Genomic DNA, 45433 nt, shown 5'->3' on the forward strand with positions numbered 1-45433 from the left:
GTTGTTGAGCGCGCCATCTGGTATATGGAAAACGGTTACTTGATATATGGTCATGGTCATGATGCCTACGGCAAGTACGGGTATGAAGATTGTTCCGGATTCACACGCCTGGTTTTCGGCGACTTTGGCTACAATATTACGGGAACTTCCAGCAGCTATGATTCCGTCGGAACAAAGGTTGCAGGTGTCGGCAAGAAAAAAGTAGACGGCAAGTGGCAGCTGACCGGCATTGAAAATCTGCGAATCGGCGACATTTTGACGTGGCAGTCGACTGACCACATTTCCCACGTCGCTATTTACATGGGAACCAATCGCGAAGGAAAACCCGTGGTTATCGGAACAAAGGGAGAAAACAACCCTACCGCATTAGGAACGGTGGATGGCTGGTCGTATTGGTGGGGGGAGAAATTCCATTCCGCGAGACGCGTATTGCCTAATGCTGCTCTGAGCGGAATGGCAGGAAAAACCGAAAAAGCGCCTGTAATCCCGCAATCCTATGTACTTCCACCGCAGAAGGCCGTTCCTGCATGGACAAATAGTAGTGTACAACAATCGCAGCCGGCAGCGCAACAACCAGAAATTGTGAATCCGGATAACGAACAACAATCCGAGAAGCAATACGTTGTTACGAGGAAAGGGTGGGTTTCCCTTAAAGCGTCCGCCAGTTCAAGCTCAACCACCGTCGGAAGGCTGCAATTGGGTGAAAAAGCCGAATTGATCAAGAAAGCAAACAATTATTGGTATCAGGTTAAGGTAAATGGCAAGACCGTATACATAACAACAAACAGCACGTACACCAAGGTAATAACGGAATAGAAATCCGTCCCCCATAGGTATGAGCGCTATAACAGGTGCTCATGCCTTTTTTTTGTATGCCTACGGAGAATGCAGAATATGGGCGAATATCTAAAGCCGGACTAGTGCCCTGATCATATGATAATGTGCGGCTCTATGCTTTCTGCGAGCTTTATTATGATTAATGACTAGAGAACGGAGATGAATCATGAGTACGGACATTACGATCGCCGCGGTCGGAGATTTCTTGATGAAAACCAGGATTATTAACTCAGCTAAAGTTTCCGATGAACGGGGTTATTCTTTTGACAAAATATTTGATCAAGTCGCTCCGTACCTGCGCAACACCGACTTTACGATTGGCAATCTTGAAACCAACTTCGGCGGAACCGGGTCTGACAAACCAAGCCAGAAAACGATTGATGCCGTATACTCCGTAGTGAAGAGGCATCCTAAGACCGGTTGGCCCATGTTCAATTGTCCGGACCAGTTCGCCGGCACGCTAAAAAATCTCGGCTTTGATGTTCTTACTACTGCAAATAATCACTGTATGGATTGTGGGATCAACGGTCTCAAACGAACGTTAAAGGTGCTTGATTCCCATGGTCTGGCGCATACTGGAACTTACCGCTCACAAAGTGAGTCGCAACAATATTTGATTAAAGATGTCAAAGGGATTAAGATCGGTGTGTTAGCCTATACGAAGACAACCAATCGGATTCCTGTGCCCTCAGACCAAACTTGGGCCGTCAATTTAATTCAGCCAAGCAAAATTATTGCCGATATCAAGAAGTTAAAAGCCCAGGCGGCCGATCTCGTTATCGTATGCTTGCACTTCGGAAGAGAATACGGCATGTTTCCGAATGATCAACAAAAGAGTCTGATTCCACTATTATTTAAAAATGGAGCGGATATTATTCTGGGGGCTCATTCGCACGTGATCCAGCCTGCCTTATTCTACAAGGTAAAGGACAATACGGGAGTAAGCAAACAAAGGTTTGCGATCTACTCTTTGGGAAATTTCATTTCTACGCGGCTATATTGGAACGACCACACGCTAACTGGACTCATCACCCACATCCACATCCGGAAGAATGATGACGGAACGACGCAGATCATGAATGTAGAGTTTATTCCTACCTGGACACGCATCTTCAAATCCGGCGGCAGGAGTGAATTTCGGATATTGCCTTTGAAAGAGGCGCTGAATAAACAAGCGAGCAGCTATAGAAATGAATTGGACAGAATGAAGAAAATGTATGAGCATGTTAAGCGGCACATAAAACGAAATACTGAGGCTGCCGAATTGAAAGTGCTGTGACTGGCGTATAGGAAAAAAAGATCACCCCTAATCCCGCTTTGCGGGCTAGTAGGTGATCTTTAGGTCTTAATTGGATGATAGCGCTTACTGTATTAATTGTTTATCTACTTAATTACGCGTCTGGCTACAATAAATCTTTCTTTGTAATAGCTGCTCTTATAAATGTTTGAAATGATAACATCGCTCTTGCCGCTGGCATTGTGAATCATTTTTCCATCGCCGATGTAAATGCCGACATGCCCGACATCACTTTTATTCTTGGAACCGCCGTTCCATGTGAAAATCAAGTCGCCTTTTTTAAACTTACCCCATGAAACCTTCTGGCCTACTTTAGCTTGATCGTCATCATCTTTGTTAACAAGCTTTACGCCTACATTGGCAAGTCTGTATGCCAGGTACGTGAAGCCGGAACAATCTGTTTTATAGGGCGCGCGGGTTTCTTGTCTTTGTTTCCAGTTCACGTATTCAACCTTATTTTTCAGAGACAGTGCCGTTTTGACAAGCTTATTTCTTCTCTCTTCTACAGATGAGGCAGCTTCGACGCTCTGCAATAACGTGGTTGCTGGCAAGGTGACGGCTAGCATTAGGATTGCAATTTTTGTTTTCATTCCCTTTTTCATGTTGTTTCTCCTTTTGCTGGTTTTAAATTGAATGAGAGCGCTTACTGAACAATTTGCTTAACTACTTAATTACGCGTCTTGCTACAACAAATCTGTCTTTATACCAGCTGTTCTTATAAATATTTGTAATGATCACATCTCTACTGGAGTTAAGGTTGTGAATCATTTTTCCATCGCCAATGTACATTCCGACATGACCGACATTCTTCTTGTTTTTGCTGTTCAACCAGAAGAAAACCAGGTCGCCTTTTTTTAAGTTGCCCCATGAAACCTTCTGACCTACTTTAGCTTGATCGTCATCATCTTTATTAACAAGCTTTACACCGACATCTGCAAGTCTGTATGCAAGATACGTGAAGCCGGAACAATCTGTTTTATAGGGTGCGCGAGTTTCTTGTCTTTTTTTCCAGCTCACATAATCGACCTTATTTTTCAGAGAAAGTGCGGTTTGGACAACCTTATTTCTTTTGGCCTCTACAGATGATGCAGCCTGAGCCTCCTGCAATAATGAGGTTGCCGGCAAGCTGATGGCCAGCATTAAGATTGCGATCTTTGTCGTTATTCCCTTTTTCATGTTGTTATCTCTCCTCTTCGTTGGGTCTTAAGCCAAGTATAATTATATTAATAGGGGCAAGAAACCTTCAAAAATTGGTATAAAAATGTAACCGAAGAGTGTACAGTTTGGAAAAAGCCAGTCAGAATGCGGTTTATTTTCCTATTGGGGTAATCTAGCATTGCTGTATGAGTATTTTTTTACTTGTTACAGTCTCTAAGGTGTGTTAAAATGCGCAAATTATTTTGCGATCACCAATATCTATTTCTAACGTAATGTAGTAATAATAAATAATTAGTATAATTAACGATTTGGAGGATGCTCATGACTGTAGGCTCGCAGAAAGATATTGACGCTTTGAAGGAAATCGGCAGAATTGTTGCGTTGACGATGAATGAGATGAAACGGCAAGCACGAGTCGGAATGACGACGAAGGAATTGGATGAGCTCGGAGGGCGTATTTTGGAGAGCCACGGCGCAATATCCGCTCCGAAAAAGATATATAACTTTCCTGGCCATACATGCATCAGCGTTAATCATGAGGTTGCCCACGGCATTCCCGGAAATCATAGGTTTCAAGCGGGGGATTTAATAAACATCGATGTTTGCGCGGAGAAGGACGGCTACGTAGCGGATACTGGTCATTCTTTTCAATTGGAGTCTAATAACGATTCCTTGCAGCGCTTATGCGATTACACACACGAAACGATGATGAAGGTGATCGCGTCCTTGAAGCATGGTGTGAAAATAAATGAGATCGGCCGCATCATTCAGCACGAAGCGAAAAAGGGCGGTTATAAGGTCATTAATGATTTGTGCAGTCACGGGGTCGGCAAAGCGGTGCATGAATGGCCGCAAATTCAACCGGTATTCAATAAACGCGATAAACGTACATTGAAAGAAGGCCTGGTCATTACAATTGAGCCTTTCCTCTCGACCGGCGCAGAATTCGTTGTCCAGCAGCCGGATGGATGGACGCTGAGCACCCCCGATAATAGCTTCGCGGCACAGCATGAGCATACGATAATCATTACAAAGGATAAGCCAATCATTTTGACTGTAGCATAGCTATAGTACTAAGTGATTTTTGTATATCCCCATGCGGCAGGGGCCATACTGGTTAAAAACAAACCAGGTAATGGAAACAAGGTGAATTCAAGGTGACGAACAACTCCGGCGGAATGCCGCAAACGGGATCTGCAGAAGCAAATGGAACGTTAAAAGCAGGTAAGGAGCAATTAGACGAACAACCAAAGCTGCCGATATCCGGGCAGCTTTCTGAAAATGTTCGTCACCTTGAAACGGTATTCTCGATTAGCTCGGATATTATTTTCAAGCATTGGAATTACGGTCCGGAGATGCAATACTCGGCTTGTTCCGTGTATTATGAATCGCTTGTCCAAGAAGACACCGTTAATTATATGAAGATGACCCTTCAGGATCTTGTTACGCATGAGATCGGACCCGGCATGGAGGTCACGCCGCAGGATATCCGTTCTTTTTTCGAGCATGACGGAGTCTCCGGGAAAAAAACTATCGTTCTTGAGGATATGCATCTTGTGGTGGAACAAATATCGTATGGACGACTCGTGATCTTGTTTGATCAATGGGATAAAGTATTATCCTTTAAAGCACAGTCCGTTGAAACGAGACAGGTAAGCGAATCGGTCAACGAATCCGTGGTCCAAGGGCCTAGAGAGAGTACCGTCGAAAATTTACAGAAAAATTTAGGCCTGCTCCGTTTACGTCTAAAAACGCCGAAATTTAAAATTGAAATGATCACCGCGGGCGGAGAAACAAAAACGACTGTCGCTTACGGTTATATTGAAGATGCCGTTAGTTCGGAATTACTGGCGGAATTTAAAAAAAGAGTGGAACAAATCAAAGAACTTGAAATCTTGGAGACCTCATACATCGAGCAGATTATCGAGGACTCTACCTTTTCTCCCTTTCCGCAGCACCGGTATACGGAAAGAACAGATATGGCGGTGGCCGCCATGCTGGACGGAAAGATTGCCGTTTTGGTACAAGGCACGGGCGGCATTTTATTATGCCCGGGTCTTTTCACCGAGTTTTTTCAATCCAGTGAAGATTATTATCAACGTACGGTTATCGCTACCTTTGTTCGTTGGCTTCGTATCATAGCCTTTATCATAGCGCTGACGCTGCCCAGCATCTATATAGCTCTATCGACCTTCCATCCTGAGCTGATTCCTACGGTTTTGCTGCTTGCGGTTCTCAATGCGCGGGAAGGCATACCGCTGCCCGCATTTTTTGAAGCGCTACTGATGGAGTTTTTCTTTGAGCTGATGCGGGAGGCCGGGGTTCGGCTGCCTAGGCCGGTCGGTTCTGCCGTCAGCATCGTAGGAGCGCTTGTCATCGGGGATGCGGCCATCAGTGCCGGCATCGCTTCTCCCATTATGGTCATCGTCGTCGCTTTGACGGGCATCGCTTCATTCGCCATTCCGCAATATAATATCGCCATTTCATTAAGGATATTGCGGTTTCCATTAATGATTAGTGCGGCTATAATGGGGGGCTTCGGGATGATGATTTGTTTATTGTTTATTTTGCTCCATCTTTGTCATCTGCGCTCGCTGGGACAACCCTATCTGGCGCCGCTCGCTCCGTTAAGGATAGCCGAACTGAGGGACGTCGTATTAAGGGTTCCCTTGAAGGTGCTGCTTCGTTCTCCCCGGAACCTGCATAAGGATAAAGCAGCCAAGTAACTCTGCAATTATCTTCGAACGGAAAGAATGGGATATGATGAAAAAGTTCGCGATCCATCTTTTCCTAACAGCAATACTACTGGTTTCCCCAGGTTGTTGGAGCAAAAATGAGCTGACGGAACGGGGATTTGTTATGGGTGTTGCGCTTGATCAAGGAAAAGACGGTAAAATCGAAATGCTGACGCAAATCTACCGTCCTACTCCCGCCGAAGGTGCTAAAGGGACTTCAGCCGGGCCTGCAAGCACCAATATTTTGACGAGAGATGACTCCATAAACGAAGCGATACGCGATATTCCTGTTCATTTGGGAAGAAAAGCGCAGTGGAGTCATATGCGCGTCATTATTGTAGGAGAGAAGCTCGCCCAGTCTGTTAACATCGCCAAGCTCCTCGACCTTTTTTACAGGGATCATGAACCAAGAAGCACAGTATCCCTTATGATCGCGAAAGGATCTGCCAGTAAGATGCTTGAGAAGAAATCGCTAATCGAACAAACAACGGCTCAGCAGCTTTTGAGAGCGGAGGAATCCACCTACAATAATACCTCTAAAACGATTGATACCTCCTTGCTTGATTTAGTTAAACAGTTGAAGAGTGCCCACAGCGATGCTGTCGTGTCCTACGTATATGAAGACAAACAAACGAAGGATTTGTTTTCCGCAGCCGGTCTTGCTCTCTTGAAGGATGGCAAAATGACAGGGATTCTGCCTCCCAGTAAAGTAAAAGGCCTGATTATGCTCCGCAATAAATTTAGATCCGGCATTTTTGAAATACCATGCGAGGGCAGGAAGAATGAGATGGAGACAATCGAAATTCTGTCCTTGAATACCAAAGTTAAACCGAAGCTGAGTGGAAACAGGATAAGTGTAAGTGTGACGGTACAAGGGGAGGCCTCTACCGGAGAATTGAAGTGTTCGGCTATTGACAAACAACCAGATGAGGCTGCATTCGTACATAAAATGGAAGAAGAAATGAAGAATCAAATACGCAGCACGATACGATTTCTTCAAGTGAATAAAATAGATGTGATTGGCGTTGGAAATCATATCTATAGAATTCATCCCCAAACATGGGACGGCCTAAAGGAAACGTGGGATAAACAATTTGCGAAAATCCCTTTTGACATTCGGGTTGAATTAAAACTCATTACAAACGGGACCTCAACGGGTAAATCCGTTTTTTAATATCTAATAGTTGGAGGGCTTGCATTTGGCGGAAAGAATGGTTGTCCTAGCTGCTGCCTTCGGCATCATGACGCTGTTTGATTGGTATCTTTTGAGAAAAAAAATGACGAAGCAGGAGAAGGCCGTTTATTTCATCCTTCTGTTCATTTCTTTATATTTAGGTTTTGATTATGCAATAAATAAAAACTGGGCTGATATCTATGATGTGATCAACCCTGTTTTTGGCGGGGTGGCCAAAGCAATAGATGATTATTTGAATGTTAAATGATTGCGGTTGAGAGGGTAGAGGAGGGGAGAAACATCGGTAAACAAAATATTAATCATTTCCAAATGAGTGTCCTGTTTTTTGTTTTTATCACAGGCTCCTCCATTATCAATATTCCGGGTCCGCTTATAGGCAAAGCGAATAATGGCGCGTGGCTGTCTCTTCTCCTGTCAGGGGGGCTTGGACTCTGCGTCTTGTCGTGTGTTCTATTTCTGCACCGCCGCTTTCCGGATTTGACCTATGTGGAATACAGCCGCAAATTAATCGGGTCAGCGCTAACCATAGCCTTATCCGTGCTTACCCTTTCATTCCTTCTTCAAATGCAGACGGCAATCGTTGTGGATGTCGGATTATTTATGATTAGCTCCATGCTCAGGGAAACGCCGATGTATGTGTTTACTTTCTTGATTTTCGCTATTTCGGCGGCAACCGCCCGTGCCGGAATTGAGACGATGGCTAGAATGTTTACACTGATCACGGCATTAACGGGCTACCTAATCGTATTCGTATTATTGCTCGGCATTCCAGATTATGATCCGTCTCTGCTGTTACCTATTTTACCTAAGGGAATCAAGCCGGTCCTTCATGGGGCCTATATGACCTTCGGTTTTCCTTATGTCGAAGTTTTTATATTTTCGATGCTGCTTCCGTTTGTCAACAAGAGCTCATCAAAGAAATTACCTAGGGCGATGATACTAACATTGGTGCTGAATATTTTTACATTGTGCGTGACCACACTGTGCGCGATCATGATTTTCGGGCCCTATGCAGGGGAGAGACCGTATGTTCTGTTTTCATTTGCACGCGTCGTCGAGTTTCAGGAGATTATTCAAAGAATTGAGTCCATTATCGGCATGGCGCTCATCCTGGGTTCTTTCATGAAAACAACGATTACCTTGTACGTGCTGAGCCTGTATCTAAAGCAGCTGTTCCATTTTAAGGATCATCGCACGTTTGTCATGCCTTTGGCCATGATCGGTTTTCTGATGGGACTCGTAGGTTTTGACAGTCCTTCGGAGTGGGGATTCATCGTTTCCGCTATCCATCCGGTATGGGCAACTGCCGCATTTGTTTTCCCGTTGCTGCTGCTGACGATTGTTGCGTTATTCAAGAAAAAGGAGCAGACAACGGAAATTCACTGATAACTTCATACATCGGAGAGGCATGCATATGGGTTTGCATCAGGACGAAGCGGTCGGCTTCCCATTCGACTCCGGCTGGAGCGTCAGCCGTCGCTTCGATTGGCATTTCCCCGCCGCCGGCGAATCCTCTAGCCAGCGTTATGTGCGGAGTATAAGGACGGTCCTCCGGTTCGAAGCCAAGGGAGCTTGTCGCCTTGGTAACCGCCATGTGGAGTGAGGTTAATCCTTTCAGATCGCCGGTAAGAGCTGCCCAGAGAACGCGGGGAGTCTTCGGCGGACCGAAGGTGCCTGCTCCGTTCAAAGCTAAAGCAATAGATGCTGCCCTAACTTCCCGAAGCGCGGCTTGCAGCGCTTCGGTCCTAGAAACCGGCGTATCGCCTAGAAACTGAAGCGTAATATGGTAATCCCGCTGATGGACCCATTTTCGAAACGGGAGCCATTCTTTATGGGCAAGCGTCCAATCTTGCAATTTCTCCATAATAGGCCCCGGTATAGGAACTGCAACGAACAAGCGTATAGCAGGAGCTTTCTTTTGATCCATTGATTTTAACCCCATTCTCTATTTCAAGAATACTCATCCTTTTCAGTATGTAACGATAGGCGCCGAAGTAAACCAAATATCCCGAAAACGAACCCATCCGAGCGACTCCAGCGATATACCGCGGACAGACGGATGGAAGGCGGTCTTCAGGTGCTTACGGTAAAGGAACAGCAAGCTGTTCCTCTCTTTGAGCTGCGTTTCGATTTGTCTGAAAATAGATATTCTGAGCTTATAATCGGGTTCAGACATGATAAGGCGGATGCTGTGCTCCAGCATGTCATTTATATCCGGCAGCGCATGCTGCTGCATGCTCCGGTACAGATCGATTAGCCGCAGCTCGCGGTGCTCGTCCAGCATGATGGCGAAGAGGAGGAGATCAGCCTGCATTCGGGCAGCACCCTTAAACTCTTCCGCCGGGATGAGTTTAATTTCAAGCGGAATGCCCGACTTTGCGCATACCTGTTGAAGGATTGCGGCATCGGCTTCGTATTGCGGAATCGTTGCGAGGACAAGCGTCTCCCCGTTATAACCAGCGGCAGTCAGCCTCTTATTGACCGCTATCAAATCCTTGGCAGTCTCGCTTTGGCGCCTCGGCTCCTCCGGTTCCGGCCAGAAGCTGTCAACGCCTTCAATGACATCCCCCGATAACAGCTCCAGCAAATAAACCCTGTCAATCGCATAATCAACCGCTGCGCGTATGGCGGAATTTGCAAGGAGGCCATCCTTCAGCTCATTTACGGTAATAAACTTGCATGTCATGCCGGACTGGCGGACCTGCTGCCATTGCGCTGCTGCCATATCGGACAATCTCACATTGTGCATCACTTGGAACGTCTTCAGCTCTGCCGCCGGTTCATTTCGGTGCCCCTCCGACAATGTCCACACTTCAACCCGGTCCAGAAAGGCCCGCCCTTGAAAATAAGGCACAAAAACCTCCAGTATCCATACGCCTTGTTCATTTCCCGCCAGCCGGAACGGACCTGTTCCAATAGGCTTGTTGGCAAATTGCCCGCCCGCGGCCTCGCATGCATCCTGAGGCACGATGGAGGCGCGATTAGTCGTCAAAAAAGCTAAAAACGCTTCGTTTCGCTCAGCTAATTGAATCCGTATCGTCGTATCATCCGGCGTATCCATCGATACGATATCCGCATAGACCCAGCTGTATAGACCATGCGGCGCCAGCTTCTTGAGCCGTTCCAGCGAATACTTGACGTCTGACGAATCCAGCTCCCGTCCATGATGAAACAGCACCCCTTTGCGCAAATAAAAGGTCCACAGCGTGCGGGAGGCATCGACTTCCCACGCATGGGCGAGATGCGGCGTAATGACCTCACCCTTCGGGTCCATGCGCACAAGGCCGTCAAACAGCTGATTGACGAGATGGGACTCTCCCGTATAATGGATAGCTGCCGGGTCTAAGGAATAGATCGATTGCGGCAGAGGAAAACGCAAAATATCGGTACGCCTTTTTCCTTGAACCTCGGAATGAAAGCCGAACTGGCCGGACAGCCATTCCTGAAACTGATCTCGAAGCTGTGGAGCTTCCTCCATCTGCTGAAGAAGCTCGAGCGCTGAATGCAAATCTTGTTTTTGAACCATTTCCTGCGCTTCCTGCAGAGCAATCTGTTCCTTACTCATTAAGAAGGTCAGATGGGATCTATTTCCCCGGCCCCTCTTAGGTGTCCAGGTTAACCACTGTTCCTGCTGCATCCGCTTCAACAGCAATACCATATTCCGATGTGTGCAATCGAGCAAATTTGCGAGCTCCTGCGTCGTCACTTCGAGTGGGATATTCTCTTGAACGCTTGGAAATGAACGCCTGATCGCCAAATAATGCCGACGTATTTTCATGCAAAACGCTCCCGACATAAAATATGAAATTTTCCATTTATAACTTACACTTTTTGTTCTTGTTTTCTAGGTTACAATAAAAGGAGGAAATTAACAAATCGCGTATAGAGATAGATATGACGGAGCAAAGATTGCTTCACAAAACGTTTAGGAGTGAGTCGTATGAGAGATCCGGCGCCATGGCAAAAAAGGTATGAAAGAATGCTTGTCCTTGCCGTTTTGTTCGGTTTAGTGAGCCAGTATTTGTTCGTGGGAGCAGCTGCGGGTATTTCGGTTGTGTTGTTTGTAGCAGGGTTTTATGGTCTGTTCTTTTATGCCATTAAAGGAAGAATGGGCGGGTTTGAAAAGTGGCAAGGACAAATGAGTTCGGGTTGGATCCTGTTCATTCCGATTTTGCTGCTGACACTGACCTATGCTCTATTTGCCAACCAACTGTTTCGGGTGCTGAACGTTTTTGCCCTGTTTGCCCTAATTATTGCGCAGACGGTGCTTTTGACCCGAAGCAGCGTGCAGCCGTGGTATCGGTCGAAGTTTTATTCGGAAAGCATGTTTCTCGGCATCGTAAAGCCGTTCTCGTATATTACTGTACCATTCAGTCTATTTAACAATCGGCTCAAGGCACGCGGAACAGGGGCTACAAGAAGCAAACTGGCCAAAATGCTGCTTGGACTAGTGATCGCCGCACCTCTTCTCCTCGTCGTTATTTCTTTGCTCGCATCGGCCGACGAAATTTTTCTTTCGTGGCTAAATGAAATTCCGCATGTACTGGATCTCTTTTCATTCGGAGATGGAATCGTTCGAATAGGAGCCGCGGCGATTATTGCTCTCTACGCTTTCTGCTACATATGGGCGCTGCTTTTTCACAAATCAACAGATAACGCAAAGAGCTTGCCTGCACCTGCGGAAGGCGACAGTTCTAAAGAGAGCGGGCGGATCGAATTTGATCCCATTACCGCAGGCACGCTGCTCGTAAGCGTCAATTTCGTTTACGTGCTGTTTGTGGTCATTCAATTCTCGTATTTATTCGGCGCAGCAAACGGCTTATTGCCCCAAGGGGCTGCTTATGCCGAATATGCGCGAAGAGGCTTCGCGGAATTAATTATGGTCGCGCTCATTAATATAGGCCTGCTGATTTGCGGCCTTCATATGATTCGGCGAACAAGCAAGCTGGCGGAATGGATTCGCAAGCTGTCACTCAGTCTGTTAATCGGCTGTACCATTGTTATGCTCATCTCCGCCTATAGCCGGCTGGCCTTATACGAGGAGGCTTACGGCTATACGCAGACCCGGCTTCTGGTTCACGGGTTTATGGTGTTTTTGGGCGTGCTGCTTATTATTGCGATGCTTCGCATTTGGAAGGAAAGCTTCTCCATGGCAAAAGCCTATATTTGTATATCGATTATCGCTTACGTCATGATGAATTACGCTAATTTGGATGCACGTATTGCAGCTCAAAATATGGAGCGGTTTGAGCGAACGGGTGCGATCGATATTGCTTATTTAGGCGTGCTGTCAGCTGATGCGGCGCCTACGCTGCTGAAGCTGCATGCCAAGCATCCTAATCTGGACGGATTATCCGAAGTGATCGAAGAACTGAGGAGCGAAGCCCGGGCCCGTCACAAGTGGCAGTCGTGGAACTGGTCGGAGCAAAGGGCGAAGTAATGTAATGTAGGCGGGGCAGCAGGAGCTGAGCCGATTGACCAACCAAACAACACAGATTACAGTCGAAGACAGCTGGCATTCCATACACATTCATAAGCCCAGTGCTGTAATTAGCGCCGTAAAAAGTTTATTGCGTTAGCGGTCGTTGAAACGATATAAGCTGCTGTTGCATGATGGAGCTCCGTAGCATGGATAACAATGGGATTCCCTATATTGTTGCACATTATACAACATTACTGCTCCAGCAGCAGTGGTTCCTTCGGAAGCTATCACTATTAATCGGCTGTACCATTGTCATGCACATTTATTTTGATAATATATCCCAGAAGGAGGGAATGTCCCAGGTGAGAAAGAGATCAAAGAAGATCATACTTTATATTTTTATTGCGGTTATAGCCATAGTTGCGTTTTCCTATTACCAAAATAATGCTCTCAGCGTTACAAAGTTTCGTATCAGCTCGGATAAGCTGCCGAACGGCTTTGATTCCTATCGAATCGTACATTTGACGGATATACATAGCAAGTCTTTCGGTAAGAATCAGTCCAATTTGGTCCGAAAGGTAAAAAAGCTGAAGCCTGACCTTATAGCCGTTACCGGCGATTTAGTCGATAGAAGAAAATACAATGCGGAAGCTAGCATTATCCTCATGCGGGAAATGACCAAATTAGCTCCTGTCTATTATGTGACTGGAAACCACGAGTGCTGCAGGAGCAAATTCGAACCGCTAGGGAAACAGCTAAACGAGCTTGGCGTTCATGTCATGCGAAAAAAGAGTGAATTCATTAAGCTCGGACAGGGCGAGATCCGTATCGCTGGAGTTGATGATCCAACCTTCAATCAGCACGCTGACGGTAATGCCGCTAAGCTGAATCAGCATATCGGTGCCGCTCTAGGGACCGGAACCTCCGATGCGTTCACCATACTCCTATCGCATCGGCCGGAGCTCTTTTCGGTGTATGTGCAAAATAAGATGGATCTGACCTTCTCAGGCCATGCGCACGGAGGACAAGTCAGGCTGCCCTTCGCTGGCGGACTGATTGCGCCCGGTCAGGGCTTCCTGCCGAGGTATGATGCGGGTAAATACGTAGAAGGGGATTCCACTCTGATTGTAAGCAGAGGATTAGGCAACAGCATTATCCCGCAAAGGCTGTTTAATCGTCCGGAAATCGTAATGGTGGAGCTAACGCCCCAGTCGCCCCCGAACGAATAGAAGACAAAAAGAGACCCGCAGCATCGGTGCTGCGGGTCTTCAATATATATATTACAAAAGGGGGTTGTGTTTATTATAGGTTTGTTTCATTAAAATGAGATGTAAATTAGATTTCAAGTTTATTACAAATAAATGGAATTACTTGAATCCCCGTCATATAGACAACAAGCTTTGAATAGACTTGTCTAAAGCAGCAAACTTGTCCGTTTATCCAGAGAGGATGGATGCAACTATATGGAGAAAGCAGATCTGGACATTGCCATATTGGGATTAGGCACGGCTGTGCCGCCTTATCGGATTGATCAGGCCGATACGGCACGAAGATTAACCGAAGCGCTGTCGGATAAACCCGACTCTGCACGCTGGGCGAGAAGAATATTTAAGCAGTGCGGGGTGGAGAGCCGTTACACCTGCGAACCCAACCTGCTCGAGGCTGCCGTCGATTGCCGCTATTTTCCGCAAACATCAGCTGCAGATGCTCCTTCGACCGCGGAGCGCATGCGCATATATAAGAGGGAATCCGTACCTTTAGCGCTGACTGCAGCAAGACAAGCTTTATCCGATGGGGGGGTTGATGCTGCTGACGTTACACATCTTATCACGGTTAGCTGTACCGGCCAGTTCCTTCCCGGAATGGATGCGGCTTTGGTTCAGCAAATGGGACTGGCTCCTACCGTAACCCGGATTCCGCTTAACTTTCTTGGATGCGCTGCCGGCTTAAAGGCCGTTTGCTTAGCGCGGCAAATCGTATCAAGTACCACAGGGGCGAATGTATTGATCGTTTGTGTGGAATTATGCACGCTGCACATACAGCCCTCCGGCGACCGGGAATCCTTATTCGCCGCTTCGTTTTTTGGCGACGGGGCTTCGGCCTGTGTCGTAGGTGCAGCCGGACCTGCGCACAGAGCGATCTTTCAATTAGGTAAAGAGCATTCTGTCCTGCTTCCTGATTGCGCCGATGAGATGGTGTGGGAGTTAGGCAATTATGGCTTCGATTTGTATCTTTCACCGCAAATTCCCAAGCTGATCGGAGATCTCATTCCGGCAGAGGTCGAGCGGCTATGCGGCGATCATAAACCGGCGTTATGGGCGATACATCCGGGAGGCCGGGGCATCGTTGAGAGCTTGCAAACGAGATTTGAGCTTACGGACGAACAAGTGGCGCCGAGTCTCGGCGTTCTCCGCGATTACGGTAACGTATCCTCTGCGACGATTCTTTTTGTATTAGAGGCGATTAGGAATCAGCTGAGAGAAAACGGATCGGAACGGGCCAGCGGCATAGCTTTGGCGTTCGGGCCGGGTCTGACCGCTGAGATGATAGAAATTTCTTATGTCCCAACCATCGTGGGGCAGGAACAGATTGCAGGCGGAGCTTATGCCTAGAGGACTGAAGGAGCGGGCGAATGCTCCCGAATTGATGGATGACTTTTCGAGCGGAGGCGTAGAGCTTCGGGAGGCGTTACGGCATCTTCGGCTGTTGAACCGGATATTTGCGGCCGCCGCTCCTACAATACATGGCGTTCGGCGATTATGGATGGAAGCGGACAAGCCGCGGCGGTTGTCCGTCCTGGATGTCGGAGCGGGATCCGGTGACGTGAACCGGCAGCTGCTGCAATGGGCGGATGCGCAGCGAATTGAGCTTAGCATTACGCTCGTGGATCTAACCGAGGAGGCTTGCGAGGAGGCTAGACAGCTCTTTCGTAACGAGCCTCGCATTCAGATCATGCGCGGCGACTTGTTTACGCTTGCGGAAGCATGCGCGGATATCGTTACGGGAACGCAGTTCGTTCATCATTTTAACGCAGATGAGCTGCCATCCGTTGCCCGGAGCATGCTAAAGGCATCACGTATAGGCATCGTCATTAATGACATCCATCGGCACTGGATTCCGTGGACCGCGGTGTGGCTTACAACACGAGTCGTTTCATCCAACCGTTATATATTGAACGACGGACCGCTATCCGTAGCAAAAGGCTTTCGTGCGGCGGATTGGGAACGTCTCGGGAAAGCGCTTGGGCTGACCGATATGTATTATGCTTGGAGACCGCTGTTTCGTTACGCCGTCGTCATCGGGAAGACTGGGTCAAAATCAATTAGCGGAGTTGAGTAGGATGAGTTACATCCTCGATGCGGCGGTGCTTGGAGCTGGCATAGCCGGGAGCAGCATGGCGAAGGCGTTGGCGGACAGAGGATGGGATACGATGCTGCTCGATCGGCAGTCGTTTCCCAGGCATAAGGTTTGCGGCGAGTTTCTTTCGCCGGAATCGCAAAGCACGCTGCATGCCTTTGGCTTACTGGAGCCTGCCGGACTCCTTCGTCCCAGCTTCATAGAGCGTGTAAGGTTAATTTTCGAAAATGGGGCTGAAATAGAGATTCCGCTGCCTGGTACCGCCTTAGGCGTAAGCCGCTATTCACTCGATACTGCGCTGCATATTGCTGCCGAGAATTCCGGCGTACTGCTGCATACCGCAACGACAGTTACATCCGTAACTCCATGCGGCGAGGGGTATTCGATTGAGATGAAGCGGGAGGGTGTGCGCGAGGTTGTCCAAGCAAAGGCCGTGATTGCCGCATGGGGGGCGAATCGGCGCGCGGGACTTCCGGGCAGCAGGCCGAGCGGTGACGCGGGGCAATCACACATAGGCGTAAAAACCCATTTTCAAGGAATCGACATGGAGCCGGTCATCGAGCTCTATTTTTTTCCTGGCGGCTATTTGGGCATTTGTCCCATTGAAGGAGGCTTCGTAAACGCCGCGGCACTGCTGGAACGGGAAGCTTTCCAGGAAGCCGATAAGAATGTCCTTGGATTTATCGAAGCTGCGGCCCGCTCAAATCCGAAGCTTTATAAGAGGCTGATCAATGCCGCTCCCGTTTCAGGTACACAGGCAGCCGTTGCCCCCGTCGATTTGAAGCGTAAGCCGCTCGCGTGGGATATGATTCCCCAGGTGGGAGATGCGGCCATGATGATTCCTCCGCTCTGTGGAGACGGCATGTCGATGGCGCTGCGATCGGCCCAGCTGTGTACGCCTCTTGCAGACCGTTATTTGCGCGGAGAGATATCGCTTGCCGGATGGAAGCGTGAATATACGCGCTTGATTCACGGTGAGTTTAAGCATCCGTTACGATGGGGCCGTTTTCTGCAATGGCTGTTCGGTGTACCGGTTATTTCTTGGCTGCTGCCGGGTGCGGCGCAGCTTGCGCCAGGCTTGGCAGTCAGGCTGGTTCAAGCGACGAGACTGAAGCAAACCGACTTTTAGCTGTTACATAATCAAGTCGAGAAAGCTTCTTGCCTTCAGGCATGGGATGAATCGGCTTAGGACAAGTGCTGTCTTTAGACAGACTAATTGTCCTACATCTCTACTGTTCTTGAATAGTTCAGGGGTCACTGAAACCATTTATGACACCAGCCTTTTAATACGAACATTTGTTTGGTATAATTCTCGTGAAGGAGGTGAATAGATGCAAACCGTAACCGTTCAGATTCGCATATTTCCTAGCCATCCCGCATTGTTGCGTGAACATGGCGAAGCCTATATCTTAGCCGTGAACCAACTCACTCTGCAAGCTGAACGAGCAGGATCATTCCCCAAGCTAACATCAAAAGATATTGAAGCGAAGCTGCCTTCAGCGGTACGGAATCAAGTCATTCGCGATGCAAGAAGCATACATAAGAAGACGAATAAGCAAGGGAAACGTCCTATATTAAGACGTAGAGCCTACTACGTGAACAATCAAAACTATTCGATTGACGGCAACATCGTCGCATTTCCGATCATGATGGATGGGAAAGTACAGCGGCTCAGGGTCGCATCCCGTATGACCGAACGAGAGAATAACATTCTTGCAAGCGGAAAACTTGGACTCTTGAAGGCCGTGGAGAAATCGGGCAAATGGTACATTCAAATATCTGTCGAAATACAAACCGGAAAAACGAACGGCGATGCAACAATGGGTATTGATCTTGGATTGAAAGTGCCGGCAGTCGTTGTCACATCATCAGGCAAAACCAAGTTTGTCGGCAATGGCAGACAAAACAAGTACATTCGCCGAAAGTACAAAGCGCGTCGGCGGAGGATGGGCAAGCTCAAAAAGCTGTCTGCCATCCGTAAGCAAGAAAATAAGGAACACCGCTACATGAAAGACCAAAACCACAAAATTAGCCGAAAGATAGTGAACATGGCGATAGAAGAGCAAGTTTTGGTCATCAAGATCGAGAGACTGACGAACATACGCCAAACGACAAGAACAAGTCGTAAAAACGCCAAAAACCTGCACAACTGGTCGTTCTATCAATTGCAAATGTTTATCGCATACAAAGCAGCATTAGCAGGTATTCGGGTTGTGGAGGTGAATCCTGCCTATACCTCTCAAACTTGCCCCCTATGCGGGAAGCGAAACAAAGCCATTGACCGAACCTATAGGTGTTCATGCGGGTTCCACGCACATCGAGACCGGGTTGGCGCAATCAACATTAAGCGTCAACCCATTGGGCGGAAGTCAAAGCAAAGCTTTGACGTGCCTTTGGCAGATGGTAACAGTCTGTCAGCCTAAGATGCTATATGCACTGTCTTAGGACGGGCTGATGGCACAGCCCTGAACTTGGCAGTTGTCCAAACCGGAAACGGACTGCGGACGCACCAACTAGCCAAGAATCCCACGTCTTTAGCCGTGTGGAGTGTCAAAACAGGTTAAGGAGCGCGAAGTTATGGGATATGAAAAGCTCGTTCTTATCTCCTTCCGTTATCCGAAAAGCATGATCCTATTATGGATCATGCTGTTTGTCCTGTTCGGGGCTAACGCGCCTAAGCTGGATTCCGTCTTGAAGGATCACGGGCTATATCCGGATGGTGATTATGCTAAGGTTCAGCAAATCCTTGCCTCCGATTTCGGCATCCCGAAGGATCCGGTCATGCTGTTGTTTGAGAGAGAAGAGGCTGTCACCGAAGCGCAATTCCATAGGTTCATTCGGCAAACGATGCTTAAGGTGCAGGGGATTGATGGCCTGAGCAGGGTCATCTCGCCGCTTGCGAGACCGGACATGATGGAAGGCCGCTATGCCTTTGCGTTTCTTGCCTTTTCCTATCCATCCTATAAAATGAAGCCGATAATTGAACAGCTGGAACAACGCTTGCCGTACCATAACCATATTTCGGTAAAAATGACGGGGAAATCCGTCGTCCAAACGGATGTGAACCGGGCTAGCCATCATGATCTGGCACAAGCGGAGCTTATCGGAATACCAATCGCCTTCCTTATATTGTGGCTCGCTTTCGGAAGCATCGTTGCCGCTATGCTTCCCGTTGTTATCGGGGTCGTTGGCGTATCGATTACGATGGGAGCCATGTATGAACTAGGAACTAAAATTGAGTTATCCAACTTTGTATTGAACGTAATCCCTATGGTTGGGCTGGCTCTCAGCATCGATTTTGCGCTCATGCTCGTCAGCCGTTTTCGTGAGGAGTTAGGGAGGAGCGCAGCCAAGCAGGCATTATCGACAACAATGAAGACCGCCGGGAGGGCGGTCCTATTTTCAGCGGCGGCTGTTTTTCTCGGCTTGCTTGGCTTTGTATGGATTCCGCTGCCGATGTTTTCATCCATTGCTCTTGGAGCGATGACGGTATTGGCAGTTTCGGTGCTGTTAACGTTCACGCTGCTTCCAGCACTCTTTGCTGTTTTGTTTCCTGCCATTCAAGGAGATATAAGCTCTTCGCATGCAAGAAGCAAATCATCGGCGTGGTATGCCATGTCCCGCTTTGTGATGAAGAGATCCGTCGTAATGGGACTGTTGGCGGCGTTAATGTTAATCGTTTGTTTACAGCCGCTTAGCAGGATGAAGGTAGCCATTCCGGATGCCACGTCCCTGCCGCAAGCCTATAATTCCCGCTTGGCGGCGGAAGCGTATCGCAACCATTTTGAATCCCCTGGGGCTTCACAAGTTTATCTCATCGCTCAGGGGAAAGCCTTATTCATGAATAAAGAGGATTGGGTCAATGCCTATGCGCTCGTTCGGCGGTTAGAGAGCGACTCTGGCGTGCTGCAGGTCGATTCCGTTTTTTCCGGCTTGCGGATGTCGCCCGGTCAATTGCAGGAGATCGTTCAGAAGCCGCTCTTAAAAAAGAAATATGAGCCTGCGCTTCGGCCATTCGTTCAAAATGACAGCATGTTAATTAAGGTGAAGATTAGGGGCGAACCTTCCTCGAAGGAAGCGATGAGCTGGGTTGAAAACTGGGGAAAACAGGGACAATCGTCGAAAATGTCCTTTCTGGTCGGCGGTGAAGCAAAGGTTCAGCAGGAGGTGTTCGATGCGGTTTTTGATAACCTGGGATATGTGTTCTTGTTTATATTTGTATCGAATTTCATCATGCTGTTGGCCGCATTCCGATCCGTTCTCATCGCTTTCAAAACGATCGTGATGAACCTTTTAAGCCTGGGGGCATCGTTCGGCATTTTGGCATGGCTGTTCGAGGGGGGACGCCTTGGCATGGAACCCGGCAGCATCGCTATTATGATTCCCGTCTTTATTTTCGGACTCGTATTTGGCATAAGTGTGGATTATGGAGTGTTTCTTGTATCGCGAATGTACGAGGTGTACCGCCAAACGCAAAACAATGAACTCGCAGTGCTGACAGGACTGGCTTCGAGCAGCAAAATCATAACCGCTGCAGCTGCCATCATGATTGCGGTAACGGCTCCGTTTGCTTTTGGCGAGGTAGTCGGGGTAAAGCAGCTTGGAGTCGGCATTGCAGCGGCGATTTTCATTGATGCAACTATTGTGAGAATGATTTTGGTGCCAGCCTTAATGAGCATGCTCGGCAAATGGAACTGGTGGGCACCGCGATGGCTTAAATAAGAATGGCTTAAATAAGCCGTCTCGAAAAAAAAGGCTCCTCCTGCGTCACTTGACGCCTGGAGCAGCCTTTGTTTTAATTTTCCGTCGCAGAAGCAGAGAAGGAAGTGGTCTTCGCCAGCTCGCGAACCGTTTTCCACTCCGCCAAATGCTTCTCCAGGTTTTCGATAAGCGAGTCGACGCTTTGCGTAAAGCTAACTTGATCACTAGAATGTACAGCTTCGAGAGATTGCAGCACCTCAGTCGTCAAAGAGCTTTCCACGGGGAGAACGGAAGCCAGCTTCTGCAGCTTAAGCACGATTGGAACGGCACCAGTTGTGATCCGTTCAGCCTCTTGCTGCTCCTGTCCAAGCTCCTGCGTGACTTGCTGTTCCTCCTGCTTTGCTTGCCTGCCGGCTTTCGCAGTTGGCTTCGGCTCCGCCGCAGGTTTGGACCGTTCCGCTTTATTTTGCTCATAGGTTGACCAGGTTTCGATAAGTCCGCTTCCTGTTTTGAAGAGAAGCTTGTCCTTCGTGCTGTCCGTGATCGTCTTGTCCTTGAACAGCTTGGCGATCTTCTTCACGTCGCTTACAGGCAGCTCGTCTCTTGCTACGATGAGCGCCAGCGGATCGCGGTGCTCGATTGGCAAGTCCTTCAAAGGCAGCAGCTGATCCTCCGTCAGCTTGTCCTTCTTGATTTCGGTACCGCTGACGATCAGCTTCTTGACCGCGTTGCCGAACTTCAGCAGCTCGCATTTGTTCTTAATGTATGATTCCGGCTTGCCGAGCTTGCCAGAGAGGAATTTGGTGGAGCTTCTGAACTTTGGATCATTCAGCAATTTATGGAAAGCTTCCGCCTCCTCGATGGGGGAGAAGCCCTCGCGCGTTAAATTTTCCGCGATTTGCTCCAGATATATTTCCATTTCGTCCGTAACGTTCGATACGATGCACGGAATCGTTGGGCGTCCGAGCATTTTGCTAGCTTTATAGCGGCGGTTTCCGTAAATGATTTTATATCGTCCGCTGCCCGTCGTTCTCACTTTAATCGGTGATAGAAGGCCGAGCGCTTCGATGCTTTTCATTAATTCCTGCAGCGCTTCCTCGTCAAACTGATATCTGGGCTGGTCCGTATCCTCGTCAATTAAATCCGTTGCGATTTCAATAATGTCCATTTGATTTCTCCTATCGTTCGATTAGCGATTCGGATTAAGCGTCCGATGGGGACCTATCTATTATATCTTATCGAGTCTACTTGAGGAAATGATTGGAGTCTCGTGCAAAATAAGTTACATTTATTGTATGGCGATTACTAACGCGGGTTAGTAAATAGATTATTTAGGAGGGATCGATGTGGAAGAGGTGAAAGGGGATCTAATTACTTCCGAAACTTTAAAAGCGGATTTTAGATCTCTTGGTATAATACCGGAGATGACTGTTATATTGCATTCCTCCATGAAGGCATTGGGCGGTTGGGTGGTTGGCGGGCCGGTCGCTGTCATTTTGGCGTTGGAAGATTGTCTAGCCAGTAAAGGAACGCTGGTTATGCCGACACAAACATCTGATTTATCGGATCCGGCAAACTGGAGATATCCACCGGTCAGAGAGTCATGGTGGGAGCTGATCAGGGAGACGATGCCAGCATTTGATGCTGACCTCATTCCGTGCAGGGGAATGGGGATTATTCCTGAATGCTTTAGAAAACAAAAGGGAGTCGTAAGAAGTAATCACCCTCAGGTTTCTTTTGCCGCATGGGGCTCTCAAAAAGATCATATCGTCGCCAATCATAGCTTGGAGAACAGCTTGGGTGAAAATTCCCCTTTAGCTAGACTGTACGAAGCAGAGGGATGGGTTCTATTGCTCGGCGTAGGTCATAGCAGCAATACCTCTATCCATTTGGCGGAATACCGGGCGGACTATGCCGGGAAAACAGAAGTAAACAATAAGGCGCCTATTTTTATAAATGGTCAGAAGAAATGGGCTGATTTTAAAGATGTTAATGTGGATTCATGTGATTTTGAACTGATAGGTGCAGCCTTCGAACGAGATACGAGTTACACTCGAAGAGGGAAGGTTGCAAATGCAGATGCTTTACTGATGCCTGTTAAGGAATTAGTAGATTATGCGATAAAATGGATGGAATCCAATCGAAGTAGCTAAATAGTAGAATTTAAAGTGAGGTATCAGATGAAAAGAGTCGACGTATCCTACTCCTTAATTGTAGACGATTCAAAATCCAAAGTGCTGGCGGTGAAGAATAAAGATAATGGAACATGGTCACTTCCCGGCGGTGCGGTTGAAAAGGGAGAAACGTTAGAGCAAGCGGCCATAAGGGAAGCTAAAGAAGAAACCGGACTTGATGTTAAGGTTTTTGGGATCCTTGCAATTAATGAGTGTTTGTTTGAAAAGATAAACGAACATGTACTATTTATAACATTTCGGGCAGAAATCATTGGCGGGAAAGAACAAATTAATCGCCCCAATGAAATTACGGAAATCGCGTGGTTTGATATAGAGATAGCTGATGAATTAATGCCTTATTATAAAGGCGGGATCAAAAAACTGATAGACACCGATGGCATAACATACTTTGACCAAGGAAGAAATTAATGGAGACCAATATGAAATCCAACATAATTTTCGAAGGAATTCAAGAAAAGCATCTGTCTAAAATAAGGGACATTTATAACTATTATGTATTAAATACTACGATTTCTTTTCACACAGAGGCACTGACAATTAATGAAATTAGAGCAAGTGTGATGAATCAAAATGCCAAGTACAAATCTTACGTCATCGTAGAAGAAGAGTTGATTAAGGGATACATCTTGATAACCCAACATAAAAATAAACAAGCCTACGATGTCACAGCGGAAGTAACCATTTATTTAGATCCAAATCATCTTGGCGAAGGAATTGGAAGCGCAGCAATTCCGTTTGTAGAAGAAGCAGGACGAAATCATGGATTTCATGTATTGATAGCAACAATTTGTACAGAGAATGAAAGAAGCGCACGTCTATTTGAGAGACATGGCTATATAAAGTGTGCTCATTTCAAAGAGATAGGCTTTAAGTTCGGAAGAAGACTTGATATCGTAAGCTATCAGAAGATCATAGGTTAATATTTTATAGGAGTGAGGACGATGGAACACTTTTTATTTAAGCAGCTGACTTTCGTACGGGGCCAAACCTTGAAAATGATGGAAGGTGTCACGGAAGAAATTGCAGACCGGATCCCGGAAGGATTCCGAAATACGATCCGCTGGCAGCTGGGCCATATCTATGTCGTCTTAGAACGGTTCGCCTTTCAATACGTGGGGCTTCCAATGCGTTTGCCAACAGGTTTCAAGGAACAGTTTGAATATGGGACTTCACCGTTAAACACTCAAGTCTCCGTACTTGTCCCGACTCTCCAAGAGCTAGAAACCCTGTTAAAAGAACAGCAGGAGCGGATTCGAGAGGCTCTTGCTCACCGATTGCAGGAGAAAATCGTCCCGCCTTATACGACTTCTGCCGGAATGACCTTGGAAACGCCGGAACAATTTCTCAGCTTCAACTTATATCATGAAGGCATGCACTTGAGCGTCATTAAACTTTATAAAACATTATTATCTAGGGGAATGCGGTAATCTATCAGAAATCAACCGGCCCGCACTTGAGCGTCTTGCCAAAGCGCTCAAGTGCTCGCGCCTGCTCATTTTTATACTCCGAAGCTAGACCAGTGCGTTGGGCGAGTGAGTGACGGCGGCAGCTTTGTGCCGGCATCTCCCTTCGCCGCGTTGATCTGGGCTTGGGTAAGAAAAATAGTTTCGGTGAGGTCGGCGCCTCTAAGGTCAGCGTCACGGAAGTCAGCCCCGATGAGGTCAGCCACTCTCAAGTCGGCGCCTCTAAGGTCAGCGGCAATAAGGTAGGCGCCTCTCAAATTGGCGCCTCTAAGATCGGCACCTCTCAGTTTGGCACCAATAAGGTCGGCACCTCGACCGTAGGTTTTCCGACGATCTGAGGGACCCTTCATTGAGCGAAGAGCTTCAGCTCGCACGAATTCACTGGTCCGCAGAAGCAGAGCATTAACATTTGCCCGGTGTGCTGCCACGTCCAGTTCCATGATTGATTTGGGATCGAGGCGGGTGAGGCGCTCCGTCTCATCGAGCGCCAAGCTGAGCGCATCGTGGATCGGACGGGCAGGCTGCAGCGTTAGCGCTTCCGTCAGATACCAGAGGAGCTCATGGAGTTGCCGTATGGCTTTGAACACCTCAAACATTTGTTTCGCGGATTCTGGGGCTTGTATCCAGTCGCGGCCACCGAAAGTAACTTGAGAAACCTTTTGCCCCGCGCCAAAGCAGTCATAAACCGTGCAGCCGCGAAAGCCCCGCTGCCTGAGACTGTTGTGAACGCCGCAACGGAAGTCCGATTGCAGGTTTTGGCAGGGCTGCCCGGCATCTTTATCGATTGCGAAGTCTGCTGAAGCGGCGAAGGGCAGTGCGACACAGCACAAGCCGAAGCAGTTCTCGCAGTCAGCTTGCAGACTAAGGCGACTACTGTCAGGTAAAGCTCCAAAACTTCCATGATTCTCAAACATTGCGTGATCTCCTATCACTTTATTGTTTCCATACTATAACATCAAAACCAAAGGAGCAAAACGATGAATAAACACGCATCGGGATTTCAACAAAGTACAGCATTTGCTGAGAAGAAAGTTACTTGGCTGGAACTATTTTATGATCTGCTTTTTGTAGCGGCAGTTTCCAAAGCAAGTCATGTCTTGTTACATGTCGAATCCGGCTCAATTCCAGTAGAATACTTAACCAAATTCGTCCTCATATTTGTTCCGATCTGGTGGGCTTGGGTTGGGCAATCTCTCTTTGTAAATCGGTTTGGACAAGATATCTTATCACACCGGATATTTCTGATTCTACAATTATTTTTTGTGTTAATAATGACGGCCAGCCTATCGGTTAATTTTGATCAATACTACGTTTCATTCTTAATAGGCTATGTTGGTTTAAGAGCTATGACAGCCATCCAATATCTTTCTGTACATAAGAAAGAAGAAGCAGATAGAAAGATCGCTGCCCGTTATTTGGGGAGCCGCTTTTGGATTGGGCTGGTGATATCTTCCTGCTCACTTTTCTTTGACTCGTGGATTCGTTATGCCGTTTTGTATGCAGGAATTGCTGTAGACATATTACTCCCGATAATCGGTCGGAAATACTTGGTGAAAAGCCCTATAAATACTCACCATTTAATAGAACGCTTCTCGCTGTTTACACTCATTCTACTTGGCGAAGCAGTAATCAGTATACTTGCAGTATTGCAGTCTAGCTACTGGACTTGGCAATCTATTTTATTTGCGGCAATAACTTTTTTGTTAATTATTGCTATATGGTGGCAATATTTTGACAATGTCGAAAAGAAAGTGAACAAGACAATCGAGACTGCCGGGCAAACCATAATTTATGGCCATTTATTCATTTATTTATCCATGTGTATGATCGCAGCTTCGATCCAATTGTTATTTTTGGAACAGTTAAATTATTCATTTATGTTAAGCTTCATTTTTGGATCCGTACTGCTCTACTTTTTTTCAACGTCGTTGGTCTTCCATAAATATAGACACATCCATCAAAGATTAGGGATATATCACTTAGCGTTACTATTAGGGTTACTTGGAGTGTTCTTCGCAGTGGATTTGATTTTCCTTGTACCCAATTACATAATCATTGGAGAAGTGATGGTATTCTTTGTTGTATATGGTAAATTAACGACTTGAACTTATACTTCAACGATACCCAATTGGAGGAATCATGATGAAACCGTTTCAAACCACTAAACGAGCGCTCAGGCGTTTTTTGCTGGAGAAGCAGTTTTTACTTCATCCGCCGGAGGAACGCGCAAACTCTGCGGAAGCGATGCGCCAGCGTGTGCTGGACATGATCCGGCATTTGGAATGCGTTCAAATCGACCCGGTCTCTGCCGTGCGACCGAATCAGCATCTGACGATGGCGGCAAGAATTGCCGGTTATGACCCGGGGATTCTGAATGAGCTGCTGTCCAAAAACGAAATTTTTGAATATATGGCGAACGCGGCATGTATCATTCCGATGGAACATTACCCTATTTTCGAACCGACCCGTCAGCGACTGAAGCAGCAAGTGCAGTCCCATATCGACAACATTTGGCCAATCGCCGAACAAGTGCTGCAAAAGCTGGAAAACGAAGGTCCGCTGCCGGCAAAGTCGTTCGAATCCAATCAACGGGTACACGGATATTGGGATAATGTAAACGCTAAGACGAAAGCTACATCTCATGCGCTGAATTTATTGACGGACGCCGCACAAATTAGAATAGTTGGCAGAGAAGGAAACCAACGCCTTTTTGATGTTACCAGGCGTAGTGTCCCCGTCGAACTGCTTCAACAAGCGGAGCGAATCGACAAGGTCGAAGCGCTTGAAGCGATGATGCAAAAATATTTTCGGGCGTACCGGGTATTTGAACCGAGCGACCCCCGTCTTGGTTGGCAGTCATTAAGCGCAAAAGAACGACGGGAAGCTATTGATCAGTACGTAAAATCGGGAGAAATTGCGCAGGTCGAAGTCGCAGGACTCAACAAGCATTATTACATATTAGCTTCGGATATGGATCGGCTTTCCGTACAGGAAGACGAGGACGGGAATCGCGCTATCGAGAATGAAGCGGAGTTACCGATTAACTTCCTTCCGCCTCTGGACAACTTATTATGGAGCCGCAAACGGTTGATGGACTTGTTCGATTTTAATTATCGATGGGAAATCTATACTCCTGCTGTCAAGCGTAAGTATGGTTATTATGCGATGCCAATTTTAGCCGGCGACCGTTTGATCGGCCGCATGGATCCGCGTCTGGATAAAAAACAAGGCCACTTGACGGTACAATTACTGCAAATCGATCCTGAAATCGACTACACGGAATGTCTTCGCGAAAATGTGCAGAGAGCGCTTGAATCATTTGCTCATTCACACGGGGCGAAAACGGTATCGATCGAGCAAAGTATGTTCGGAAATTGAAGTTAGGCGGGTTATGTTCAATGTGTAATGTTTTCTAATTTTCAAAATACATATTTACCTTATAAGGGATATTTGATAATATAATCGCAATAATGAAATGCGATGAAGAGAAGAGTAAATAAATGAATTCTTTCACAGAGAGCTCCGTTAGCTGAAAAGGAGTAAGAGTTCCTTATTGAAAAAAACCTCAGAGCAGCACATCGGAGCCCAAGATAAAGGGGGGTGGTGTGTCAGGAGCTCCTGTTACAGAGCTAGAGTATAAGCATTACATAGTAATGCCGTACTTGAAGAGGCTAATATGGCGACATATTAGCGAATCTGGGGTGGTACCACGAGTATACAAATCTCGTCCCTAAGACTGACCAAGTCTTGGGGGTGGGATTTTTTTTATTGGACTCAAAGGAAATGCAGTTTCATTCATCTTAAGGTACACAAATCAGACGGTTTGAATAGTTATTTAGGGTAAAATCATGCCATGTTGAAAGGAATTGAATATCTTATGACAGAAAAATTGAAGGTTGGTATTGTAGGAGGAACGGGTATGGTGGGCCAGCGGTTTGTTCAGCTGCTGGATCAGCATCCGTGGTTTAAGGTAACGGCCATTGCAGCCAGTGCCGGTTCGGCAGGTAAAACTTATGAAGAATCTGTACAAGGCAGATGGAAGTTGTCTAGCCCAATTCCTGAAGAAGTAAAAAATATCGTCGTTCAGGATGCTTCGAAAGTGGAGGAGGTTGCCGCTCAGGTCGATTTTATTTTTTGTGCAGTTGATATGAAAAAAAATGAAATTCAAGCGTTGGAAGAGGCATACGCTAAGACAGGCACGCCCGTTGTTTCAAATAATTCGGCTCACCGCTGGACACCTGATATCCCCATGGTCATTCCGGAGATTAACCCGGGGCATCTTGAAGTGATTGCTGCACAGAGAAAGCGGCTTGGAACCTCGACCGGATTTATCGCTGTTAAGCCTAACTGTTCCATTCAGAGCTATGTGCCTACACTTCATGCACTGCTGGATTACAAACCGACAAAAGTGGTTGCATCGACGTATCAAGCGATATCTGGAGCCGGCAAAAACTTTACCGATTGGCCTGATATGCTCGATAATGTCATCCCCTATATTGGCGGCGAGGAAGAAAAAAGCGAGCAGGAGCCACTGCGCATATGGGGCAGCATTGTAAATAATGAAATCATAAAAGCAAGTGCACCATTAATAACAACGCAGTGTATTCGAGTTCCAGTATTGGATGGACATTTGGCTACAGTATTTGTATCGTTCGAGAACAAGCCTTCGAAAGAGGAAATTCTTGATCGCTGGATGCAATTTAAAGGACGGCCGCAGGAGCTTGGCTTGCCAAGCGCACCAAATCAGTTCATAACTTATTTTGAAGAAGAGAACAGACCGCAGACGAAGCTTGATCGTGACATTGAGCGCGGTATGGGTGTTTCGGCGGGTAGATTGCGTGAGGATTCTATATACGATTATAAATTTGTAGGACTATCGCATAATACATTACGTGGAGCAGCGGGCGGTGCTGTTCTGATCGCCGAACTTCTTAAAGCGGAAGGGTACATTCAGGCAAAGTAACAGCATGTACATTCATTGGAATAGTTAGACAAAACAGCAAGCTTCCCGATACCTTCAGGAGCTTGCTGTTTATCAATACTTGAAATGTTGTGAAGTAGCCGTATTTTCGTTAACAGAGATACTCAAACATATAAGATGAGACAAAAAGACCGGGGAATCCTCGTTTTATAGCTTATGGCGGCTTTATTTAACGGGCAGCATAGTTGAACGAACAATCACTACGCTAAACAGGCAGTATACGTAGTTATCTTTCACTAATTGTTCCAATATATGGTACAATGAGTGAAATGCTGTAGGAAACGGAGCCTAGTTGAGCAATCGGGGGCAAGGAAATAATGTACTAGTTTAAACAGATAGGATGTATTTATTGGGGGTTCTTCTTAGCTTATCAGCCCCTTACCTTGTTTTCCTGCTAGTCGGGTATATTATTAAGAAGCCGTCTGAGGATTTTCAGTATCAAGACAGTTACTTTGTAATTTTCCATCTCACGTGGACTATTTATCTAGTTGGAGCTATTTTTACTTTTTTACTGTATGTGCTTTGTGTCATAGTGATAAGGAAATTACGGAAAAAGTAGGAAAGTTCAGGATTTTATAAAGGGCAGATTGGAGAGGTAATAATGGGAAATACGGATAAGTTTGAAATGATAGCTAATATATATGACACTTCTGAAAGAATTCAAATTGCAAAGGTATCATCAGATGCCATTCGTGAATATTTAGTTGATGCTAATAGTAAGAATGCTATTGATTTTGGGTGTGGAACTGGTCTTGTCGGAATGAACTTGTTAAACGATTTTAATTCTATGCTTTTTCTGGATACATCACAAAACATGATTAATCAAATAAAGCAAAAAATTTCTGATTTTAATATTCAGAATGCAGATACATTATGCTTTGATTTTGAAAAGGAAGGTCTATCGGGTTTACATGCAGACTATATTTTTATGGCGCAGGTTCTACTCCACATTAATGATGTTGAATTAGTTTTATCAAGATTATTTGATGTTCTAAATGAAGGAGGACATTTACTAATCGTAGATTTTAATAAAAATGAAGAAGTAGTTTCAGATATAGTTCATAACGGATTTAATCAAGTAAAGCTAACTGACATTATGACTAAAATAGGGTACAGGGATGTTCAATCCAAAACTTTTTATAATGGAAGTAAAATCTTCATGGGACAAGATGCATCTATGTTTATTCTTGATTCTCAAAAATAAACTTATATCTTTTTATAGTCTCCGATAATTACATCAATCACTTGCTTGCCCCAATTTGAGGCTTCCGATCCTTTCTCATTACATGCGAAGGTGATGAGCGCTTTCCACAAGGCCCATCCGCGTGCACGATTGACGGTGTCCTCATCAAAATTCATGCAGGTAAGGAATATTTTGCGACTGACGTCGTCAAAAAAGTTCCATGCCATCACAAGGTCGCTTGAAGGATCGCCCACACCCATGGTTCCGAAATCGATGACGCCGCACAGTTGTCCATCCTTCACGAGCAGATTGCCCACCGCAACGTCGCCGTGCAGCCATAGCGGGGCTGATTGGTATCTTGTCGCAAGGGAAAGTTCCCATATTTCCGTTAAAAGCCTTCGATCGTATTGGCCTGAAAGGGTTTCGATGATGGATCTTGTATCATTGTCGTAAACGGCAAGGTTTCCTCCGCGATGAAAGTTTTGGGGGCCTGCCGGTACGCCGCGACTTGCATCGATCGCTTCCAGCTCCTTCAAAAATCCTGCGAGGTCTTCGGCAAATTTGTTTTGATCGCGTATATTGGAACGCGTGACGGTGTCGCCTTCTATCCATCTGTTGACCGACCATGGAAGGGGATATTCGTCCGTAGCCGTGCCTTTTGCAACGGGTGCCGGAATTGCCAAGGATAGAAGTGGCTTGAAGTTAGGCAGCCACGTCAACTCTTTTTCAACAGCCGAAGCGTAACGTTCATGACTCGGAAGACGAACGGTCATCTCGCTTCCTAGCCGATAGGTGCGATTATCATGTCCGCTTTTTTCTACGGGCCTTAAAGCTAAATCCCTCCATTGGGGAAATTGACTATGGATTAATCGGCGTACTAATTCGGTTGTAATTTCAATCATTTTCTCACCTTCCTGAAATATAATATTTGATCGATAATAATGTGTATCTTAACAGACCATGCTCCAGGTCGTTACCATCACTATAAGCGTTGGTTCCGGATGGTTCAAGGGAGAGAATTGATATAAGAAAGTTGTTAAATTCCCTCGGAAACGATAGTTGAACTCCGAAAGGGCTGCCGCGTGGTAGCCTTTTCGTTATTAACGGGTTAACGTAATTGAAACTATTTGTTGTCAGAACTTTTTTTGAAAAAAAATAATGGATCTACGCCAAGGGCTTAGGAGTTTCGGCGGAATTTACATGTATATAACAAAAGGAGAGGTGAAATCTTTGCGAGAAACCTGTGTTCCGACCGGAGTGAAACTGAAAGACACCGGCTTTGGATATACGTTGTCCTTAATAGGCGGTAAATATAAAATGATTATTATGTATTGGCTTTCTGAAAATAAAGTTATGCGCTTTAATGAACTAAAACGATGCATCGGTTCCATTTCCTTTAAAACGCTAAGCATCATGTTAAAAGAGCTGGAGGCAGGCAGTCATAGCTAAATAAGATGTCTATGTGATATGGTGAAAAAAGGTAAATATATGCCTAGGGGGGAATAAGATGCATCTCAATGATTTTAAAACATTCATTAATAACGCCTTTGGCAACTTAGTTGAACAATTTGATGAAAATGATGAGTATGGCTTTAATAACCCATTATCCAAGAAAATTAATCGGGTTGGATTCACTACAAATCTTACTCCAGATGTGATTAGTAAGGCTGTGGACAAAAATGTTCAATTAATTATCACACACCATGACGCATGGGATTTTCTTTACGGTATGAAGGAACAATGTGTTAAGTTGCTCGAAGAAAATGATATCTCACATTTCTATATACACCTCCCATTGGATTTTGCTGAATTTGGTACATGTAACTCGCTATTAAAAGAAATAGAGGTTTCGAAAATAATCCAACAGACGCACTTTAAAGAAAATAGAGAAATCATCGGAATCGGGGAGTATAACGAATCCATAACTTTTGAAGAGCTAGTGGGAAAAGTTGCTAGTAAATTGGGAGAAGACGTGAAGGCATGGAAAAACTCAACTTCGCCTATTAGGAAGGTCGGCGTAATTACAGGCGCTGGGAACTCAACGGCATTAATTAAACAGGCAAAGGAAGCAGGATGCGATGCTTATATTACAGGTGAAAAATCGTTGTATTCTGTTCAATATGCTAAATTTATTGGTCTCAATCATATAGTTGGGAGTCATACATTTACAGAGGTTTTTGGCGTAAAAACTCTTGTGGAAAAGTTGAAAAAAGAGTTTAGTGAAATTGAAAGCATCTATCTTGAAGAAGAACATTTAGAGTAACGGCGCTAAACTACCATGAAAGAACGGATTAACTTTCATGCTCTGTGGTGCAGCATAAGAGATGCATGGATGGCTAACGGGTACGATAGTGGGGGAGCTGCCCCGAGGACAGCTCCTTTTTGATGCTCATTGAAGTACCGGGCAGGATAGTATGGTAAACATTATGAACCAACCCTTTACAAGGGAACGTATATTCGCTATCCTAAACGTGGATTAATTTTCCGTTTAAAGGAGAGGAAATTGAATGAAAACAACGGCAGGAAGCAGGCTTGAAAAACGAGTAGGCTCGATCTTTATCCACGTTTCAGATATGAAACGGGCAGTTGAATGGTATAGCCGTGTGTTTGATCTGCCATACAACGAGGATTACATGGAGGGGCGGCTTTCTACGGTTTATACACTGGATTTCGAAGGAACCGAGATTCTGCTGGATTCCAATAATGGTGCGGCACCAGCTCCCCAGCCGCTGATGTTTTTTAAGACAGATGATATTTGGCAGACACTCCAGTTTCTGAAGGAATCCGAGATTGTGATTCATAACGAGATATTAGAAAACAATATCGTCATTTTTGAAGATCCTGACGGCAACCGATTAATGGCAATACAAATGTAGCACAGCTGAACTAACAGGTAATAAGATGCCGCGTACAGCCCTTTTATCATCAATCTGGCAGTTATCTTTCGCTTTGAGTTACAGAAAAAGGGAATGGATGAGAAGTAAGGTAAATGATATTACATAGGAGGGACGATAATGGACCATGACTTTAAGACGGATACAATAAAGATACTAATAGAATTACTTATTGAAAATTATGTTTTTCCCGAAACGGCTGACAACCTTCGAAGTGAACTTACCCAAAGATTAAATGACCGCGAATACGAAGATATCAATGACCACACATTGTTTGCAGAACTGTTAACATCACAGTTGCAGAACGTTTCTCAGGATAAGCATCTACAAATACGGCATAGCACGGAAAAACCTCAAGTAGAGAATACTCAGAAGGATAATAACGTACATCACGATAATTTCTTAACAATGGTGAGGTTGGATAACTACGGATTTAACAAAATAGAGCGGTTGCCGGGGAATATCGGATTTTTGGAGTTTCAAGCATTTATGCCGCCCGAACATGCTGGAGAAACGGTTTCGAGCGCAATGACGTTTCTTGCAAACACATCCTGCATGATAATTGATCTACGAAATAATTTTGGTGGTTCTCCGAACATGGTAGCATTCCTCTCGAGCTATTTACTAGAACCATCGCCAACACATCTGAATAATCTCTATTGGAGAAAAAGTGATGAAACTCAACAGTTCTGGAGTCTGCCTTATGTTCCTGGAAAGAGATTTGGTGGTACTAAGCCGCTTTAAATATTAACGAGCCAAAAAACATTTTCAGCTGCTGAGGAGTTTACATACAACTTACAATCAATAGGTCGAGCGATTGTTGTTGGGGAACGTACTGGGGGCGGGGCTCACCCGGGACAGATGCATAGAATAAACAGGGAGTTTGAAGTGTTTATCCCTGATGGTCGCGCAATAAATCCGGTAACCAAAGGCAATTGGGAGGGAGTGGGGGTTCGTCCAGATCTCGAAGTTCCCCAAGACAAAGCATTCGATGTTTCTTATATAACACTTCTTCAAAGTGAATTAAAGCGTCTGTCTGATCAGCCAATCCTAGGAGGATATGAAAGATTGATGGATGAAATAAAACAAACACTCGAGAAGAAAAGTGTTTTGGCTTGATATACTATGAGGGCGGGGAAGAATGGATTTTTTTAGCAAATCCCGCGCAGCAATTGTTCAATTCACAGAAAACGATAGTTAAATATCACGATTGTTGAGCAGGCGCTACGGTAGCCTGCTCATTTTATTAACGGGTAACTATAGCTTAACAAGCACCTGGACGAGGCTGCCGACATGAACGGCAGCCGTTGAGTTAACGGGCAGTTTAATGCAACAAATCATATTGATAAGCGTTTAGTATAAGAAAAGAAGAGTTGTAAGAAAGTTACTGTTCCTCTTGCAGAAGTGAGCAGGTGAAGAGAGTTAAAAGGAGGGTTCGCGTGAAGCTCAAGACAAAAGCTATCGCGGTCATCAGTATTACAGCCATAATCGTAGGAGCTGCAATCACATTCAATGAAGCATCGAGGCTGGGGTTCACACAGATCGCTACGCCTTCATCCAATGACGGGCCGAAAAAGCCAGAGGCAGCCATGGAGACGCCAATTCCGGTACCGGACGAAACACTCTTACGAGAGATTAATGAAGTCGTCGGTGTACGGGATCTTCTTACAGAAGAGCGCAAGGGAGCCGCGGTCAAGGAATGGCTTGCCGGTGAGGATGATCTCTCCGACCTCGACGACAACCCGCCTCAAACTACCGGAAATCCTCATCCAAGTAGAAAAAATGTATCAGGGCGAAACGAAAGACCTGTCCGCGCTCGATAGCGACCCTCAAAGAGTTCCCGTTCCCGCTTGATCTTAAAGGTCAATCGACGGCTGAGGTCATTACAGGCTGGCGAAAATACATGAAGCGAGCTGGCGGTTCAACTGGCATTCAGAAAGCCGCCGAACTCATCTCTCAAGCGAGCCAGAGAAAGGACATCGTAACCGTACTCGGTGAGATTCCTATAGCAAGCCAACTGAGATCCCTTAAAGGCCTCGGCCCTATCTATACAATGAAAATAATGTCCATAATAAGCATATGAGTAAGCAACAGTCGGTGTTTAAACTGCTTGGAAAACTGGCGCGAATCCTAGTTGGTATGGCTCGTCACGGTGAGTCGTTCACTCCGGAAAAAACATTCCAAACTTACACTCAAGCTGCATAAGACTCATTAAACGTAAATTGACTCATTCGTAGGATTTCAAACAAAGAAAGCACGGAGGACCGAGTTCGTATCCGATAAGGGCACAGACCCATCAGCTAAACGCTATCGGTCTCCACACCTTGGATAAGTGTAACGAAGGAATGTAAGGGATAGACCCGTCGAGTCGTGGGATGGTAAACTTCCAGGGATCAAGTGGAGCATGCGTGCAGTAGAAAGTAAATTGGAGAAATGTTCCAAAGTGTTCGTTTCTTTTATTTGCGCATGCCCAAAACAGGGACCTCACGGGTGTTATAGCTTATTTCCTACCGACCATTGCATTCCAAAGTGATGAAATCCTGCGAATGACTGAGTTTACGTGAGATAAACCCTTAAAACTGAGGGACGGATACGATTGTCCATCAATATAAGAAAGCAGCCAGCTAATCCAGGAACGGTTGCTTTCTCATATTAACAGCCAAAGACGTTAGCTGAAACCATTGCAATATAGGAAGAAGTGAAAAAAGATGAAAACTTTTATTTACTTTGTCAGACATGCCGAATCACCATATATTGAAGGTATGGAGAGGACAAGAGGACTGTCGGACAAAGATAAATTAGATACACTTAAAATTAATGAAATTTTGAAAGATGAAGAAATTGATCTTTTTATATAAAGTCCGTATGAAAGAGCGATACAAACTATTAAAGGCGCAGCCGGAACTAACGAAATTATATTATTCGAAGAGCTCAGAGAAAGTGATATTGGTCAGATTAAGGATATGAATTTTATGGAAGCCAAGCTGAAAGTGTATAAAGATATTAATTTTTCATTTTCTAATGGTGAATCAACCATTTATGCTCAAAGAAGAGCAGTAAAGGTAATCGAAAACATATTGAATGAAAATATGGGAAAGAAAATTGTAATGGAACGCATGGTGATATTATGACTTTAATAATGAATTACTTTGATAACCGATATGATTTTGAATTCTGGGAATCAACCTCTATGCCGGACATATATAAATTAGAATTTGAAGAACAGAAATTAATAGAAGTAGTGAGACTATGGAGATGATTTTTTGAGTAACTCGGCGAAGGCAAGGGAATCAGTTATCATCAAGTTTCCTTTGCTCAGTCACTGGGGATCTCTCAAGGAACTTTAAATGAATTGAAAAAAACAAGTTTAATCCTTCTGTTGAAACTATCTTCAACTAAATAAAAAATTCTATGTGGACATAAATTGGCTTCTCTTGGGAGGGAAGAGATAAATGACGGAGTAGAACGAAACGCAAAAATTTCTAGGATGATGCCTTGCTCCTAACCTAATTATAAATGTTCTGACTAGGTCATCCCCATTTATTCACCTGTCGGTCAGCATATCTGATCTATACCTCATGGATAGGTTAAATGAAGGAATGTGGAGGACAATCATTGTATAAAATCGATTCAAGTTCATGGAGATCAGGACCAATTACCTATAGAATTCCAATTTTAGACAAGTTACAGTATTTACTGTACATATCGACAAAATCCTCAATAATCGAATAGCTCGTACGACAATAGCAAACCCACTGAAAAGTGGCGACGCAATGCTACAGGGGCTAATGCGGATCTACCAATACCGCGATGCCAGCCAGCTACCGAATACGACGGAAACCTCCGTCTACTTTGATTCTTCATGTGGACGGAGTTTTTTTTGCATTCTGATATTGAAGTTTTTGTAAGATACATGTTGAATGGAATGCTTTTTATTTTTACCGGATGTCGAATGAACAAGGATTTAATCTAGATGTGGGGGGCGAGGAGATTCCCTAAGGGACAGGAGTGGGACGAGTACAAGAGAAGATTAAAATAAGAAAAATCCTTTTAGCGATGCAAGTACTAGTACAAAGCCGACGTAAAGGCAAAATAACCCAAACTTTCTTCAGGAGGAATGAACAAAAGATGAAATTAAAAAATCGAAGAATCTTATCTGTTCTAATGGCAATCGTTATGGTATTGACGATGATGCCTTTTCATCCGTTAAAAGCAAGTGCAGCGGATACACTTAATCTAGGTACTCCTGTTCGATTATCCGGAACAACCTATCAGCTATCAAATGCTGCATTTGGAAGCATTGGTGTCGTTAATGCAGGGGGCGGATACTTTACCGTTGCTGTAAATAATGGCTCAATTGCTGTTGGGACTCTTCCAAGCGGTATTACCGAGTTGACTAATGGCATAACCATTAGTGGTCGTATTACTGACCAATCTACACCTACAAATAGAGTGTTCAATTTTTCAAGTGGTAATACTTATGAAGAAATTCAGGCTGTTATTGGAAATATGACATTTACACAACCTGCAGGGCAAACCCAAAGTATCACAGTAAATGTAACGCCAGGGGCACCATTGACCAATGGGAAAACATCTATACGTACCTACAATGGACGCTATTTTGTTTATGTGGAAAGACCGAGTACTACCATGGATTATAACGATGCTGTGACTACAGCAACGAACAATAACGGACATCTTGTAGAGCCACCAGCAACTATTGCTGGAGCTGTAGAAATGTTTGCTATTGCCAATATGTTTGCAGAATTTAAGACTGCATTTACAGGAAACTGGAACTTTATAAGCTTTATAGGCGCTACTAAAGCAACAGCACCTAATTGGGATTCTGCTGTTAATCCCGAGACAAGGTATGTATCAAACAATACTGCAACAGGTCTTGAGTCAACGAGTAATTTTGTGGCTAATGGAGGCTATGTCCATCTTACACTTCTGCTAGACACCACTAATAATAAAGTAGGTTACTTAGCCGTAGACAATACACACGGTGGTAGTAGCATATTTAAGGATCCAGGAGTTATTATTGAGTATAATTCCGGTGCCATTAGTAACATCATCACGGCAACAGAGGATGTTACGCTTCCGGCTATGGGAGGCAGTGTAGCAATCAGCGGTGCAGCCAAGTTTGGCGAAACGTTGACAGCGGACTTATCGGGGGTCACGTATACGCCTAGCACGCCAGACAACGTGCCGACTTACCAGTGGTACCGAGACGGAGTCGCCATCACGAATGCGACGGGTTCAAGCTACACGTTAACCGCAGATGACATGGGCGCGGCTATCACCGTGACGGTCACCTCCGACGGTACGCATGCGACAGGCAGCGTAACGAGCGCGGCGACGGGTACGGTAGCGGCAGCGGACGGAGCGGCGGCTCCGGCAGCGCCTGTAGAAACAAGTAAAACAACAACGAGCATTACGCTGCAGACAGTTACCGGTCAGGAATACAGCAACGATGGCGGCGTAACCTGGCAGGATAGCCCGACGTTCAACGGATTGACACCGGAGACAGACTATACGTTTGTGACCCGAGTAAAAGCGACAACGACGAATAACGCGTCTGCAACCAGTGCGGGAATAACAGTTCGTACATCGTCTAGCAACGCGGACTTAAGCGGTTTGACGTTATCGAGCGGCAATTTAAGCCCGGTGTTTGCGGCAAACACAACAGACGGTTACACGTCGAGTGTGGCGAACAGCGTTAGCAGCACAACAGTGACGGCAACGGTATATGATTCAGCACATGCGACAGTGACGGCGAGCGTGTACAACAGCGAAGGGTTAGTGACAGGTCCGACTACGTTGACGAGCGGCACAGCTTCCGATTCGCTGCCGCTGAGCGTAGGCATCAACACGATCAAGGTAGTTGTGAAGGCGCAGGACGGCACGATACAAACGTACACCGTAACGGTGACGCGTGCACCTTCATCTTGGACGGGCGGCTCCGGCAGTACGGATACCGGCACTAGTACGTCCGACAACTCGATGGCATTCCGTGTCATCGTGAACGGCAAAGAGTATGATCAAATCGCCACAGGTACGACAACCCAAGAGAACGGGGAAACCGTCCTGACGGCGACAGTGGATTCAGTCAAACTGGAAGCGCAGCTTGCGAAAGAAGGAGACAAGCCGACTATAATTGTGCCCGTTGCGGCGGTGAGCGCGGATAAAGTAACGGTGGTATTGACCGGCGATATAGTGAAAGCGATGGAGAACAAGCAGGCGATATTGGAAGTACAGACGGCTAACGGAAGTTACAAGCTGCCTGCGGCGCAAATCGCGATCGATCACTTGGAGTCGCAGCTTGGCGGGCAACTGAAATTGTCGGATATCGTCATCCATGTAGACATCGCGAAGAGCGATGCGGCGAAGGTTCAACTCGCAGCAAGCATGGGGGAAAAAGGAAAGTTCAGCGTCGTCGTGCCACCTGTCGATTTCACGGTGACCGCCTCCTACAACGGCAAAACGGTGGACGTAGATAAGTTCAATGTGTACGTTCAGCGGGAAATTCCGCTGCCAGACGGCATTGACCTAAGTAAGATCACCACCGCAACCGTGCTTATGGCGGACGGAACGGTTTATCACGTGCCGACCTACATCACCGTTCGCGACGGAAAATATTATGCGGTCGTAAGCAGTTTAACGAACAGCACGTATACATTGATTTGGCACCCGATGACGTTCGCGGACGTAGCAAACCATTGGTCTAAAGACGCAGTTAACGATATGGCGTCCCGACTGATCGTGAACGGATTCAACGCGGCGCATTACAACCCGAACGCGGCGATCACGCGCGCAGAGTTTGCGGCAATTATCGTGCGGGCGCTTGGTCTCCCCGAAAACGGGAAAACTGTGCCTTATGGTGATGTGAAGTCCAGCGACTGGTTCGTCGGCGCTGTGGCGAAAGCACAGGAATACGGTATTATCAAAGGATACGAGGATGGCACGTTCCGTCCAAGCAAAACGATTACCCGCGTAGAAGCGATGGCGATGATCGCACGGGCGATGAAGCTAACGGGACTCGATACGAACGTCAGCGGCGTTGATGCTGTATCCGTACTTTCCTCGTTCGTGGACGGCGCGGCAGTAGATGCCTGGGCGAAGCAAGCGGTCGCGGCTGCAGTGAAGAACGGGCTGGTCAAAGGCTCCGAAGCGGGACTGCTGCCCAAGCGCAACATCACACGTGCAGAGACGGCGGTCATCGTTCAGCGGATGCTGATCAAGTCCAATCTGATTGATAACAAAAATTCCAAGTAGACACCAAAGTGGTTTAAAGAGGGGCTATCCTGAGGCGAATACAAAGCTGAAGGACGGCCCTTCTTGCTTATTCATTCTTACGCTGAAGAATAAAATTCGCAGAGAGTGGTTTAAGGTCTGTAATTGAAGTGAGTTGAAAATTTGTTCAGAAGTATTGTCATATATTGACGGGGAACGTTAGCTCAAAAAAACAGCGGACGTTAGTTGAACTATCAGGGAGCAGATTGATGCTGCTCCTTTATTGAGCTTCGTCAAGTTAAAGAGACGCCAGATGATTTTTTTTAAAAAGTTTTTATGATTTGTCGATTTTGTTGAATGCCGTTCGTCGACTTAATAGAGGCAAGAATGACATCAGTCTAATGAAAAGGAGAATGTAAAATGAAATACTTGTGTTTGGGATACCTCGAACCAGAGAAAATGAATGCCCGCCCAAAGGCAGAGATCGATGCTGTTATGAGCGAATGTCAGCCCCACCTTGAGGAGCTCTACAAGAGCGGCCAATTGATCATCGATGCTGGCCTCTCTTTCGAGACCAAAAGCTTGCGGTGGCTGAACGGGAAGGTAACGGTAATCGACGGTCCTTTTATCGAAACCAAGGAGATGCTGGGCAGTGCGTTCCTTATAGAAGCACGTGACATGGAGGAAGCAATCCGGGTGGCTTCCCTACATCCGACTACGCAAGTGGGTGCGGGCGAACAGTTTGGCTGGAGGATCGAGATCCGCCCGTTCCACTACTTCAAGGAAGGTCAAGTTTCTTAGTTCCAAAGCAAGAACTAAATCCTTTAGAAAAAAAAGCTGTATGAAAGCTATTGCGAAAAGTGGAATCCAGCTAAATCTCAGTTGGATTTCACTTTTTTTGCGTTGAACTAACGGGTACTCGATAGCACCATTACAACAGGCAGCTTTCGTTCAACAAATTTTCCATTTGGAACATGTTAAAATAGTAAATAAAACAGTAGGTGAGTAACATTCAAAAGCATTTTAGTGTAGGGCTTCTCCCTTCGGATGGTTTGCGATACAGCGTCAATTATGAATCAGAGCAACACCTAAACGCTCATGAAAATGTGATAAGACCTCTTGTTGAGAATGCAAAAGAGATCTTTGTTTATGGTCTTAAGGAAGGATCGACTCTCTTGAAAAGGCACAAAGGAATACTAACGAAACACCAAGGTAAATACTCATTAACCTTAAATCAAGAAGTTTCGTCCGATAGTCAATCTGCCGTTAAATATTGTAAAGAACAATCAAAGAAGGGACTGTTTTCAGTTTTGTTTCCAGCCTCAAATGGTATTGATTGGATGACGATTTTTGGACCTGAGGACGTGTTAAGTACTCTTTATGAAAATGCGATTCAAAAGTGTAATGAACTCGATTTTTGGGCTAAACAGGCGGGATGCTTTCAAAATGGAAATCAGACGGTGGATTTAGCTAATGGGCACGATAGTTCACGGATTGGGGGTTAATATGAAACGCTTCATGAAGGCATCACTAATAATACTGGGAATCGTACTCATTTTGCTGGTTTTTACATGTCCAAACGACAATGACTATAAATTATGGCTTGCAAAGAAGTACGGCATTTCGTGTGAGGTAGGCGGACCAGAACAAATTATTTTATGTAAGCGAGGTCAAAATCCTATAGAGTGGGAAGGCAAGCATGTTCAAAGTCTCCCATTCTTCATGAAAGTGGAGGATAGGTACACTGAAGCTAACAAAGAGTATACCATTCGAGCAATCGGAATTCTGAATTTCTTCTTTGATTACTCTATAATCAGTGTTTACGACTAAATCTCATGTTGTCAATTCAATCCTTATTTTGCTCAAACGAACCCGCTCATTAAAGTAACGGGAGACGATAGTGAAAAGGGTATCGCCGGCTGCGCGCAGTTTAGTCGATCCCTTTTTCTTTACTGAAGTAACGGGCAGATTACGATAATGATAAGTGTTTTAATTTGAAATAAGAACCGAAAAATGGGGTGTTACATGAATGCAATATCAATGCTACTGTGGCACAAGGTTGTCAAACGTTTTAGTACCAAACGATATACAATTAAGAGTGTATACTGACTTTGAATGGGAAGAGGTTTTAAACAATGACTTGGTAGAAGATATTCCTCTTCCAAAATACGATGTTTGGTGTTGCACTAATTGTAAAAGAATTATTTTCTTCGATGGACTTAAGGTAGAAATGGTGTATAAGCTCGAATATGATGAGTGCACAGAAATCATCAGACGAGTAGAGTTAACGGACTTCTATAGTTCAATTACAGTTAAATCAGATGCCATAGTTATGGCACTTTGATGGAGGGTTGTAATGGCTAGGTACCAATGTGTTTGTGGTACAATTCTATCCAATGGAGTTTTTCCGAACGACATTGAATTGTATTTGCTTACAGATCGCCAAGTCGATGAAATAGATGAAGTAAGCGAGATATACGACGTATCACAAAGTATTTGGCAATGCCCAGACTGTAAGCGGCTCACTTTCTTTAACAAAGAAGGTACAGTGTCTAGGGTATATAAGTTGGAAAGTGAAAGGATTGAATAATTTCAAAACGGGAATGACCATTCGCAGTGGCTGCTTTTCATTGAACTAACTGGCACGATTGAATAGATAAAGGGCAGTTTGCTGTGAACTGTAACCCGAAAGATAGACACTTTAGAAAAAGTGCTCATCTTTCGGGTTTTTGTGTTTTAATAAAAAATACTACAATGAATGAGGTAAACCTACTCCATGTCCAAACGCCTATTTACAACACAGATTAAATTGCTTGAGTCTAATCCTAATATTGAACACGTATCAGAAAGAGCAATATCATATAAACCCGAGTTTAAATTACATGCCGTACAAGCTTACAAGAGCGGTAGAGCACCTATGCAGATCTTCCTAGAAGCTGGGTTTAGCTGTTATCGGTAAAAAAAATCCATATAAATGTTTAGAACGCTGGAAAAAATCTTACCGGTCTTTGGGGGAGGAGGGATTACTAATGAACCGCAGAGGCAAAGCGAGCACAGGCAGACCCTCATCTAAGGAGCTCAGCACAGAGGAAAAGCTTAAGCGTGCGGAGGCTAAGATTAAGCTGCTAGAAGTGGAGAATGAATTCCTAAAAAAGCTCGAGGCTCTAGAGAGGCAGGCGAAACGCGAACGCTAACACCTTCAGAGACCTTCGAGCTTATCGAAGCTACAATTCGTAAATACAAGATGAAAGGCTTAACGGCCTATTTATGTATCATTGCGAGGGTAAGCCGGAGTGGGTATTATCGTTGGGTTAAAGCTGAGCCCAGGAGGCAAGAGCGTGAATATGAGGATGAGAACGACTACGGTCTCATTAGGATGCATTACAACGCTCTTAACGGCAAGGCGGGTGCCCTAACCATTAAGATGCATCTAGAGCGCAATGATGATGCCATTATGAATCATAAGAAGATTCGCAGAATCATGCGTAAATACAACTTGGTTGCGAAAGTACGTCAAGCCAATCCTTACCGAAAGATGTCTAAAGCTACACAGGAACATAAGACGTGCCCGAACTTGTTAGAGCGTAAATTCAATCAAGAAGAGCCGGGTAAAGTACTGTTAACAGATATAACGTATATGAGGTATGGAAAGGGCCAATGGGCTCACCTGTCCTGTGTAAAAGACGGAGCAACGAAGCAAATACCCGCACATGTTCTTTCTACATCTCTAGAACTCAGTATTGCAGAGAAGACGTTAGAAGAGCTCTTAAAGAACATGGACAACAACGTTCATCCCGATGCAATCCTTCATTCGGACCAAGGCATGCACTATACACATCCTGTATTTCAACATAAAGTGAAGCAAGCAGGGTTTGTCACGTAAGGGCAACTGCTGGGACAACGCACCCATGGAATCCTTTTTTGGTCATATGAAGGATGAGCTGGAATATGAAGACTGCCAGACGATTGAAGAGCTGCGTGAAAGAGTTAACGAGTATGTCTTAATGTACAACACAACTCGCTACCAGTGGGGATTAAAAAAGATGACTCCTGATGAATACAGAAGCCACCTTCTTACCGCTTAGCACCTTTTTTTCACGTGTCTACAAATAAGGTTACAGTTCAGCTGCGGCGCTGCTCCCTTTCTTTGTTAAACTATGAAAGAACGGATTAAACTTTCATGCTCTATGGTGCAGCATAAGAGATGCAAGGATGACTAACGGGCATACCTTAAATATGGAAAATTCGTGAAGTTCGTAAATAAGACGTTATAAAAAATCTGTGAGGAGAAAAACAATGAAAGTAAACAAGAAACATCGTTTTCTCTTTTTTACAGTTATTTCAATCTTTATCATATTTTTTATCAGCGTTAATGCAATAGAAAACTATCATAATAACAAAAAAACAATTTTGTTTGTTAATGGAGTCGAAAATATTACTGAGTATCAAAGGGATAGTTTAAATGTTGATTCTATTGCAAATGGATATTGGGATGACAAAAAGTATAACTACAATACAAATCATAAATATATATTAATAAAATTGAAGACATGGAAAGTGATAATAAGTACAGATAATATTGATGAAATAATTGAATTCACTAACAAATAATTGACTATAGATTGTATCAATCGATCGGCAGCCTCGTTAAGCTAACTGGCAGTATACTTCTAATATATGTTAGGTATAGGGGGTTGCTTGGCTATTGGTTAAGTGGATAGGAAACTTGTAAGAAAGGAGTATTAGGTAAGATAATGATAAAAAATGATGAAGAATTCTACA

The 45433-nt window shown here is 45.3% G+C and carries 41 protein-coding genes, 2 pseudogenes, 1 riboswitch and 1 other annotated feature (1 of these 45 only partly in view); of the genes and pseudogenes, 36 read left to right on the plus strand and 7 right to left on the minus strand.

The window, feature by feature from the left end; translation table 11 throughout:
* Nucleotides 1-816 carry the 3' portion of a C40 family peptidase gene (locus DFP97_RS11710; protein ID WP_245976124.1) on the plus strand. Its footprint begins 207 nt before the window's first position, so 816 of the gene's 1023 nt are visible here — the last part of the coding sequence; its start codon lies beyond the left edge, outside the window; it ends in the stop codon at nucleotides 814-816.
* A gap of 187 nt (nucleotides 817-1003) precedes the next feature.
* On the plus strand, nucleotides 1004-2116 hold the full coding sequence (locus DFP97_RS11715; RefSeq protein ID WP_114380157.1) for a CapA family protein: 1113 nt from the start codon (nucleotides 1004-1006) through the stop codon (nucleotides 2114-2116).
* A 104-nt stretch (nucleotides 2117-2220) separates the two neighbouring features.
* On the opposite strand, the gene DFP97_RS11720 is transcribed toward DFP97_RS11715, so the two are convergent.
* Nucleotides 2221-2736 carry a C40 family peptidase gene (locus tag DFP97_RS11720; protein ID WP_114380158.1) on the minus strand — a complete coding sequence of 172 codons (516 nt, stop codon included), beginning with the start codon at nucleotides 2734-2736 and terminating at the stop codon, nucleotides 2221-2223.
* Nucleotides 2737-2797: 61 nt separating this feature from the next.
* Nucleotides 2798-3310 carry a C40 family peptidase gene (locus tag DFP97_RS11725; RefSeq protein WP_114380159.1) on the minus strand — a complete coding sequence of 171 codons (513 nt, stop codon included), beginning with the start codon at nucleotides 3308-3310 and terminating at the stop codon, nucleotides 2798-2800.
* Between the two features lie 303 nt (nucleotides 3311-3613).
* Between DFP97_RS11725 and map the strand changes: the two genes are divergently transcribed.
* From map to DFP97_RS11750, 5 genes are all read left to right on the plus strand, one after another.
* Nucleotides 3614-4357 (plus strand): type I methionyl aminopeptidase, encoded by a 744-nt coding sequence (gene map, locus DFP97_RS11730; RefSeq protein WP_114380160.1) that lies wholly within the window; start codon nucleotides 3614-3616, stop codon nucleotides 4355-4357.
* A gap of 92 nt (nucleotides 4358-4449) precedes the next feature.
* Complete coding sequence (locus DFP97_RS11735) at nucleotides 4450-6018, plus strand: spore germination protein (protein ID WP_342773267.1); 1569 nt, start codon at nucleotides 4450-4452, stop codon at nucleotides 6016-6018.
* 34 nt (nucleotides 6019-6052) lie between these two features.
* Nucleotides 6053-7201, plus strand: coding sequence for a Ger(x)C family spore germination protein (locus tag DFP97_RS11740; protein ID WP_114380161.1), 1149 nt, complete (start codon nucleotides 6053-6055; stop codon nucleotides 7199-7201).
* 25 nt (nucleotides 7202-7226) lie between these two features.
* Entirely contained in the window at nucleotides 7227-7469 is a 243-nt protein-coding gene (locus DFP97_RS11745) for a hypothetical protein (RefSeq protein ID WP_114380162.1), read from the plus strand.
* On the plus strand, nucleotides 7466-8608 hold the full coding sequence (locus tag DFP97_RS11750; RefSeq protein WP_114380163.1) for a GerAB/ArcD/ProY family transporter: 1143 nt from the start codon (nucleotides 7466-7468) through the stop codon (nucleotides 8606-8608). Before DFP97_RS11745 ends, DFP97_RS11750 begins: the two co-directional genes overlap by 4 nt.
* Here the strand turns inward: DFP97_RS11750 and thpR are convergent.
* Together thpR and DFP97_RS11760 are read right to left on the minus strand one after the other, a co-directional pair.
* The gene (gene thpR, locus DFP97_RS11755; RefSeq protein WP_114380164.1) at nucleotides 8574-9149 is read right to left on the minus strand and encodes an RNA 2',3'-cyclic phosphodiesterase; all 576 of its coding nucleotides are present in this window, start codon (nucleotides 9147-9149) and stop codon (nucleotides 8574-8576) included. The two genes, DFP97_RS11750 and thpR, sit on opposite strands and share 35 nt — an antisense overlap.
* Before the next feature lie 42 nt (nucleotides 9150-9191).
* Nucleotides 9192-11000: an ABC transporter substrate-binding protein gene (locus DFP97_RS11760; RefSeq protein ID WP_181873475.1), complete on the minus strand. Its 1809-nt coding sequence runs from the start codon at nucleotides 10998-11000 to the stop codon at nucleotides 9192-9194.
* A gap of 162 nt (nucleotides 11001-11162) precedes the next feature.
* Between DFP97_RS11760 and DFP97_RS11765 the strand changes: the two genes are divergently transcribed.
* The 7 genes from DFP97_RS11765 to DFP97_RS11795 all read left to right on the plus strand — a co-directional run bounded on the left by DFP97_RS11765 (nucleotide 11163) and on the right by DFP97_RS11795 (nucleotide 20723).
* Nucleotides 11163-12662 (plus strand): DUF4153 domain-containing protein, encoded by a 1500-nt coding sequence (locus tag DFP97_RS11765; protein ID WP_114380166.1) that lies wholly within the window; start codon nucleotides 11163-11165, stop codon nucleotides 12660-12662.
* Nucleotides 12663-13006: 344 nt separating this feature from the next.
* The gene (locus DFP97_RS11770) at nucleotides 13007-13873 is read left to right on the plus strand and encodes a metallophosphoesterase (protein ID WP_114380222.1); all 867 of its coding nucleotides are present in this window, start codon (nucleotides 13007-13009) and stop codon (nucleotides 13871-13873) included.
* Between the two features lie 234 nt (nucleotides 13874-14107).
* Nucleotides 14108-15256, plus strand: coding sequence for a type III polyketide synthase (locus DFP97_RS11775; protein WP_114380167.1), 1149 nt, complete (start codon nucleotides 14108-14110; stop codon nucleotides 15254-15256).
* Complete coding sequence (locus DFP97_RS11780) at nucleotides 15249-15983, plus strand: methyltransferase domain-containing protein (RefSeq protein ID WP_114380168.1); 735 nt, start codon at nucleotides 15249-15251, stop codon at nucleotides 15981-15983. Before DFP97_RS11775 ends, DFP97_RS11780 begins: the two co-directional genes overlap by 8 nt.
* Before the next feature lies 1 nt (nucleotide 15984).
* Nucleotides 15985-17130: an NAD(P)/FAD-dependent oxidoreductase gene (locus DFP97_RS11785; RefSeq protein WP_114380169.1), complete on the plus strand. Its 1146-nt coding sequence runs from the start codon at nucleotides 15985-15987 to the stop codon at nucleotides 17128-17130.
* Nucleotides 17131-17332: 202 nt separating this feature from the next.
* Entirely contained in the window at nucleotides 17333-18424 is a 1092-nt protein-coding gene (locus DFP97_RS11790) for an RNA-guided endonuclease InsQ/TnpB family protein (RefSeq protein ID WP_245976127.1), read from the plus strand.
* A 154-nt stretch (nucleotides 18425-18578) separates the two neighbouring features.
* On the plus strand, nucleotides 18579-20723 hold the full coding sequence (locus tag DFP97_RS11795; protein ID WP_114380170.1) for an MMPL family transporter: 2145 nt from the start codon (nucleotides 18579-18581) through the stop codon (nucleotides 20721-20723).
* 73 nt (nucleotides 20724-20796) lie between these two features.
* On the opposite strand, the gene DFP97_RS11800 is transcribed toward DFP97_RS11795, so the two are convergent.
* On the minus strand, nucleotides 20797-21870 hold the full coding sequence (locus tag DFP97_RS11800; RefSeq protein WP_114380171.1) for a ParB/RepB/Spo0J family partition protein: 1074 nt from the start codon (nucleotides 21868-21870) through the stop codon (nucleotides 20797-20799).
* Nucleotides 21871-22048: 178 nt separating this feature from the next.
* Here DFP97_RS11800 and DFP97_RS11805 point away from each other — a divergent pair, with 178 nt between their 5' ends.
* Genes DFP97_RS11805 through DFP97_RS11820 form a run of 4 tightly spaced genes read left to right on the plus strand, consistent with a single transcriptional unit; the run spans nucleotide 22049 to nucleotide 24324 of the window.
* Nucleotides 22049-22855: an AAC(3) family N-acetyltransferase gene (locus tag DFP97_RS11805; RefSeq protein ID WP_114380172.1), complete on the plus strand. Its 807-nt coding sequence runs from the start codon at nucleotides 22049-22051 to the stop codon at nucleotides 22853-22855.
* Nucleotides 22856-22882: 27 nt separating this feature from the next.
* The gene (locus DFP97_RS11810) at nucleotides 22883-23305 is read left to right on the plus strand and encodes an NUDIX hydrolase (protein ID WP_114380173.1); all 423 of its coding nucleotides are present in this window, start codon (nucleotides 22883-22885) and stop codon (nucleotides 23303-23305) included.
* A complete protein-coding gene (locus DFP97_RS11815) occupies nucleotides 23305-23817 on the plus strand; it encodes a GNAT family N-acetyltransferase (RefSeq protein WP_245976130.1) in 513 nt (170 codons plus the stop codon). Before DFP97_RS11810 ends, DFP97_RS11815 begins: the two co-directional genes overlap by 1 nt.
* A 21-nt stretch (nucleotides 23818-23838) precedes the next feature.
* Entirely contained in the window at nucleotides 23839-24324 is a 486-nt protein-coding gene (locus DFP97_RS11820) for a DinB family protein (protein WP_114380174.1), read from the plus strand.
* A gap of 71 nt (nucleotides 24325-24395) precedes the next feature.
* Here DFP97_RS11820 and DFP97_RS11825 read toward each other — a convergent pair whose 3' ends face one another.
* The gene (locus tag DFP97_RS11825) at nucleotides 24396-25274 is read right to left on the minus strand and encodes a pentapeptide repeat-containing protein (RefSeq protein ID WP_114380175.1); all 879 of its coding nucleotides are present in this window, start codon (nucleotides 25272-25274) and stop codon (nucleotides 24396-24398) included.
* A gap of 63 nt (nucleotides 25275-25337) precedes the next feature.
* Between DFP97_RS11825 and DFP97_RS11830 the strand changes: the two genes are divergently transcribed.
* From DFP97_RS11830 to DFP97_RS11850, 4 genes are all read left to right on the plus strand, one after another.
* Nucleotides 25338-26465, plus strand: a complete 1128-nt coding sequence (locus tag DFP97_RS11830) for a low temperature requirement protein A (protein WP_114380176.1) — start codon at nucleotides 25338-25340, stop codon at nucleotides 26463-26465.
* A gap of 34 nt (nucleotides 26466-26499) precedes the next feature.
* Nucleotides 26500-27738, plus strand: a complete 1239-nt coding sequence (locus tag DFP97_RS11835) for a winged helix-turn-helix domain-containing protein (RefSeq protein ID WP_245976131.1) — start codon at nucleotides 26500-26502, stop codon at nucleotides 27736-27738.
* A 93-nt stretch (nucleotides 27739-27831) separates the two neighbouring features.
* Nucleotides 27832-28095: a binding site (T-box leader), on the plus strand.
* A gap of 142 nt (nucleotides 28096-28237) precedes the next feature.
* A complete protein-coding gene (gene asd, locus DFP97_RS11840) occupies nucleotides 28238-29323 on the plus strand; it encodes an aspartate-semialdehyde dehydrogenase (protein ID WP_114380224.1) in 1086 nt (361 codons plus the stop codon).
* Nucleotides 29324-29942: 619 nt separating this feature from the next.
* Nucleotides 29943-30545 carry a class I SAM-dependent methyltransferase gene (locus tag DFP97_RS11850; protein ID WP_114380179.1) on the plus strand — a complete coding sequence of 201 codons (603 nt, stop codon included), beginning with the start codon at nucleotides 29943-29945 and terminating at the stop codon, nucleotides 30543-30545.
* 2 nt (nucleotides 30546-30547) lie between these two features.
* On the opposite strand, the gene DFP97_RS11855 is transcribed toward DFP97_RS11850, so the two are convergent.
* Complete coding sequence (locus tag DFP97_RS11855) at nucleotides 30548-31426, minus strand: aminoglycoside phosphotransferase family protein (RefSeq protein WP_114380180.1); 879 nt, start codon at nucleotides 31424-31426, stop codon at nucleotides 30548-30550.
* 328 nt (nucleotides 31427-31754) lie between these two features.
* Between DFP97_RS11855 and DFP97_RS11860 the strand changes: the two are divergent.
* From DFP97_RS11860 to DFP97_RS11935, 14 genes and pseudogenes are all read left to right on the plus strand, one after another.
* A pseudogene (locus tag DFP97_RS11860) lies at nucleotides 31755-31958 on the plus strand (winged helix-turn-helix transcriptional regulator); the annotation flags it as partial.
* A 73-nt stretch (nucleotides 31959-32031) separates the two neighbouring features.
* Nucleotides 32032-32787: a Nif3-like dinuclear metal center hexameric protein gene (locus DFP97_RS11865; protein WP_114380181.1), complete on the plus strand. Its 756-nt coding sequence runs from the start codon at nucleotides 32032-32034 to the stop codon at nucleotides 32785-32787.
* A 244-nt stretch (nucleotides 32788-33031) separates the two neighbouring features.
* Nucleotides 33032-33400, plus strand: a complete 369-nt coding sequence (locus DFP97_RS11870) for a VOC family protein (protein ID WP_114380182.1) — start codon at nucleotides 33032-33034, stop codon at nucleotides 33398-33400.
* 138 nt (nucleotides 33401-33538) lie between these two features.
* The gene (locus tag DFP97_RS32110) at nucleotides 33539-34162 is read left to right on the plus strand and encodes a S41 family peptidase (RefSeq protein ID WP_114380183.1); all 624 of its coding nucleotides are present in this window, start codon (nucleotides 33539-33541) and stop codon (nucleotides 34160-34162) included.
* A complete protein-coding gene (locus DFP97_RS32115) occupies nucleotides 34163-34537 on the plus strand; it encodes a S41 family peptidase (RefSeq protein ID WP_114380184.1) in 375 nt (124 codons plus the stop codon).
* A 320-nt stretch (nucleotides 34538-34857) separates the two neighbouring features.
* Nucleotides 34858-35241 (plus strand): hypothetical protein, encoded by a 384-nt coding sequence (locus DFP97_RS11885; protein WP_114380185.1) that lies wholly within the window; start codon nucleotides 34858-34860, stop codon nucleotides 35239-35241.
* Nucleotides 35242-36126: 885 nt separating this feature from the next.
* Nucleotides 36127-36677: pseudogene (locus tag DFP97_RS11895) on the plus strand (histidine phosphatase family protein).
* Nucleotides 36678-37153: 476 nt separating this feature from the next.
* A riboswitch (cyclic di-GMP riboswitch) is annotated at nucleotides 37154-37247 on the plus strand.
* 299 nt (nucleotides 37248-37546) lie between these two features.
* Nucleotides 37547-40693 carry an S-layer homology domain-containing protein gene (locus DFP97_RS11900; RefSeq protein WP_181873476.1) on the plus strand — a complete coding sequence of 1049 codons (3147 nt, stop codon included), beginning with the start codon at nucleotides 37547-37549 and terminating at the stop codon, nucleotides 40691-40693.
* 378 nt (nucleotides 40694-41071) lie between these two features.
* Nucleotides 41072-41452 (plus strand): YciI family protein, encoded by a 381-nt coding sequence (locus tag DFP97_RS11905; protein ID WP_114380188.1) that lies wholly within the window; start codon nucleotides 41072-41074, stop codon nucleotides 41450-41452.
* 200 nt (nucleotides 41453-41652) lie between these two features.
* Nucleotides 41653-42156: a hypothetical protein gene (locus DFP97_RS11910; protein WP_114380189.1), complete on the plus strand. Its 504-nt coding sequence runs from the start codon at nucleotides 41653-41655 to the stop codon at nucleotides 42154-42156.
* A 1524-nt stretch (nucleotides 42157-43680) separates the two neighbouring features.
* Nucleotides 43681-43845: a hypothetical protein gene (locus DFP97_RS31485; RefSeq protein ID WP_245976133.1), complete on the plus strand. Its 165-nt coding sequence runs from the start codon at nucleotides 43681-43683 to the stop codon at nucleotides 43843-43845.
* Between the two features lie 35 nt (nucleotides 43846-43880).
* Nucleotides 43881-44534 carry an IS3 family transposase gene (locus DFP97_RS31490; protein WP_342773270.1) on the plus strand — a complete coding sequence of 218 codons (654 nt, stop codon included), beginning with the start codon at nucleotides 43881-43883 and terminating at the stop codon, nucleotides 44532-44534.
* 46 nt (nucleotides 44535-44580) lie between these two features.
* Complete coding sequence (locus DFP97_RS31495) at nucleotides 44581-44736, plus strand: IS3 family transposase (RefSeq protein ID WP_245976148.1); 156 nt, start codon at nucleotides 44581-44583, stop codon at nucleotides 44734-44736.
* A gap of 211 nt (nucleotides 44737-44947) precedes the next feature.
* Nucleotides 44948-45262, plus strand: coding sequence for a hypothetical protein (locus DFP97_RS11935; RefSeq protein WP_114380192.1), 315 nt, complete (start codon nucleotides 44948-44950; stop codon nucleotides 45260-45262).
* The last annotated feature ends 171 nt before the right edge of the window (nucleotides 45263-45433 follow it).

The sequence above is a fragment of the Paenibacillus prosopidis genome (assembly GCF_003337375.1).
Lineage (GTDB): Bacteria > Bacillota > Bacilli > Paenibacillales > Paenibacillaceae > Pristimantibacillus > Pristimantibacillus prosopidis.

What these genes read in the sequence shown, in the direction of transcription:
- DFP97_RS11715 (WP_114380157.1), top strand. Translation starts at nt 1,004, where the DNA reads ATGAGTACGGACATTACGATCGCCGCGGTCGGAGATTTCTTGATGAAA.
- DFP97_RS11825 (WP_114380175.1), bottom strand. Translation starts at nt 25,274, where the DNA reads ATGTTTGAGAATCATGGAAGTTTTGGAGCTTTACCTGACAGTAGTCGC.
- DFP97_RS11850 (WP_114380179.1), top strand. Translation starts at nt 29,943, where the DNA reads ATGGGAAATACGGATAAGTTTGAAATGATAGCTAATATATATGACACT.
- DFP97_RS11870 (WP_114380182.1), top strand. Translation starts at nt 33,032, where the DNA reads ATGAAAACAACGGCAGGAAGCAGGCTTGAAAAACGAGTAGGCTCGATC.
- thpR (WP_114380164.1), bottom strand. Translation starts at nt 9,149, where the DNA reads ATGGATCAAAAGAAAGCTCCTGCTATACGCTTGTTCGTTGCAGTTCCT.
- DFP97_RS11855 (WP_114380180.1), bottom strand. Translation starts at nt 31,426, where the DNA reads ATGATTGAAATTACAACCGAATTAGTACGCCGATTAATCCATAGTCAA.
- DFP97_RS32110 (WP_114380183.1), top strand. Translation starts at nt 33,539, where the DNA reads ATGGACCATGACTTTAAGACGGATACAATAAAGATACTAATAGAATTA.
- DFP97_RS11935 (WP_114380192.1), top strand. Translation starts at nt 44,948, where the DNA reads ATGAAAGTAAACAAGAAACATCGTTTTCTCTTTTTTACAGTTATTTCA.
- DFP97_RS11720 (WP_114380158.1), bottom strand. Translation starts at nt 2,736, where the DNA reads ATGAAAAAGGGAATGAAAACAAAAATTGCAATCCTAATGCTAGCCGTC.
- asd (WP_114380224.1), top strand. Translation starts at nt 28,238, where the DNA reads ATGACAGAAAAATTGAAGGTTGGTATTGTAGGAGGAACGGGTATGGTG.
- DFP97_RS11740 (WP_114380161.1), top strand. Translation starts at nt 6,053, where the DNA reads ATGATGAAAAAGTTCGCGATCCATCTTTTCCTAACAGCAATACTACTG.
- DFP97_RS11765 (WP_114380166.1), top strand. Translation starts at nt 11,163, where the DNA reads ATGAGAGATCCGGCGCCATGGCAAAAAAGGTATGAAAGAATGCTTGTC.
- DFP97_RS11795 (WP_114380170.1), top strand. Translation starts at nt 18,579, where the DNA reads ATGGGATATGAAAAGCTCGTTCTTATCTCCTTCCGTTATCCGAAAAGC.
- DFP97_RS31495 (WP_245976148.1), top strand. Translation starts at nt 44,581, where the DNA reads ATGAAGGATGAGCTGGAATATGAAGACTGCCAGACGATTGAAGAGCTG.
- DFP97_RS11905 (WP_114380188.1), top strand. Translation starts at nt 41,072, where the DNA reads ATGAAATACTTGTGTTTGGGATACCTCGAACCAGAGAAAATGAATGCC.
- DFP97_RS11800 (WP_114380171.1), bottom strand. Translation starts at nt 21,870, where the DNA reads ATGGACATTATTGAAATCGCAACGGATTTAATTGACGAGGATACGGAC.
- DFP97_RS11835 (WP_245976131.1), top strand. Translation starts at nt 26,500, where the DNA reads ATGATGAAACCGTTTCAAACCACTAAACGAGCGCTCAGGCGTTTTTTG.
- DFP97_RS11900 (WP_181873476.1), top strand. Translation starts at nt 37,547, where the DNA reads ATGAAATTAAAAAATCGAAGAATCTTATCTGTTCTAATGGCAATCGTT.
- DFP97_RS11780 (WP_114380168.1), top strand. Translation starts at nt 15,249, where the DNA reads ATGCCTAGAGGACTGAAGGAGCGGGCGAATGCTCCCGAATTGATGGAT.
- DFP97_RS11790 (WP_245976127.1), top strand. Translation starts at nt 17,333, where the DNA reads ATGCAAACCGTAACCGTTCAGATTCGCATATTTCCTAGCCATCCCGCA.
- map (WP_114380160.1), top strand. Translation starts at nt 3,614, where the DNA reads ATGACTGTAGGCTCGCAGAAAGATATTGACGCTTTGAAGGAAATCGGC.
- DFP97_RS11830 (WP_114380176.1), top strand. Translation starts at nt 25,338, where the DNA reads ATGAATAAACACGCATCGGGATTTCAACAAAGTACAGCATTTGCTGAG.
- DFP97_RS11750 (WP_114380163.1), top strand. Translation starts at nt 7,466, where the DNA reads ATGATTGCGGTTGAGAGGGTAGAGGAGGGGAGAAACATCGGTAAACAA.
- DFP97_RS11865 (WP_114380181.1), top strand. Translation starts at nt 32,032, where the DNA reads ATGCATCTCAATGATTTTAAAACATTCATTAATAACGCCTTTGGCAAC.
- DFP97_RS11760 (WP_181873475.1), bottom strand. Translation starts at nt 11,000, where the DNA reads ATGAAAATACGTCGGCATTATTTGGCGATCAGGCGTTCATTTCCAAGC.
- DFP97_RS11820 (WP_114380174.1), top strand. Translation starts at nt 23,839, where the DNA reads ATGGAACACTTTTTATTTAAGCAGCTGACTTTCGTACGGGGCCAAACC.
- DFP97_RS11785 (WP_114380169.1), top strand. Translation starts at nt 15,985, where the DNA reads ATGAGTTACATCCTCGATGCGGCGGTGCTTGGAGCTGGCATAGCCGGG.
- DFP97_RS11815 (WP_245976130.1), top strand. Translation starts at nt 23,305, where the DNA reads ATGGAGACCAATATGAAATCCAACATAATTTTCGAAGGAATTCAAGAA.
- DFP97_RS11775 (WP_114380167.1), top strand. Translation starts at nt 14,108, where the DNA reads ATGGAGAAAGCAGATCTGGACATTGCCATATTGGGATTAGGCACGGCT.
- DFP97_RS11810 (WP_114380173.1), top strand. Translation starts at nt 22,883, where the DNA reads ATGAAAAGAGTCGACGTATCCTACTCCTTAATTGTAGACGATTCAAAA.
- DFP97_RS31485 (WP_245976133.1), top strand. Translation starts at nt 43,681, where the DNA reads ATGAACCGCAGAGGCAAAGCGAGCACAGGCAGACCCTCATCTAAGGAG.
- DFP97_RS11725 (WP_114380159.1), bottom strand. Translation starts at nt 3,310, where the DNA reads ATGAAAAAGGGAATAACGACAAAGATCGCAATCTTAATGCTGGCCATC.